Raw genomic sequence first — 57,671 nt, 5'->3', positions numbered from 1 at the left:
CCCGGAATTAAAAAATGGGTACGTGTATATAGGTGACAGGCCAGGTCTGGGAATTGAATTTGATGAAACCGCTGTCGAAAAATATCCCTGTAATGATAATGTTACAGTTTGGACCCAAACAAGATTACCTGACGGGACTATACATAGACCATAAAACGAAGATAATTTGTATATGTAATGGCCTTTAAATGCTAACTAATTGGTAAAAAAGAAAACAATTAAAAACAAACAGTTAAAAGTTACTACTAATTTGTTGACAAAATATACAATAAGGTATATATTGATATAAAACGAAAGATAAAAGTAGAAAATGAAAACAAAAAAGAAAGGAAGGCTGCGAGCCTGCAGGGAAGGTATTATGAAACATGGTCGCAGAAGTTTGAAAACTGAAATGTCAAAAAACTGGCAGCTCTACTTAATGGTTGCTCCCGGCATTTTGTTTTTTCTTGTTCTGAGTTATTTGCCCATGGGCTATCTGGCAATAGCCTTTAAAGATTACAATGTGGGAAAAGGGATTTTGGGAAGCCCCTGGGTTGGATTTGAAAATTTTTACCGATTATTTCATGAAAAATTATTTTTTACTGTATTGAAGAATACGTTAGCAGTCAACTTAATGAAGCTTTTTTTCTGCTTTCCGGGACCAGTGTTTTTGGCTCTTTGTATGAACGAAATGAAGCCGTCTCTTTTTAAAAAGCTTTCGCAGTCCTTGATTTATCTGCCTCATTTTTTGTCATGGGTTGTAGTATATGGAATTATGGTTGGATTGTTTTCAGTAAACAGCGGTTTAATTAACAAGCTGCTTGAAATGCTTGGTCTGCCTGCCATAGCGCTGCTTACTTCTCCCAAATCATATAAGGCTTTTTTGGTAATCAGTGAAATTTGGAAAGAGATAGGTTGGGGGTCCATCATTTATATCGCTGCGTTATCAGGAATATCAGTGGAACTTTATGAAGCAGCAACGGTTGACGGGGCATCCAAATTAAGACAGATATGGCATGTAACGCTTCCGGGAATTCGTTCTACCATGATAGTTATGTTTATTTTAAGCTGCGGTACCATTGTTTCAGGCTCTTTTGAACAGGTGATGTCCACTATCAATTCAGCAGTATATGAAGCAGGAGAAATAATTCCTACCTATGTTTATACAAAAGGTCTGACGGAATTTCAGTTCAGCTACGCCTCGGCTGTGGGCCTTTTCCAATCAGTTATAGGATTTATACTTGTGTTTACGGTCAATAAATTATCGGCAAGATTAGGGGGAGAGTCTCTATGGTAAAGGAGAAAGAAAGTACCAAAGTAAAGAAAGGGACAGAAGAAAAGGCAGTAACGGCAGTCGCTTACATAGTGGTTATTCTTTTATCGCTTTTGTGCCTTTTCCCATTTATGCGGGTAATTTCACAGGCATTTAGTTCAGATGTATATGTTCAGTCCGGAAATATTATACTTTTGCCCAAAGGTTTTACATTAAAGCATATTAAATTTGTTTTCGGTTCAGCTGCCTTTTTACGATCTCTGTGGATATCGGTTGCTTCCACTATTGTATTTACATTTGTAGCAATGGTTCTTACAACTATAACTGCTTATCCACTGTCCAGATCAGATCTGGCGGCACGAAGGCCATTGACGCTGTTTATTGTATTTACGATGCTGTTTAACGGAGGAATCGTGCCAACATATCTTGTTGTGAAACAATTGGGCATTCTGGATACCTTTGCTGCATTAATTATTCCGCAGGCAATCAGTGCATATAATACCATTATTCTTATCACTTCTTTCCGAAATATTCCGAAGGAATATGAAGATGCTGCGAAAGTTGATGGCGCATCTCAGTTTAAAATTTTGTATAAGATAATGGTACCTCTGAATAAGCCGAGTCTTGTAGTAATTTTACTTTTTTATGCAGTATTCAGATGGAATACATGGTTTGATGCTTTGATTTATACAAATTCCAAGGAATTACAGACAGTTCAGCTATTTGTAAAAAATGTAATTGCACAGGGAACGAATGCAATTGCGAATGGTGCTGTAGCAGGGAGAAGCCCTACGACCGCGGTAAAATCTGCAACAGTAATTATTGCAATTATGCCGATATTAGTGGTGTATCCCTTTGTACAAAAATATTTTGTGAAAGGAGTAATGATTGGAGGAATCAAGGGGTAGAAGCCAGAAGCAAATGAAAAAACAGATTATAACTACAAAACAAGGAGGAAATTGAAAAATGAGAAGGAAATTACTGGCTGTTTTATTATCTGCAGGCATGCTGGCAGGGGTATTCGCAGGATGCGGACAGTCCTCAGGCACAGGACAGAGTGATCCCGGAAGCGGACAGGTTGCAAGCGTGCAGGAGGAACAGCAGGAAGAAAAGAAAGAAAATGAGAAAAAAAGTGATGTTACCATTCAGGTAATCGTTCCCGGTAACTTTCAGGAATTCCCTGAGGGAATTGATGAAAATAATAACTTTATCGTTGATTATTGGAGAGAGAAAACCGGATACGACTTCGATGTAATTATTCTTCCTACCGGAGATGAGGGAAAAGAGAAGCTTAATCTAATGTTCAATGGTGGTCAGGTGGAAGGGGTGGTATTTACCCAGACTACATATAAAGCATCACAGATGGCAGCACAGGGGCTTTTGGAACCATTGGATGAATATCTCGCAGACAATACTCTTTATAACCAGTATAAAGATATCCAGGCTCTTGGCCAGTATGAGGGAAGCCAGTATGGTATTGTAGTGCCCACAGACGGTATTTTCGCGCAGGGCGCACTTACTGTGGTAAGAAAAGATGTTATGGAAGCAAACGGAATTGCAAAACAGCCCCAGACCTTTGATGAATTTAATGATTTGTTATATATGTTTAAAGAACAAGGGATGACAGGTATGGCGGTATATGATTCTCCAACCAAAAAACCGTTTGATATGTTTTTATCCATGTTTGGAATCTCATCCACTCATGCATCCAATTTTATGTTGGGAGAGGATGGTAAACTACAGTTTAAAATGATTAGCGAACAGGCCAAGGATTACCTTGCATATATGCATCAGCTTTATGAAGACGGTATTATTCCTAAAGATTTTGCTTCACTGGATATTACAGCTGCAAATGAATTATATCTTGGAGGAAAAGCGGGTATGGTGGCTAATGACATTGCATGGCAGATGCCGCAGCTGTTCCAGTCATCTGAAGAGTTAGGATATGATTCCCGTTATTTGGATTATCCTACGGACTATTATGGAAATACGGCTTATGGAGACACACATACCAATGTTGCCAATCAGGTTATTATGGTGGCTAAAGGGTGTCCATATACTGCGGAAATCATGGATTTCCTGAATTTCCTTATGGAGCCTGAGACCCTGATGCTTAATAACTATGGTATTGAAGGTGAACATTATGTAATGGAAGACGGCGTTCCGAAAGCTACGGAGAAAGCATCAGAAATCGCATGGGGGGTATATTACCGTAATATTTTCCTCCCGGAGGATTGGTATCAGACCTACGGTGTAGGCGCTGATTGGGCAGAATATTATTACCCCAGTGAGCGTCATACAATTGGAAAAGAAATTTATGATTTGCAGCTGCCTGTAAGCGGAGAAATTATCAATAAGAGGGATGATCTGACCAAGACGATTGTGGATCCTTATTTTACCAAGGTTATTACGGGAGAAGACAGTCTGGATAATTTTGATGATTTTGTACAGGAATGGCTCAGTGCCGGCGGCCAGGAAATAACGGATGAGTATAACAGACTTTTTGAAGAATCAGGAAAGCAGCCGTACGTTGTAACCTCATATCTTCCCGAAGCACATCCGGAATATACAGGCAAATATTTATTTGATGGACCGGAACAGCAGTAATTGTAAGGGCAGCAGGGAACGTAGGTTTTCTGTTGCCCGGTTATTTACAGGGAACATAGGCTGGATATTACAGCAGGGGGTTCAGGATGATAGGAGAAATGGCAATATGAATAAAACAGGTATTTATTTTGCGTATTGGGAAAGAGAATGGAATGCCGATTATTGCAGTTATATTAACAGAGTAAAAAAATTGGGTTTTGATTGTCTGGAGGTTGAGGCAGGAAGTCTTCTTGAGATGAAAGAGGAGGAACGGAAAAGAATACGTGATACGGCTGAACGGGAAGGAATTGAACTGACATACTGCATAGGCCTTCCTCCAAAATATGATGTGGCCAGTGAAAACGCAGAGGTAAGAAAGGCCGGAATTGCTTATCTGAACCGTTTGTTCAGTATGATACACAGTATGGGGGGCGGCATGCTGGGTGGAATTATTTATTCCTGCTGGCCTTTTGCCGGAGCATCTTGGGAATATAAAAAGGCAGCAAGGCAGAGAAGTATAGATTCTGTCCGTGAAGCTGCAAAGACGGCAGAGGAGTTCCGGATAACCTGCTGTCTCGAGGTGGTTAATCGGTTTGAACAATGTATTTTGAATACGGCGCAGGAAGGCGTGGATTTTGTAAATGAAGTTGGAAGTGAATATGTAAAATTGCTGTTAGATACTTTTCATATGAATATTGAAGAGGATTCCATTGGAGATGCTATCCGTTTAGCGGACGGAAAGATAGGGCATTTCCATATTGGTGAATGTAACAGAAAAGTACCTGGAAAGGGCCATATGCCATGGAAAGAAATATTCAGTGCTTTGAAGGATATAAATTATCAGGAAAAGATTGTAATGGAACCTTTTGTTAAACCAGGGGGACAAGTAGGAAGTGATATTAAGATGTACCGGGATTTAAGCGCCGGAGCGACGGAAGAACAGATGGATATGGCGGCCGGAGAGGCGCTTGCTTTTATAAGAAGCTTGAGTGAAGGGTAAGTGTGTATATATGAAAACAAAGATAAAAGTTGGAATTCTGACAATGTCTGATGGAAGATACTATCTTCATGATGAATACAAAGAATTAAATATGCAGTATCAAAGTGAAATAGCACAAAGATTGGAACGTACAGGCGAATATGAAGTAATTCAGGGAAGTGTGCCAATTCATACCAATGAAGAGGCAAAAACAGAAGCTATGCGTCTGCAGCGTGAAGGGGTAGAAGCTACTATTTTTAATTATGTTATTTGGTGTTATCCGCAGTTTACAGCCGTTGCACAGAATTTTGCCCCCGGACCTTATCTGCTTTTCAGTAATCTGCATCCTTCTGAATGCGGTATGGTTGGCATGATGGCAGCAGCCGGGACTTTGGATCAGCTGGGAGTTAAATACAGCAGGTTATGGGGAACGGTTAAGGATGATAAGGTTTTCGCAAAAATGACTTCTTTTTTAAAGGCAGCTGCCGCAGTGAGCAGATTGAAAGGATCGACATTTGGAAATTTTGGAGGCAGGCCGTTAGGAATGTATACCGCTGTTGCCAATGTAGAGCAATGGCAGAAGCAATTTGGAATTGATGTGGAAAACATAGAGCAGGATGACATTATACGTGCCGGCGAAGAGACAGAAGAGGGAAAAGTGGAACAGGCCTTTGCATGGCTTACAGATAAGGTAGGAGAGATAAAATATGACGGCCAGGGTCTGACCCCTGAAAAATTAAAGCTCCAGATCCGTTCCTATTATGGATTGCAAAAAATAATAAAGGAAAGAAAATTGGACTTTATAGGGATTAAAGCACATGGGGATCTGACTGACAGGTATGCCACAATGGATATTGCGGAAGCATTTTTGAATGATCCATATGATTGGGATGGACCGCATGAACCTATTGTTGCTGCAACAGAATCCGATATGGATGGGGCACTGACAATGCAGATATTTAAACTGCTTACAGGTTCTCCTGTATTATTTGCGGATGTAAGGCACTATGATAAAGATAACGATGTGTGGTTTTTCTCAAATTCCGGAACCCATGCAACATATTTTGCCGGTAAAGATATGAACAATCCAGATGAAAACCTTAAAAATGTTACGTTCTATCCAGAGACACATTATTATCCGGCGGGGGGCGCAAGCGTGCAGCATTTTGCTAAAGGGGGCAAGGTTACATTAGCCAGATTAGCAAGGAAAAACGGAAATTATTATTTGACAATAGTACCGGCAGAATTTATTGAGTTTTCCAGAGAAAAGGCACTTAGGCTGGGTAGTATGACAACTCCGGCATGGCCTGTTGCGTTTGCCCGTTTGGAAACGGATGCGGACACATTTATCAGTAATTTCCCTTGTAATCATATTCATGGAGTATATGGAGACTGGGTCAGGGAACTGGAAATGGCGGCGGAAATTTTGGATATTCCTGTAAGAATTCTGCAATAAGGGAGGACAACATGGGGGCAGAGAAAAAATGTTGTTCTTTATCAGCTACGATGTGGTTGGACGAAAAAGAAAAAAAAGAATGGGCACCGGAGAAGGCTCCATTTGAAAACGAAGAATATCCGGTAGCATTGAAAGCGGGCAAGTGGGCGTTTTTAATGAAAAATGAGGAGTATTCTTTAGATGGCTTATGGCAGATGGCGGAAGGCGGAGAAAAAGAGGAACGCACGAATTGTAAGAAAATATGGAAAGACAGCATTGATGCAAATATACCGTGCAGTGTTCATACGGCCCTCATGAATGCAGGAAAAATCCCTGATCCTCTCATTGGGAAAAATGATACAACAGCCAGAGAAAAAAGTTATAAAGAATGGTGGTTTAAAAAGTCTTTTTCATTAAAAGAGGATGAAACTTTTGATGAGTTATTTTTTTATGGAGTATGTTATCAGGCAGATTTCTGGATGAATGGGATATATCTGGGAGAGCACAGAGGAATGTTTTCCGAATTCTCATTTGATGTGTCAACAATCATCAGAAAAGAAAATGAACTTGTAGTTCGAATCGCCAATGCGCCGGAAGAACAGAATCCTATGTCACCATATATGGATAACGATGATGGCTGGAAAAAGGGGACGGTAATCAATTGCGTATACGGTTGGCATTATGCCTGCATACCATCCAGAGGGATCTGGAAGTCTGTAGTGCTGAAGAAAAGGAAAAGGGGAGTTTGGGCGGAAAGTCCTTTTATAATGACGGAAAACGCGGAAAAAGGGAGAATACATATCTGTATCCGTCTTCATGACGCTGTGGGCAATGAAAAAATAAGGGGGAACATATTGCCGGAGAATTTTGTGGGGGATAGCTGGTCATTTCAGTATGTTTCCTCAAAAGCGGGCAGGGAAGTGGAACTGAATCTGACTGTAAACATTCCGGATCCCCAACTGTGGTGGCCGCTGAATATCGGCAGTCAGAATCTATACCGTCTGCAATTATCCTTACAACCGCAGGCGGGGACAGAACAGACTTTTGATACTACATTCGCATTACGGACAATAAGGATGGAGGGGGCCTGCGGTCAGGAATGGGAACAGTATAAATGGATGTTTATAATTAATGAGAGACCTGTTTTCATAAAAGGATCGAATTGGTGCACAACGGATGTATTGCTGCGTTTTCCTGAAGAGCGTTATGAACGTTTCCTTTTGCTGGCGGCTTGCGCAAATATACAGCTTCTTCGGGCGTGGGGAGGTGGAATGCCGGAAAATGATACATTTTACAGGTTATGCGATAAGCTGGGAATTATGGTTATTCAGGAATGGCCAACCTGTTGGGACAGTCAGAAGGAACAGCCCATTTCTGAATTGGAAGAAACAGTAAGATGCCATATGCTTCGGCTTAGGAATCATCCATCTCTTGTTATGTGGTGCGGGGGAAATGAATCCAAAGAGGCAGATGGAGAGGCTATGGAAATGATGGGACGTCTTGCTTATGAACTGGATGGAAGCCGTCCATTTCACAGAACCGAGCCTTGGGGAGGTTCACTCCATGATTATACTACGTATTGGGATATGGGAGATCTGGATTACAGTCTTGGGTTGAAATCGGTATTTCTGGGGGAATTTGGAATGGCGTCTTCTCCCAATTTTGAAAGTGTAATGAGATACCTGCCTGAAGAGGAAAAAAATATCTGGCCTCCGGAAAGATTTGGTTCATTTGGTCATCATACTCCAAGATTTAATCAACTGGATCCGGATGACATGGCCCATATGGAGAACAGCGCTGTCTTATTCAGCAGGCTGGATAATCTGGAACATTTTATATGGGCGACCCAAATGGCCCAGGCTACAGGTGTTCGCCATACACTGGAAGCATATCGGTGTCGTTTCCCTCATGCAGCAGGTGTCTGTTACTACAAACTGACAGATGTGTATCCGGCCTGCTCGTGGTCCACAATTGATTATTACGGAGTTCCCAAATTATCATATTATATATTAGCGGATAGCTATGAGCCGCTCCATGCATGTTTATTATTCGATAGCATAAGAATTGCAGAAGATTGGAAAGCACCGGTTTATTTACTTGATGATGCCCAGACCGCTCAAGGAAAAAATATCAGAGCAGAAATTTGTGCTTATAATGACAGGCTTGAAATAATTAAAAAACAAAAGTATTCAGTCCTTTCGAAAAAAGAACAGGTAAAACAGCTCGGCGAATTTGTTTTGGAGAAAGAAACGAGAGCGGCAGATGGACTGGTTTTGATATCTGTAAAATTATTTATAAATGAAGTATTAAATGATGGTACATTTTATTGGCTGAATTTTCACAAAAAACAGGGCTGTCTTTTACAACTGCCTGATACAAAACTGGAATGGAAAGTTGAAAATGAAACAATAAATATTTGTAATTGTGGGGAATTTCCTGCGGTGGGGATAATGATTGAATGTCCCGCAGAAGCAGAAAAGTTTTGGGTGGAGGACAATATGCTGTGGCTGGATGCAGGCGAAAGCAGAATAATTAAGCTGAATAAAACAACGGGTATTCGTGTCAGGGCATTCAATTTTAGGGGAAACAGCTGAGTTAACACGAATGAAAAAGAAAGGCAGGGCAATTAAATGATACATGGAAAAATTGCTGTATGTGTTGTTGGAGCTGGAAGAGCAGGGATGATTCATGCTGTAAATTTTGCGAAGCATGTACCGCAGACGATATTGGCGGCAATTGTCGATACGGACAGAACTGCGGCAAAAGCAGCGGCAGAAAAGCTGGGTGCTGAAAATTATTATACCAGTTGTAATGAAGCTTTATCTGATGAGCGAATAGATGCTTTTATTGTGGTGTCCCCTACAAAATATCATATGGAGACGGTAAAGGCAATAGCAGCATCCGGAAAACATATTCTGTGTGAAAAGCCAATGGCTATGACAGAAAATGAATGTGATGAAATGATCCGTGTATGTCAGGAAAATAAAGTAAAGCTTCAGATTGGTTTTATGAGAAGGTTTGATGAGAGCTTCAGACAGGCAAAGGAAATGGTAGACTGCGGGGAGATTGGCGATGTGGTAATGGTGCGCTCTAATACAAGAGGGCCAAGTATACCAAAGCCATGGATGTATGATATCAAAAAAAGCAACGGACCGCTGGCAGAAGTAAACAGTCATGATATTGATACAATGAGATGGTTTACCGGAAGTGAATTTCAAACACTTTATGCAGTGGGGGGGAATTACAGGTGCCCGGATGCCAGAACGGAATTTCCGGATTTTTATGATAATGTTGTTCTGGCAGCATCCTTTGCTAATGGTATGCAGGGAATTTTGGATGGGGCCCAGGGCGTGGGATATGCATATGACGCAAAAGTTGAAGTACTGGGAACAAAGGGCTGTATTAGTATCGGGAGCGTAAGAGGAAAAGATGTATTACTGTGTTCCTCAGCAACACAAAAAGGGAACTATCCGCTTGTTGAGAGCTGGAGAAATCTTTTTAAAGATGCTTATTTAAAAGAAGACAGAGCTTTTATTGATTGCATTGTGCAGGATACAGAACCATTTGTTACGGGTATGGATGGAAAAATGGCTGTCAGAGTAGTTAATGCCGGTAATATATCCATTATGGAAAAAAGGATGGTAACTTTATGAAAGCAGCGGTTTTATATGGGCAGGAAAAAATTAAGGTTATGGAAATTCCGACACCTGAGATTAGTAACGATGAAGTGCTTGTACGTGTAAAAAGCGCTGCGATCTGCGGGACGGATGTCAGGATGTATAAAAACGGGGTTCCGGGTATTTCTGAAGAAAATCCCCTGATTATCGGTCATGAATTGGCAGGAATCATAGAAAAGGTTGGAGAAAACGTACCATATTACAGGCAGGGAATGAGGGTTGCGGTTGCGCCCAATATGGGCTGTGGTATATGTGATGATTGCATACGTGGAAACAGCCATATGTGTTCAAATTACCGAGCTCTTGGTATTAACCTTAACGGTGGTTTTGCAGAATATGTAAGAATACCGGCTTCAGCAGTCCGGGCAGGAAATATTGTGGAAATAAAAGGGCAAATAACATTTGAAGAGGCTGCTATTACCGAAGCGCTATCATGCGTACATAATGGAAGCAGCCAATGTCATATCAAACCTGGGGAGACCGTTTTAGTGATTGGAGCAGGCCCAATCGGCGTTATGCATGCAATGATGGCCAGGATGGCCGGCGCTGGAAAAGTGATTATTAACGACATTAGTAATAAAAGGCTTGATGAGTGTAAAAAAATTGATCCTTCTTTTATAACTGTAGAAAATAATCCGATGGAAGTGGTGATGCGTGAAACAGAACAAAAGGGAGCGGATGTGGTAATAACGGCGTGTCCTGTACCTTCTGCACAACAGCAGGCTCTTGAACTGACTGCAAACTATGGAAGAATATGCTTTTTCGGAGGTCTTCCTGAAGGAAAAAAACAAGTGGAACTAAATACAAATTTAATTCATTATAAACAGCTGTCTGTAACCGGCACGACAAGAGCAAGTTTGTTTCAGTTTAAGGAAGCGCTTGAATTTGTGGAAACAGGGTTGCTTGATGTAAGCAAGCTGATTACAAGAAGATTCAAGCTGGAGGAAATTCAGGAAGGTTTTAATTATGCATGTGCAGCAGATGGTTTGAAAAATGTAATATGTATGTGAATGAGTTAAGCCGTAAAAAGTTTTCGCATAATCTTTTTTGATACGTGCACTTGAAGGCACAGATGGGAGCAAGCTTGGAAAAAACACTTTTGTTGGCAGTGGATTTGGGAACAAGCTTCATTAAGTCCGGAATTTATGATATATCCGGGAACTGCATTGCTTGTGAAGTAAAGAAGACTGCCAGTTTACAACCTGAAACAGGAATTTTTGTTCAAAAAGGCGAGGCGTTGTTTGAAACGGCATTGACTTGTATGTCAGAAGCGGTAAGAAAGGTACCTGAGGGACTGGGCAGGGTGGAAGCAATATCTTTTACCGGTCAGATGGCAGGAGTTATGGGAATTGACAGGGAATGGAAGGATGTAACAGGATGGTCATGTTCCTTAGATACCCGCTATGTACCCTATGCAAGAAAGCAGCTGGAAAAGTACGGGAGCGATTTTTTAGCTATAGGAGGAACGAATGCACCATTAATGGCGCCAAAAATCGAATGGTTTCAGAATGTATTTCCTGTAGAGTCCGGTAAAATAGTCAAGTATCTGATGCTGAATGGATATTGTCTGGGCAGACTGGGAGGAGTAAGGCCCGAGGAAGCTGTTATAGATGTTTCAATGATTACCTGGAGTGGCCTGGCGGATGTAAATACGGGGAATTGGGCATCAGATATATGCAGAGAACTGGAAGTCGAAGAAAAGCTGCCAAAGATTGTTACCTCAACACAGGTGTGCGGTTTCCTTGAGAAAAATATGGCAAAGATACTTGGATTAACTGCAGGAATACCTTTGATAGCCGGTGCAGGAGATAAAATAGCAGGCTGTGTAGGGGCATCAGTAACAGAAACAGGGGACATGATATTTGAAGCCGCTTCATATGGAGGTTTCAGCTGTATTGTAAATGATTACCGCCCGGATACAAATTCAGGAAATTATGATGGGCTTATCATGGCAGATGGGTGTAAAAGAGTTGCACATAAGTATATTCCCGGTTCAGGAATTACCTTAAAGTGGTTTCTCGATAATTTTACGAATCCGGAGGATATCAGCGGTTTTCAGGCCATGGATGAAAAAGCAGGGAAAGTATCTCCCGGGTGTGACGGCCTGATGGCAGTTGGACTTCTTGGCGGAAGCGCTATGCCATTTAATGGAGATATGAAAGGTATGTGGATAGGTCATGACTGGACGCATAGAAAGGAACATTTTTACAGGGCACTTTTAGAAAGTTTTTCTTTTGAGCTTGCACTTACGATTGACAGTATTGAACGGAATTATCCTGAATATCAGAAAAAAGCGTGCAAGCTAATTGGAGGCGGGGCCAGATCAGAGCTTTGGGCACAAATACTGGCTGATGTAACCGGAAGAACATTCCAAACAGTGGATCGGGAGGATAATGCCTTATGGGGAACTGCGATTCTGGCGGGAAAGGGGCTGGGGATATTTGAGAAAGAGGATAAAATTGCCGCCCGTTGTATCCAGACCAAAAAAGAGTTTAGGCCGGATGAAGAGAGGTTCCTTTTTTATCAGCCATTGAAAGAACGATACAGGGTGCTTCGAAATAAGATGTATAATATGTTTTTATTGTAAAATATTACCTGCTATGATAAATTAAAAGCAGTGATAAAAAGCGACAGGAAACGGAGGGTTTTTGATATGGGTATAACTGGAGACGATGGTATTTTTGCTGAAGAACGAAAGAAAATGATAGTAGATTTTGTAAACCGCAATACCAAAGCCACGGTTAACGAATTGTGTGAAAGATTCTCGGTTTCCTCTGCAACTATAAGAAATGATCTTCGTGAACTTGCAGAGTATGGATTGCTTGAAAGAACACATGGCGGCGCACTGCAGAAGTCAAGTGTTAACTATGAGTTAAATACAATAGAGAAAGAAGTGATCCGTGTAGAACAGAAAAAAGCAATTGCCAGGGCAGCGCTTAAGTATATTAAAGAGGGAGCTTCCATTGCATTAGATGCAGGAACTACCTGTCTGGAGGTAGCAAAGCTTCTTGCACCCTTTCGGGAACTTACAGTTGTAACGCATGATCTGAATATTGCATCATGTTTGGATAACAGTACGGATGTGAGTGTAATTATTGCTGGAGGACAGCTTCGGAAGGGATTTCATTATACGATAGGAGATCTTGCCCAGAATGCGTTGAAAGATCTGAATGTAGATGTTGCTTTTATTGCAGTGAACGGAATTCACTGTGAGAAGGGCATGAGCACCCCTAAATTTGAAACGGGAACAATCAAACGGGTGTTGATGAACAATGCAAAACAGGTAATTGTTTTGGCGGACAGGGATAAAATCAATTTTGTTTCTTTTGCAAAATTTGCGGACTTGGATGAAGCCGATGTAATTATTACGGATAGCGGAGCGGATGAGGTATTTGTAGAGAATGCAAGAATGAAGGGAATAAAAGTAGAACTTGCCTGATAGGTTATGGAAAACAAAGGGGCGGAAGAGAGAAGGAATTGATGAGTATGTGTCATCAATCCTTTCTTTTTTATAATTAATTAAGGTCAAGAGAACTGATAAAAGTCCACTTGACCTTAATTAATTACGTAAATGAAATCAAAATTTAAAAAGCGCTAGATTGATTTGCAGCATCAAATTCTTTGAGGATTTTCAGACTGCTGCTTGTACCAATGCGCTCTGCTCCGGCTTCGATCATGGCTTGACAGGTTTCCCAGGAACGAATTCCTCCGGCTGCTTTTACCTTAACTGTATTCCCTACAATATCTTTCATCAGTTTGACATCTTCATAGGTTGCGCCGGTAGGACCAAAACCGGTACTTGTTTTGACGAAGTCGGGCAGAATTTCCCGTGCAATATTAGAAACAGTGACTATCTCGTCCTTTGTCAAGTAACAATTTTCAAAAATTACTTTTGAAAGTACCTGATGCTTGCGGCAGACAGTGACAATGGATTCCATTTCTCTCCTGATGTAGTCATAATTTCTGTTTTTTAATTCACTGATATTGATTACATAATCAATTTCATCCGCTCCTTGTGTAATTGCCTGCTTTGTTTCAAACACTTTTGTTTCTATAGTAGTTTGTCCAAGAGGAAAGGAAATAGCAGCTCCTACATGGACGTTGCTTCCCTGAAGCAGATTTTTGCATAAGGCTACCGGAGCTGAATTGATGGCGACCATGGCGAAATGATTTTCTGCAGCTTCTTTGCAGAGCAGTTGGAACATGGAATAGTCGGCATAAGGCTTTAAATTAGTGTGGTCAAACATAGAACATAATTCATCTCTTGTAATATTGTGCTTGTTCATAAACCCTCCTTTGTTGTTAAAGGTTATTGAATATTTTTGTTTTGTATTATTTATTATTTTATATTATCGTTTTGCGAATGTCAATATATCTTTTTGACTTTCCTGTAATTGTGTAGAAGTTAGTATTCTCGATTTCTATAGATTGATATTTAATGATCTTCTTTGGAAAACTGCTTCTGAATATAGAAAAGAGTTATCTTGAATACATTATGAATTAAAAGCATTTATTTTTTATATTTCGAATAAATATTTATTAAAAAAGAAACACCGCACAGGAGGGCCAAGCCTGGATAAACAGAGGGAAAATAAAAAGACCAGGACCTGAAAAAACACAAGGGAAAGAAGAAAATTGACCAAAACCTGAATAATCAGAAGAAAAAAGATCAAGACCTGAATAAGCAGAACGAAAAGGAGAAAAAGAATGTACGACAGAGGACATTACGAGGAACATGCCGGTCTGCTGTAGCCGAAGCTGCCGGCCATATTCCGGCATTACGAGGTGCGGAAAACGGACCAGGATAATTTTCTGCACTGGCATGAAGGCATAGAGATTTTATACGGCACGGGCGGAGTCGGCTGTGTTTTCTGTGATGGGCTCAGATTTGAGCTGATAAAAGGCACTGCGGTTATCATTAACGCAGGACAGCTGCACCGCGCGCAGACGGAATCGGACTGCCTGGAATATGAATACCTGATTCTGGAACCGCCGCTTTTGAAGAAAGCGGGGGGAAGCTAAGCTCTGGTTTTCCTGTCAGAGAAAAAACGGTGATGAGAATATGAAACGCCTGATGCAAGCCACAATCCGGATCAGGGAATTGGATGAAAAATACGGCTAGCTGGCGCCGAAGGGGGTACTACTGCAGATTATGGCGCACCTGCATGAAGCATATACACTTCCGGAGCCGGGATGCGGGGGAGAACGGAGGGCATAGAATAGAGGATAAAGGGAGGCAGCGCATGCAGGCGTCCGAAGCCTGCGGATTTTCCAATAGGGCTCATTTTTACAGGATGTACAGACGGTTTGTGGAACACCTGCCGTCGATGGAGGCAAAAGCTTAGCACAACTTATGATTCTTTTAATTTTCAATATAATATTCCCAATAAAAAATGCAAAAAAGTTTGTTTATGGTAAAATAAAAAAGAGAAGAATTCAGGACGGATTTTCCGGCTAATCGTATAATGCGCCTTTCTTTAACATAGTAATACAGCCCGGCCGGATGAGTACATAACAAGAAACACCCGCGCATTTATGCGCAGATGGGAGGAATGATGAAAAGAAAATCTCCAGCAAACCATAAAAAAACATTTCTGCTGAAAAAACATATCAAATGTTCCGGAACACAAAGACTGCCGGTTCTCCTTTTGCTGCTGTCCCTTGTTGCAGCGGCAGTTCCCGCCTGCGGCAAAGCCTCACAGCTGCCTGCATCAACCATGGATTTGACAAAGGAATACCGCAGCGGAAGCAAAAAAAATGAAACCGTAGAGATCGGAGAAGATTTCGCCCGGGCTTACTGTGAATTTTCTCTTGGGCTGCTCAGGGATGCCGTAAACAGTGAGGTACAAACCAACGAGATACAAAACAACGAGGCAGAAACCATCGAGGCAGAATCCAGCGGAGAAGCTGCCGACACCGCGCAGGCTGATGGAACGCGCAATCTCATGATTTCACCCATTTCCGTCCTTCAGGCGCTGGAAATGACGCGGATTGGGGCAGGATCAGGGACATTGGAGCAGATGGGCATGACCATGTATCCGGGAATGGAGCCGGAGCAGGGGAGAAAACAGCTGCTTTCCTGGGCGGAAGGCCTGCCAAGTGCGGACGGCACCGAAATGAAGCTGGCCAATTCGGTCTGGATCAACACGGAAAATGAACAGTTTCAGCCGGATGCTGAGTTCCTGAAACGAAATGCGTTGGAATCCGGGGCATCAGTTTATGGCGCTCCCTTCGATGAAGCCGCCTGCAAGGCGCTGAATCAATGGGTGGAACAGAATACGGACGGAATGGTAAAGGACATCCTTGACAGAATTCCCAGGGAAGCCATCATGTATCTTGTAAATGCTGCGGCATTCGATGCAAAATGGGAAAAACCCTATCAATCCAGTCAGGTGGGGAAAGGGGCTTTCACGAAGGAGGATGGCAGCGAAAGCGAGGTTCCCATGATGTATTCCATGGAATCCGTATTTTTGAAGGGAGAACACGCCGTTGGTTTTTGCAGGCCCTATGCATCAGGATACTACTTTGCAGCGATTCTCCCGGAGGAAGGATGGACTTTGCAGGAATATATCAGGCAGTTGGATGGGGAAGCTCTGCGGAATATGTTTACCAGCCCTGCGGAGGCAGCGGTGGAAACCGCGCTTCCCAAATTTAAGGGAGAATCGAGCCTGGAGCTGTCGGATACCCTGGCAGGAATGGGAATGCCGCTGGCCTTTGATTCCGGTCTTGCTGATTTTTCAGGAGTCGGCAGCTGTGAAGGCGGGAATATCAGCATCAGCCGCATACTTCATAAGACGTATATTGAAGTGGACGAGCTGGGGACAAAAGCCGGGGCGGCCACGGTAGTGGAAATGGAGGCCGGGGGAGCATATACGGTGACTGAAAATGTGATTCTGGACCGTCCCTTCCTTTATGCCATTGTAGATAAGGAAACGGATCTTCCTATATTTATAGGAATCGTGGAAGACCCGGCAGCGGAATGATTACCATAAAAACAGGAGGAGAAAAATAATGGCAACATGGATGGTTCATTTAAGAGTTGCGGAACAGATGCTTGAAGTATTTCCCAGGCTGGAACGGCAGGAATTTATTGTGGGTAATATCGCTCCGGACAGCGGCGTGCCCAATGAGGACTGGTCGGTTTTCACACCGGATACCAATACCTCGCATTTTAAAACGGACGGAGAGATTGATATCCCTAAATTCCTGAATAAATATATGACCGGGGAAAAATGGGCTGCCTATGGAGAAAAGGCGAAATCCTTTTTCCTTGGATACTATGTGCACCTGCTTACGGATGAGCTGTGGCGCGATGAAGTGGTATATCCAACGATAGAAAAGCACCGGGAACTTTACGACAGGGACAGGATGGAGGCCATATGGACCTTCAAAAAGGACTGGTACGATCTGGACCATCTTTTTATCAGAAACCACCCTGATTTCCAACCGTTCCTGGAGTATGAAAATGCGGTTGGTTTTCAGAACTGTTTTATGGAGGAGTTCGCCGGGGATGCTTTTGACAGACGCAGAATTTATATTACAGGTTTTTACAGAGAGCCTCACGAAGACCTGGATCGTGAATATCCCTATCTGTGTGAAGGGGATATGCAGGTTTTTGTAGCAAAGGTGCGCCGTGTCCTGACGGAGCGCATTACCCGGGAAAACTGGCTGGAAAAGGAAACGGCAGGTTAAAAATCAGGCGGACCCGGAAACCGGACAAAATCAGGCAAACGATACCCGGAAATAAACAGCAGCCTTCCTTATAATATAAACATAATCAAAGGAGAGAGCAGATGGAGTGGACAACATTATTACAGAAGGCGATCGATTATATGGAAGCGCACATGCTGGAAAAAATCAATTATGAGGATGTTGCCGGGCAGGTTAACATGTCGGGCTATAATTTCCACCGGACCTTCAGCTTCATGGCGGGTATGACAGCCAACGAATATATTCGGAACCGCAGGCTGTCGCTGGCCGGACAGGACCTGCTTGCCACAGGGCAAAAGGTCATTGATGCCGCCTATAAATATGGGTATGATTCGCCGGAAAGCTTTTCCAAGGCCTTTACCAGATTCCATGGAGTATCGCCGAAAATGGCAAGGATAAAGGGAACGCAGCTTCGTCTGTTTAATCCGCTGGTTATAAAAATAACATTGGAAGGCGGTTTGGTTATGGATTACAGAATGGAAGAAATGAAGTCGCAAAAATTTATTGCGCTGGTCAGGGAGTTCAGCAATGAAATTATCAATGATGAGGAAAATCATGAGATACCTGATTTCTGGACGGAATGCTACGTAAAAAAACTGGTGGAACCCCTGAGGAGCCTGCGCCCGGAGGGGAAAAAGGATCTTTATGGCCTGTGCAGCCCCAAAAAGGAAAATGAAACAACCTTCCGTTACGGAATCGGCATTGCTCTGGACGAGGATACCGGTGCCTGGGAGGAAAGCAGTCTGACCGCAGCCGGTTACCAGATATGGGAAGAGGAGCCGCAGACCTATGTGGTTTTCAAGTGCTTCGGTGAGGACGGCAGCAGCATCAGTGAAATGTGGGGTAAATTCTATAAGGAATTTGTACCGCAGATGGGCTATGAGGCCGTAGACGCTACAGATTACGAGGTTTACTATGAAAACGGGGAACCGGGACTGTTCTGCGAGCTGTGGATTCCGGTGCGCAGAAAATAGAAAAGCATATTACAACTGTTCAGGACAGCACATCTCCATGAATGGCCCTGCCATTCATGAAGCATCTGTAGTATACTGAAAGCGCAGCTGCCAAATATTTATAATAGGAAGGGATAGAAGAAGCATGCTTCAATCGCCCAACCTTCAGGCAACATAATCTACAGGCGCGGTTAAGCGCGGATAGGAGCAAAATGACGGAAAAAGAAAAATCATATGCAGGCCTGTTATATCAGCCCGGCGACCCCGAGCTTGTGGCTGATCGTGCAGTGACTGTAAAAAAGCTGTACGAGTACAACAATCTGCATCCGCTGGATCTTGAGGCGCGGCAGGAAGCCATACGCGGCCTGCTGGGCAAAGCGGGGGAAAACTGTGTCGTGGAGCAGCCGCTTTTTTGTACATATGGCTACAATACTACGGTAGGCAAAAATTTTTTCATGAATGTAAACGGTAAGCTTATGGACAGCGGTAAGATTACGATTGGCGACAACGTATTTATCGCGCCGGATGTGTGCATTGTAACGGAAGAGCATGCAATGGATGTAGAGCAGCGGGTGGCTGGGCTGGAATACACACATCCGGTTACGATTGGCGACAACGTCTGGATTTGCACCGGGGCCATTATACTGCCGGGCGTAACAATCGGAGCGGACAGCGTAATCGGAGCGGGCAGTGTTGTCACAAAGGACATACCGTCCAGGAGCCTGGCCGTTGGAAATCCCTGCAAAGTGATCCGTACGCTATAATTTCATATCCCGGATACAAAAAGCAACCTGATAGGGAAAAAGATCGGCAGTAGTTTTCAGCTCATTGTCCAGAAGCCTTTTTATGTTCTGGATCCGGTAATTTACCGTGTTGCGGTGGGTGTAGGTGTCCCTGGAAACCCCGATCAGGCTGCGGTCATTTGCGATATAGCTGCGCAGGGTTTCCACATAGCCGATGGTTTCGCCGCTGCCGGAATGATGAAGCCTGTCATATTCCTCCAGGGGGCCAAGCAGCCTGTCGGCATAGTCCTTTAAAATCTCCGGATCGTCGGAGGAAAAGAGGATGCCGAAAAAGCCCATCTGATCAAAGTCAACCACATCCTTTTCCATACGGAAAGCCATCTGGGCCGCAATACGCGCGCGGCCCAGCGCGCGGCTCAGGTTCCGTATGCCGTGGCATTCCGGGCCAATTCCCAGGCAAAGCTGCTTCCTTTCAAAGAAATAGGAAAAAATGGTCCGGATCTGTGAGGTCAGTTCCGCCACGGATTCCTCCGGGAAATCATTGACGGCCAGGACGTAGTATTCCTTTACGTCCATGAGAAAATAGGGGTAGCGGATTTTTGTCCCGTTCTGCCACAGGCCGAACACGTTTTCCAGCTTCAGTGCGGCCTGGCGGAACAGGACCTTTTCCTCCGCCGTATACTGGGGCTGCATATAGAAAAGCCGGAAAGTGCCGTCCAGATGGTAGCGTATCCCGATTTCCTCCAGGAAGTCATCAGGGACATCCTTGCCCTTGAGAAGCCGTTCAAACATGATTCCGTATTGTTCCTCTTTCCTCACCTGCTGCATGATGCGCATGCAGTAATCCTGGGTAAGCTCGGTGATGGAGATTTCCCAGGGCATTTCAAGAAGGGGAAAATTGTGCGCTTCGCACCAGTCGATAACATCCCGGGGCACCTGCTTGAGATACATTCCCGTGTTGATGATGATGCCGGCGCTTTCCGCCTTTTTCATGGAAGCGACCAGATGAAGCAGCCAGCCGTCAATCCGGGCCTTCAGCCCGGTGGTGACAGCCAGCTCCTCTCCGCTGAAACGGTTGATTATCGTTTCATCCTCAAGCATGTGCACCCAGCCGATTACGTTGTCCATCCCATTTTTTCCAGCTAAAATGCGCAGCTTATACTTCTCTTTTGTCTCTTCGTAAATTTCCCAGAACCGGATTGCCATACAATTTCCCCCATGCTTTGATGTAAATGCAGCCAGACCCTCAAAATATGTACTGATAGTACATAAACATGCCGTTTTTTTCAGACTACCAGATTATGGACGAAAAGTCCATATAATTATATATTGTAATTGAAAAGGAACGTAAGCAGACGTACCGGAGGAGGTTATGTTATGAACGCATTCAGCTTTGATATCACAGACAATTCCCTGATTGTTAAGCAGGAAAACACGTACCCGGAATGGGTGACCACAGAGCGTTTTTACAACTGTGAGAACTTCGGACAGATATTTGTGAAGGGTGAACCCTTCCTCAGGAAAATGTTAGGAAGAAAACAGAACAAAAGATAAAATTTTGTGCTTTTAATACAAAAAGAGAAAATATTACAACGAAAAATAATGCCTCCGGACAGCTGGTGTCCGGAGGCATTATTTTTATCGGGCGAAGGGAGGAACTCTGTTTCCCGGCAGTAATTTAACCCTGTGTACATGGCGGTTGGATATGCCATATATGGCCTTCCATCACAAAACAGCCTGAGAAGCAGGCCTAAAAATGCAGCTTTTTGTACAATTCCGTAAACATATCCCTGCTTTTAAAGATCAGCAGGCCGGTAAGCATCAGGAAGCTGATGCCACCGCAGAGCACGGAGAGATATACCACCTGCGCTGCGCCCAGCGCCAACAGCAGGGCGGGAAGCAGGCCGATAAGGCCGGCTAAAATGTAATAGATCATATATTCCTGCACCGGCAGCTTCTGCACCTTTGTGATAATCAGCATGGAAAGCTGGATAAGCATGCAGACCGCAGGAAGCACATAGTCAACGGACCAGCCGTGCCAGCCTGTGCACAGATCCCAGATCACACATACGGCAGGCAGGAGAAGCATCTGCCAGACGGCGTTTTTCAGCAGGTTATGCCGTTTGAAAAAGCCCAGGGCAAGCGCGAGCCACATGCTCAGGGCGCCGCCGATGACATAGACGGACCAGCGCAGGGAGGGCGTGAAAATCAGATTCACCATTACCGCGGCGCAGGCAGCGGCGATGCAGGAGAAGGAAAACCACTGGAAAAAACGCAGGCCTTTATATTCCGGCGTTTTTTTTGCGGGGAAACGGTCCTCCAGCAGTTCAGCCTCCAGGCCGAAGCCTTTGAGAATTCGGAAAAAATTCCGTTCAATATTCTGATCCTGAAAGCAGGAGGCAAAGCTGAGAACCAGGTCGTCCTCAAAGGAACACATGCTCAGCTCTATTTTCGGCGTGCTGGTAAATACGCCGAACCTGCGGATGTAGGGAACGTATTCCCGGGGGAGGGAAACCACGCCCAGATTGGAAAAAATGGCCGTTACGTCATCTTTGGCAAGCTGTACGCCCAGCTGCATCCCCAGATTTTTAATTTCCAGAGGGGCAATGCGCAGCAGCGGGTTTTGCTCCAGGCTCATCAGGCTGCTCATGCGCTGGCCCAGGCGATCCTTTGTCAGCTCTTCCTTAAAATATGCTTTTACGCTTTCCACCACATCCCCAAAGGAATATTCCTCCTCCGGGAAAAGATAGCCTGGTTCGATCCATCCAAAAAAGTTCAGCATGGAAGAGGAGGGGAAATATTTCCGGAGGTTCACAGGAACCATGAGCACCACGGGCTTTTTGCGCTGCCGCCGGCTCATTTCCTCGTGAACCGCGCATAGGAAGACCGCGGTGAGGAAGACGGTCATGGAAACGCCGTATTCCTTGGCTTTGCCAAGGAGCGCCCGGCAGGAAACGAGCCCCTCCGTAATGTTCAGGCTCCCATAGCCCGTCCGCGCGCCGGACAGCTGGAAGGAATGCACTTTTTTCCCCGAGCCTTTTTTGGGCTTCTTATAATACTTTGCGAAGCCGTCGGATTCCTGATCCTGCAGGGTCATATCCTCTTCGGTAAAAGAAACGTCGGGAAGGCCGTCGGCCTCATGCCGGATGAGAAGATAGTTTTTTACCAGCTCCTTGAGAAACTGTATGGCACCGGTGCCGTCCGTGAGCGCATGGAACACTTCGAAATTAATCCGGGTTTTATAGTAATTTACCTGAAAAAGAAGGGTCTTTCTGTCTCTGATATACAGATTCAGGCAGGGCGGCTCGGATTCCTCCTTTACCACCGGCTTCAATTCACTTTTCTCAAGATAATACCAGAACAGGCCTTTGCGCATGACGGACAGGAAAACCGGATATTTTTCCATGGTTTTATCCAGGGCCGCCTGCAGGGCTTTACCTTCCACAGGCTCCTTTAATTCACAGTAAAAGCGGAAAACCCGCGTATCTTTTTTATTGCTGGTCGCCGGAAATATCTTGGCTGCATTGTCCAGCTTTCTCCAATGAGCTCGTTTGCTGCCAAACACTGTTATCATTCTCCTTCAGAAATTGATTGATGAGGGTGAAGCTTTCCTGTACGTGGTAATATTTGATGCCAAGGGCAAAAAAACCATGCAGCGCATCCTTGATTCTGTGGATTTCCACTTCATTTCCGGCTTCCCGGAGCCGTTCTCCGTAGGCTTCCCCTTCATCCCGCAGGGGATCGAACTGGGCCGTAAGTATCAGCGTCCGGGGCTGACGGGACAGATCCTGTGCAAGGATGGGGGCAAAATAAGGATTCAGCCGGTCGGCCTCCGTACCCTGGTAATATTCCAGATACTGGCAGAGCTTCTGCCTGGTAAGCAGGAAATCAGTTCCGTTTTCCTGCACGGAGGGGAAAGGGGAGGCTTCCGAGTAATCGCTGTTTACGGCGGGGTAGATCAGGATCTGCTGCTGCGGCATGAATTCGCCCCTGTCCCTGGCCATCAGGGACAGGGCTGCCGCCAGGTTGCCGCCGGCGCTGTCGCCGATGAGGGTGATGCGGGACGGATCCACATTGAGCAGAAAACGGTTCTTATAAATCGCCCGCGCCACAGCGTAGCAGTCCTCAAGCCCCGCAGGGAAGCGGAATTCCGGCGCCAGCCGGTAGCCTACGGAAACTACCGCGTGCCCCGTGTCCCTGGCAAGCCCCGCGCAGACCCGGTCATAGGTATCCACACTTTCCGTGATCCAGCCGCCTCCGTGCAGGAACAGGAGCACCGGAAGGGTATTCCCCTCCATTCCGTTCCGGGAAGGAAGCTCTTCGCCGGGCAGATAGATGCGGGTGGGAACCTCATAGTCTCCATTGTAGATCTTCGTGTCTATGGTCCTGTAAAAACGCTTCAGCGGATCGATTGCCTTGATATTGGCAAAAGCCCTGGAGGACTGTACGTTAATGTCGCCGTAGGACAGCGCCTTGAGGACGGTGCGCATCGCTTTGTTGATTGCCATCTGTAAGTTTACCCATATTCTGCGCCGCAGAATTCCTTTTCTTACGAAAAGAATAACACCCCGGGCTGGAATTGTAAATGTACGGTCGAAAAACAGCTAAAAATTTTTGCTTAAATTGCACAAAAGGCTGTCGGTAATTGTCATTATGTGGTACAATTTTAACATAAGAAATTAGAAAACAGGGGGAAACATTTATGGCAAAAGAAATGATTGCGATGCTTCTTGCCGGCGGCCAGGGCTCCCGATTGTATGCCCTGACGCAGAAGCTGGCCAAACCTGCAGTTCCTTTTGGCGGAAAATACCGTATCATCGATTTCCCGTTATCCAACTGCGTGAATTCCGGTATTGATACGGTGGGAATCCTGACCCAGTATCAGCCCATGGTGCTCAACGAGTACATAGGAAACGGTCAGCCATGGGATTTGGACCGTCTTTACGGCGGAGTGCATGTTCTGCCGCCTTACCAGAAGGCATCCGGATCGGACTGGTATAAGGGAACTGCCAATGCGATTTATCAAAACATTCCTTTTATTGAACGCTATAATCCGGAATATGTGATTATTCTTTCAGGAGATCAGATATGCAAGCAGGATTACAGTGATTTCCTGAGGTTCCATAAGGAAAAGGGCGCGGAATTCAGCGTGGCCGTCATGGAAGTGCCCTGGGAGGAGGCTTCCCGCTTCGGTCTGATGGTGGCGGATGAGAACGATAAGATCACCGAATTCCAGGAGAAACCGAAGAATCCCAAATCCAACCTGGCTTCCATGGGTATCTATATTTTCAACTGGGACGTGCTCAAGAGGTATCTCATAGAGGATGAGGCGGATCCGGAATCGGAGAATGACTTTGGCAACAACATTATTCCCAGCCTGCTGCGCGATGGCCGTGAGATGTATGCTTATCATTTCAGCGGATACTGGAAGGATGTGGGAACCATCGCCTCTTTGTGGGAGGCCAATATGGAGGTCCTGGATCCGGAGCACAGCGGAATCAACCTGTTTGACGATAACTGGAAAATATACAGCAGGAACAGCGGTATGACCGGCCACAAGATTTCTTCCGAGGCAGAGGTGGAGAATTCCATGATTACGGACGGCTGCCGTATCGGCGGCCATGTGAAGCATTCGGTCCTGTTTGCCGGCGTTATTGTGGAGCCTGGCGCAGATGTGGAGGATGCGGTTGTTATGGGCGGCACGGTGATCAAGGCGGGCGCGGTGGTTAAGCACTGCATCATTGCGGAAAATGTGGTTATCGGTGAAAATGCCGAAGTGGGCGCCATGCCTGAGGGCGCGGAAAACGGCGTGGCCACGGTGGGGGCAGGTGTGTATATCGGCGACGGCGCCAAGATAGGCCCCAATGCCATGATCGATCATAATGTAAAGGACGGTGAAGTAGAATGGTAAACTCCAATGCAAATGCACTCGGCATCATTTTTCCCAACAGCTATGATTCCCTGGTACCTGAACTGGTTGCGGAGCGTCTGATGGCCTCCATTCCCTTTGCAGGGCGTTACCGGATGGTTGATTTTGTGTTGTCCAGCATGGTCAATGCCGGAATTGACAACATTTCCGTGATTGTCCGCAAGAATTACCATTCTCTTATGGACCATCTTGGTTCCGGGCGTGAATGGGATCTGACCCGTAAAAACGGCGGGCTGAACATCGTCCCCCCCTTTGCGGAAAAAACGGTGAAGGTCTACAACGGACGTGTGGAGGCGCTGGCAAGCATTCTGGACTTTCTGAAGGATCAGAAGGAAAAATACGTGATTATGTCCGAGGCTAACCTGGCCGCCAATTTTGATTTCAAGGCCATGCTGAATGCCCATATTGAAAGCGGCGCCGATGTGACCCTGGCCTATGCCCAGGAGGAAATCCCGGAGGGGCTGATCAAACCCTTCGATGTGAATAAGGATCTGTACTATACCCTGGATATCGAGGACGGACGTGTCAGGGAAATCCAGATCAATCCGGAGGAGCCGGGGATTCAGAACCTGTCCCTGAACATCTATATTATTGAAAGGGAGCTGCTGATCAGCCAGATCTCCGCCGCGTTTGTCAGGGGCTATGTGTATTTTGAGCGGGATATCCTGGCGCCCCAGTTGGATAAGCTGAATGTGCGCGGCTATAAGTTCGGCGGTTATATTGCGCGTATCAGCAGTATTAAGAGCTATTTCGATGAAAATATGAAGCTTCTGGATGAGGAAAACCTGGACGCGCTCTTCGGCGGCAACCATATTTACACCAAAATCCGTGACGACAACCCGACCCGCTATATAAAAGGAGCGAAGGCGAAAAATATTATGGCCGCTGACGGCTGCATCATAGAAGGGGAAGTGGAAAACAGCGTTCTCTTCCGTGGCGTCAGGGTAGGAAAGGGCGCAAAGGTAAAGAACTGTGTGCTGATGCAGGATACCGTGATTGAACCGGGAGTGAATGTGGAATACATTATTTCGGATAAGAATGTGACCATCACTGCCGATAAGGAAATCAAGGGAACGGACAGCTTCCCTGTTTATGTGGCGAAGTATCAGGTGGTATGATATCAGGCAGTTATTTGCCGGATATGCGGGCAGGACGGCCTGAATAAACTGAAAAATGAATCCTGCGGCGGTTCTTTCTTAAACAGCCGCAGGACAGGAAAAAATATCCCGGATTTACTGCGGCAGACATTCCTTTACCGGAATAGGCCCTGCAGCCCGGGGTATTTTTTTATTTACGGAAGGTTTGGCAAAAGGGCGGGATGTCAGGCAGATTTCCGCATGATACAGATTTGATGCATCTTTGATGCAGATTTGATGCCTGTGCGCTGTAATTTATTATTATAATCCTGACTTCGTATATGCCGGATGCGTAGGTATACACGATCTATTTGGTTCCGGCATGTACGAAGTGAGGGTTAGAAACTGTTAAAAGCGCAGCGCGCAGAGGAGAGCACAGATGAAAAATAAAGGAAACTGGCTGGGAATTATTTTTACAATGCTTATTTTGACAACCTGTTCCATGACGGTTCATGCAGCGGGAACAGACGGGGAGGGTGACACTACCCTCGCCCCATATTTTCTTATTGAAGGGACGGAGGCGTCGGCGGACAGCTTTCCGTTGAAGAAAACGGAGGTGGTGACCAATATCAACGGTGTCATTGCGGAAACCTTTGTGACTCAGACCTATACAAACGAGGGAGAGATCCCCATCAATGCAAGCTATGTTTTTCCGGCTTCCACAAGAGTGACCGTCCATGGGATGACGATGCAGATTGGGAATGAGGTAATCACTGCCAAAATCAAAGAAAAGCAGGAAGCAAAGCAGGAATATGAGCAGGCGAAAAGCGAAGGGAAAAGCGCTTCTTTGCTGGAGGAGCAGCGGCCCAATGTGTTTACCATGGATGTGGCCAATGTAATGCCGGGGGATACCATACGGATAGAACTGCATTATACGGAGCTGATCGTTCCTTCCGAGGGGACGTATCAGTTTGTTTTTCCAACGGTTGCCGGGCCGCGTTATTCCAGTCCCCATGTACCCAAAACCATGGAAACGGACGGTTGGATAGCCAGTCCTTTTCTAAAGGCAGGGGAAGAACCATCAGAAAGGTACAATATTACCGTCAATCTGTCCGCGGGGGTCCCGATTTCGGAGCTGACCTGCAGCTCCCATGCCGTGGATGTGGCATGGACCGGTGATACGGCGGCACAGGTGACGCTTTCCAATCCGGCGGAGTTTGCCGGGGACAGGGATTTTATCCTGGATTATAAGCTGACAGGGAATCAGGTGAACTGTGGTCTGACGCTGGGAAAAGGGGAGAAGGAAAACTTTTTCATGCTGATGGTGCAGCCGCCGGAACGCTATCAGACAGAGGACATTACGCCCAGGGAATACATTTTCGTACTGGATGTGTCAGGCTCCATGTATGGATATCCCCTGGATACTGCCAAGAAGCTTATCAGGGATCTGGTAACAAACCTGCGGGAAACGGACCGTTTTAACCTGATATTGTTTTCCGGCGCCTCGCTACAGATGTCGCCGGTGTCGGTTCCGGCAACCGTTGAGAACATCGGGAAGGCGACGGCGCTGATTGATGCCCAGGAAGGCGGCGGCGGGACGGAGCTGGTGCCCGCGCTGGAAAATGCACTGGCTATTCCGGCGGAAAAGGAGGTATCACGCAGCATTGTAGTTATCACAGACGGTTATATTGCGGAGGAAAAAGAAATTTTTGATCTGATAAACAAGAATGCGGGTGCGGCCAGCTTTTTCTCCTTCGGCATAGGCTCTTCCGTGAACCGGTACCTGATAGACGGCATTGCCCAGACCGGAATGGGAGAAGCCTTCGTGGTTACCGATGACCAGAAAGCCGCGGAAACAGCCGAAAAATTCAGAACCTATATCCAATATCCGCTTTTGACGGATATCCGGGTGGATTATGAAGGCTTTGACGTATATGAGGTGGAACCCTCCGTACTGTCTACCCTCTTTGCCCAGCGTCCCATTGTCCTGTTTGGAAAATGGAAGGGAGGGCCTGCCGGGACGATCCGGATTACGGGAAAATCAGGCAGCAGGGATTATGTGCAGGAGATTCAGGTTTCAGACGCGGAGCCGCTGGAAGAAAATAATATAATCCGTTATCTCTGGGCCAGAAAAAAGGTGGAGAGGCTGACGGATTACGGCTTCAGCGAGGATCTGAAAGGAGCGGCAAAAAAAGAAGTAACGCAGATAGGCCTGGATTACAGCATGATAACACCCTATACCTCCTTTATCGCGGTGACGGAAACGATCCGCAATGAAAGCGGTGAAAGCACGGATGTGAAACAGCCCATACCGCTGCCCCGGCAGGTGTCGGATCTGGCTATAGGAGGCTATACCGTGGGTTCGGAACCGGGCTTCATGCTTCTGCTGGCATTTGCCGCGGCTGCGGCGGGGATAAACGTCTATTCCCGGAACAGGAGAAGAAGGACGGCAGGAAGGGATGATTAACATGGCAGGAAGCAGATGGAAGGCGGTGCTTAAAGAAAACCTGATATTTTATGCCGCAGGCTTTGTGGTGCTTTCATCTCTGAAGCTTTTTTACAGCAGGGCAGGAAGCGATGAACTGAGATGGATTCTGGCTCCCACGGCCCGGTGGGCAGGGAGCCTGGGCGGGATTTCCTTTGCCTATGAAGCGCAGCAGGGCTATGTAAATCATGAACTGCGTTTTATCATTGCCGCCTCCTGTTCCGGCGTCCAGTTTATGCTTGTGAGCATGGCAGCGCTTATTTACGGCTGCATACACCGGATGAAAACAGGAAAGAAAAAGACTATTTGGCTGGCGGGAAGCATGGTATTTTCCTATCTGTTTACTGTTTTTGTCAATGGTATCCGTATTGTGTCAGCCATATATCTGCCGCTTCGGCTGGAGGGTGTTTTGGCCGGAGGCGGGTGGCTGACGGCACAACGTCTTCATACGCTGATTGGGATTGTGGTTTATTTTATGGCGCTGCTGTTGGTTTATCAGGCGGCGGATTTTATGGCGGGGATAGTTGCAGGGGAGGTAAGACGCCAACGCAGACGAATCAAGTGGGCGGTACCGGTATTCTGGTATTTTGCCATCGTACTCGGCATTCCGTTTTTGAACGGAGCCCGGGGAAAAAACAGAGACGGATTTGGGGAATATGCGGCACTTGTAACAACTGTGATTGTGGGAATAATTCTGCTTCTTTGGTTAGCTTCTCTGGTTAGGAACGGAAGAACAGGATGTGGAAGCGCTGACGCAGGCACCGGCAGAGGAGAAGAGCTGCCATAAATACTTTGTGAGGCGGTAAAAGCAGCGGCGGCAGGGAGAAATTTTACGGAAGTAAAGTTCTTTCCCTGCCGCTGTTTTTTTTGCAGGATTATGCTATATAAAACAGCTTGCGGGCTGAATGATTTTGTGATAAAGTATTTTCACGGTGGTTACCATTTCCCGGTAATCCGTTTTTCTATTTCAAAGGCCGTATGTAAGACGGCATCATGGCGAATCAGCCGGTATGAATTCCAATTTTTACGGAACAGGTCGGACAAAAGAAGGGAGAGATGCCTATGGACTGAGCTTCTGGTGTATTTTTTGCGCTTATTTTTTGGTTTGGCGCTTAAATATACTTTTGGTGCTTAGATTTATTTATCAACCCTTTAAGGGATCTTATCAACCCTTTAAGGGACTTTAGAATCTCAATTTACACAACAATGAAGGAGGTATCCTATGGGATTACAAACGATAAGAAAAACAGCCTGGCTGGGGATTATGGCGGGCATTCTATGGCTGGCACTGGTAACGGCGGGCCTGGGCGGACTTAAAATATCGGCGGAAGAATCGGACGGCAGCGTATCCGCGTCCATAGTCCATCGACATGAAGGCAGTGAGGAGAACGGAGGAAGCTGCTTCCGGGAACTGTTTCATGAGCATTCCGAGGAGAAGGGATGTTACCGTACCGTCAGCTGTACGGTTACCGTACATGGGAACGGCGGCTTCTGGTCGCAGGGGGATGCACACTGCGACTGCCATGGACAGGTACATGAAATCTATCAGAATGTCATTAAAAAACACAGTGCCTGCGGTGCGGCGGATCAATACACACAGATACATTTTACAGAACACCATGGTCCGGGAACGGACGGCTTCAAAGGCTACGATAGCACTACGCATACAGATAAAAAACTGGACTGCAGCCATGAAGGCGAGGTGACAGGTTATGAAATGTCCTGCGGTGAAACGGAGGGAGCGGAGGTTGCGGTATTGACGGTGCGTCCGGATACCACGCAGTGGACAAGAGAAGTGAAGCTGCAAGCAGGGTATGAAATAAAAGGCAGCATTGCGGTTGCCTCCGACAGCTTTATCTGGAATGGAGGGGCTCCGTCCGCACAGAATGAATTATCTGTGGAAAGCAACGGAACCTATACCTGCAGGCTGAATGCCGGAAGCAACAACAATTGTGCGGAAGCGGAGGTATCTGTTGCTGTCAATAATATAGACAGAAGGGGGCCGGAGATTACGGAGCTTACCTATGCCGGAGACTGGACCGGCGGCGGTGTGGAGGTAACCGTAAAAGCACAGGACCTCCAGGAAAACGGCAATCCGGGATGCGGAATCGCTGAAGCGGGTTACAGCTTTGACGGGGGAGCCACCTGGAAGCAGAATATACATACATTTACGGAAAACGGTACTTATCTGATTAAGGTACGGGATAAACTGGGCAATGAAGGGGAGAAGAGCCTGGTAATTAATACGATAGACAACACGGCGCCTAAAATCCATATTGACTGGGATACCGCGGCTAATGTCAGGGTAAACCGGGTGACAGTCCAGGCCGAGGATCTCCAGCCGGATGGCGGAGCGGGAAGCGGCCTGGCAGAGGAACCGTTTTCCTTTGACGGCGGTAAAACCTGGAGAAAAAGCAGCCAAATCGATATCAGGGAAAACGGTACCGTTACGGTTGCAGTGAGAGACAAAACCGGGAATATAGCAAAGCAGACGATTGATATTCAGAATATCGACACGACCCCGCCGGAATTTACCTTGTCCCTGGAACCGGAGGGCTGGAGCCGTGAATGCATCATAGTTGTGGATGCATCGGATAAAAATAATGCCGGCCTGCCGGGTTCCGGTGTAAAAGAATATTCCTGTGACGACGGGAAGACCTGGTCGGAGGATAAAAGGTTACAGGTGAAGGAGAACGGTACCTTTCATATAGCAGTGAGGGATGGCTTCGGCAATCAGGCCACAGGGGAAATCCGTGTGGCTAATATTGACAGAACCGGCCCAAGGCTCAGTTTTACCCAGAAACCACAGCTATGGCTGTATGGTAAGGCAAGGATTATTCTGGAAGCGCAGGATTTGCAGCCGGATGGCGCCCCTGGCTGCGGATTGGCCCGAAAGGCCTTTTCAACAGATGGCGAGGAATGGACGGATACCGGAGAATATGAATTCAGCGAACCGGGCACCTATCATTTTTATGTGAGAGACAGACTGGAAAATATTACGGAAGCTTCATTTACCCTACGGCGTATGCAGATACCGGACGAAGGCGGCGATGGAGGAAATCAGGGAGGCGGCGGGAACAGCAACGGCGGCAATGAAGACGGAGCGCCGGACGGCGGACAAACGGATAATAACGATACGGATGATAACGAAACTGTTACTGCGCCTGATGATGGCGGGACAGATAATCCACTATTGGAACCTGACTTATCAGATGAAAAAGGCGCAGGAAAAGAACACGGAAGAAAAAAGAAACCGGAAAATTCAGATAATAATGTGAAGCAGCCGGATCGGAAGCACAAACCGAAGAAAGATAAGCCGGAAAAAGAAACGTATACTGTGGAGGAAAGAAACGAAGGAGCAGACGAAAAGGTAGTGTCTGCCCTGGAAGAAACGGAAGAGCCAGCGGAATGTACCTGCCTTACCAGATGTAAAAAAAATAATCCGGACTGCCCGTTATGCAGCATTAACCCTGAAAACTGCCGCGCGGAGCAAGCAGGCTGGATGAGAACACTGAAGGAGGTGATATGCGCAGCAGTATTTTTACTGCTTCTTGCAATAGTATTACTGTTTTTTGTCAGGCCGGCTCTTCTTTATGAAAAAGGAGAAGATGATAAATATCGCCTGCGTTCGCTAACAAGAATCGGCAGGAAAAATGGCGTATTTACAGTAATGCTTGGAGAACTCCGGGATATGCGCTGCGGGACGGGAGAGTTTATGCTCTTATGCGGAATCGTAGGAGGTATTTATGAAGGAGAGCTGCTTATTATAATGACAGCTGATGGTGAAAAGAGTGAAAAGGCACTGAAAAGAAAAGTTGAGTTTTTTCTTTGATGTATCAGTTTATTGTAATTATATATATAAAAATAAGTAACTTACTATTGCATTGTAGAAAAAATGTTAATATAATGGAGGTAATTAATTGGACGTAAAAGTGAACAGAGTTTATAAGGACCGTTTATTCCGGTTGATTTTCAGCAGTAAGGAAGAACTTTTAGCGTTATATAATGCCGTGAGAGGTACACAGTATAAGGATGCCGAGGCATTAGAGATAACGACGTTAGATGATGTTTTGTATATGGGAATGAAAAATGATCTGTCCTTCCTGCTTGACGATGTGCTGAATTTATATGAGCATCAGAGTACCTATTGTCCCAACATGCCGCTCCGGGGAGTTTTCTATTTAGCGGATATATACAGGAAGTATGTGGATGCTTCCGGAGGAGATTTATATGGAAGCAGAAGGCTGATGCTGCCGTTACCTCAATATCTGGTTTTTTATAATGGAACGGCACAGCTGCCTGATCGAATGGTTTTAAAGCTGTCGGAATCTTATTATTTGCCGGAAGGGCTGGCGGCGGAGCCTTCCCTGGAATGCAGTGCGCTGATGCTGAATATTAATCTGGGCCATAATCGGGAGCTGATGGACAATTGCCGGAAATTATGGGAATATGCGGTGTTTGTGGAACGCATCAGGGAACGCCTTGCTGCAGGAGAACAACTGGAGGACGCTGTAAAGCAGGCGGTGGATATCTGTATGAAAGAGGGAGTTCTTGCGGATATTTTGCGGACACAGAGAGCGGAGGTGGAGGAATTAATGTGGGCGGAATTCAATGAAGAACGCTTTATAGCAAAGGAAAAGGAGTACAGCTGGGAGGACGGCAACAAAGCAGGAAAAGTCAAAGGAAGAGCGGAAAGTATTCTTGAAATACTGGAAGAGCTTGGTACAGTTCCGGAGGAACTGCGCAGAAGGCTTCTGGAGGAGACTGATTTGCAACGGTTGAAGAACTGGCTGAAGGAAGCAATTAAAGCCGCTTCAATAGAAGACTTTGCTGAAAATATGGATAAATAGGAAACATACATAACAATAGGGGAAGCCGCTTCTTCATTTCAGCGTATCTGAAGAACAGCTTCCTCTGTTTTTTGACCTGATTTTATGGTATACTTAAAACGTTTTCATGAAAGAAACGGCGTAAGACGGCCGCTTCCAATGCTGACTAAGCCGCGTGTGCTGCGGTGATGCGAAACTTTTGGACAGACAGCCTCTGCGAACTGGCCAGGCCATGAAAATATAAAAGGAACATAACTGTAAAACTTATACAGCCAGTATAAATCATCTAATTCATTCAACAGTCAGGATAAGATATGAAAAAATTAGTTATAGGAATTCTTGCTCATGTAGACGCCGGAAAGACAACCTTATCGGAAAGCATTCTATATCGCAGCGGCCTGCTGAGAAAGCCGGGCCGGGTGGATAACGGAGATGCCTTCCTGGATACTTATGCCCTGGAAAAAGCCAGGGGGATTACCATATTTTCCAAACAGGCAAATTTTAAATGGAAAAGTATGGAGGTATCCCTCCTGGATACGCCGGGACATGTGGACTTTTCTGCGGAGATGGAACGCTCGCTTCAGGTGTTGGATGCCGCTGTGCTGGTAATCAGCGGAGCGGACGGGGTACAGGGACATACGCAGACGCTGTGGCAGCTGCTGAAGCGGTATGGGATCCCTGTTTTTCTTTTCATAAATAAGATGGATCAGCCGGGGACGGACAAAGAGGCGATTCAGAAGGAACTGAAGGACAGGCTGGATGAGGGCTGCGTGGATTTTTCCGGGGAAATGGATGAAGCGTTTTATGAACAGGCGGCCATGTGCGATGAGGCGGCGCTGGAGCAGTTCCTGGAAGAGGATCGGCTGGAGGAAGAACAGCTGATACAGCTGATCCGGGAACGGAAGCTTTTTCCCTGTTTTTATGGTTCTGCGTTGAAGCTGACCGGTGTGGATGAGTTTTTAGACGGATTGGATCGCTATACTGTACAGCCGGTTTATCCGCAGGAATTCGGCGCCAAAATATTTAAAATCGTCAGGGATGACCAGGGAAACCGTCTGACCTATATGAAAATAACCGGCGGAAGCCTGAAGGTAAAAAGTATGCTGACCAATGCAGGGGCGGAGGATAAGCTCCGGCCGGGTCAGGAGGTCTGGGAGGAGAAGGTCAACCAGATCCGTATATACTCCGGAGATAAATATGAGCTGATAAACGAGGCGCAGGCGGGGACGGTCTGTGCCGTGACAGGCCTGGGACATACCCGTCCCGGAGAGGGGCTGGGCGTGGAGCAGGCCTCCGCAGCGCCATTGCTGGAGCCTGTCCTGACTTATCAGGTGAAGCTTCCGGAGGGCTGTGAGGTGCCGGTCATTCTTCCCAGGCTGCGGCAGCTGGAGGAAGAGGAGCCTGCGCTGCACATCGTATGGGATGAGCGGCTGCAGGAAATCCAGGCCCAGGTTATGGGAGAAGTGCAGATTGAAATTTTGAAAAGCCTGATTCAGGATCGATTTGGCGTGGCGGTGGAATTCGGGGCCGGACACATTGTATATAAGGAAACGATTGCGGATCGTGTGGAAGGCGTGGGACACTTTGAACCGCTCCGGCATTACGCCGAGGTCCATCTGCTGCTGGAGCCGGCAGAGCGGGGAAGCGGCCTGCAGTTTGCCTCCGACTGCAGTGAGGATATTCTGGATCGGAACTGGCAGAGGCTTGTGCTCACCCATCTGGAGGAAAAGGAGCACAGAGGCGTGCTGACCGGCGCTCCCATCACGGATATGAAAATCACGCTGCTCACCGGGCGTTCCCATCTGAAGCATACGGAGGGCGGAGATTTCAGGCAGGCAACCTACCGGGCGGTGCGGCAGGGACTGATGCAGGCTCACAGCATCCTTTTGGAGCCCTGGTATGCCTTCCGGCTGGAGGTGCCGGAAAAGCTGGTGGGCCGGGCCATGACGGATATTGAAAAAATGAACGGCAGCTTCAATGCGCCATTTACGGAAGGAGACATGGCCGTATTGACCGGTGTCTGCCCTGTGGTGACGATGCGGGATTACCAGAAGGAGGTAATCGCCTATACGAAGGGCTATGGCAGGCTGTTTTGTTCGTTAAAGGGCTATGAGCCCTGCCACAATGCGCTTGAGGTTATGGAGCAGAGCGGCTATGATCCGGAGAGGGATACGGAAAACCCTACCGGTTCGGTATTCTGTGCCCATGGAGCAGGCTTTGTGGTGCCATGGGACAAGGTGACCGACTACATGCATTTGGAATGCAGGAGGTTTGATGATCTGCTGCCGGGACAGGAGGGCGCTGACGGAAGTGATGGAGTGTTTGGCACAGATAGCCCCGGCGGAGAGAGAAGCGGGGACGGCAATGGGAATGCGGAAGGAAATCCCGGAGGAATAAAAAGGGCCGATGCCGGAAAAAAGGGAAATGCGGCGGCCGGGGAGTGGATTGATGTGGAAGAAATTGACGAGATTCTGTCCCGTACCTTCCATGCCAATAAAAGAAATAAGGAGCTTCCAAGGAAGGACGGCTGGAACCGTTTTGGACATAAAACAGCCGTACCGTCCAGGGAAACCGTATATACGGGAAGCAGAAAAGACGGGGCGCCCAGGGAAAAGTATCTTCTGGTGGACGGCTATAATATTATTTTTGCCTGGGAGGAGTTAAAAAGCCTGGCGGAGGCGAATATTGACGGGGCGAGAGGCCGCTTGCAGGATATTCTGTGCAATTACCAGGGCATGGTGCATTCACAGGTTATCGTGGTATTTGACGCCTACCGTGTGCAGGGGCACACAACAGAAGTGCTTGACTATCATAATATTCATGTGGTATATACCAGAGAGGCGGAAACCGCGGATCAGTATATTGAAAAGTTTACCCATGAAAATGGGAAAAAATATGATATTACAGTGGCTACCTCGGACGGCCTGGAACAGATTATAATCCGCGGCCAGGGCTGCCGGCTGCTTTCTGCAAGGGATTTGCAGGAAGACATTGAACTTGCCGCGGCCAGGCTCCGGGGAGAATATCTGGAACAGCAGAAAACAGAAAAAAGCTACCTGTTGGATTCCATGTCCGAGGAGGTACGCAGGCAAATTTCTGCTTGCCAACAGATGGAAACAATACAAGAGGATGAGTAAATTTGAAATTTATATATGAGATTCCTGGCTCCTTCTGGGGCCTTTTCCGGTCCGTAAACCGGGATATCTATATGGAAGCGCTCCTTACCATAGATGATGAATATCAGTACAACAACTTCTTTTTAAGCAGGGAAGCATGTGTGCAGATTCTGGCGGATATGTGCGCCCGGCGGAGGTTCCAGCTGGAAAAGGAAGAAACGGAAACAGAAGAGGAGGCGCTGGAAGCGGTTCCAAAGCGTATCCTGAACTGGCTGCTGCGGGCAAAATGGCTGCGGAAAATAGAAGATTATACCACGATGACCACCAACATAGTCATTCCCGACTATGCGGCGGTTTTTATCGCTGCCTTTGAACAGCTGGTGAACCAGCCGATGGAGGATACGGATATTTATATCCAGAACGTATATGCCACTCTTTTTTCCTTCAAAAATGACTCCAGGATGAATATTGCCATGCTAAAGACCGCCCTGGTCAATACCAGGAAGCTGAATAAGGCGCTTCAGGATATGCTCCATAATATGGATAAATTCTTTGACCGCCTGCTGGCAAAACAGTCCTATGGGGAGCTTCTGGAGGAGCATCTGGAGGGCTACGTGGAAGAGGTGGTAAAGAGAAAATACCACATCCTGAAAACAAGCGATAATTTTTACATCTATAAAATGGATATCAAACGCTGCCTGAAGGAAATGCGTGAGGATGATGTATGGATAGAGCGGATCAGGGCAAAGCAGAGCGCGTCTCAGGACAAAAAGGAAAAGGAGCCGGAAGGCTTTTTTAAGAAGCGGCAGGATGACGATGTGCTGGATCTGATTGACCAGATCGAGAGGGGCTTCGAATCTATTGAACACAGGATAACCAATATGGATCGGGAGCACAGCAAGTACATCCGCGCTACGGTAAGCCGCCTGAATTATCTTTTAAGCGATGAAAGCGACCGTCATGGCCTGGTGATCCAGCTGCTGAACAAGCTGGGAGAGCAGGAGGAGGACGGAGCGCAGCTTGCGCGGATTAACAGGGTGGCGGAGAAGATGAATCTTTCCGCCTGGGAGGTACTGAATGATAATCCCCTGTACAGGCGGAGGCGTCGGAAGAATTTTGCCGGAGATCTGCTGCCGGAGGAAGAAAACAGGGAGCTTTCCAAAGAAGAGGTACTGCAGCTGAACAAGATCCATCACCGGTTTACCAAACAGCAGATTGAAAGCTTTATTGAAGAGCATATGAAGGACGGCGTGATGGAGACAGGGACGATGGCCCTTGAGAGTGAAGAGGATTTTGAAAAGCTGATCCTTGCCTATGACATCTGCATGCGTAAAAACAGCCGTTTTGAGGTGCTCACCTCGGGAGAACAGGTGGAAGGCGAACGCTTTGCCTACCCCGCAATGATATTCGTTAAGAGAAAAGGGGAAAAAGAGGATGCTGGAAATATATGAACAGCTGACGCAGGAGGAACAGGAAAAGCTGCAGGATGTCATCAGGCAGCTGTACCGTCAGACCTTCCTGCTGGAAAGAAAATATGATAAAAAAGCAGGCCGGCTGATTGCCAATAAGGATTTTTATTTCTGCGACAAGCATATGGAGTTTTTGACGGCATATTTTGCGGTGGCGGGCGTACGGCTGAACCAGAATACGGAGCTGGGAACTATCTGGCTGCAGGGGGAGGCTACCATGGGCGAACGGCTGCCCAAGCTTGCAACCATCTATCTGCTTTTGCTGAAGCTGATTTATGATGAACAGATGGCGGCGGTATCCTCCAGCGTGAACATTGTCACCACCTTTGGGGAGCTGAACGGGAAAGTGGGAGAGTTCCGGCTGGCAAAAAGCCTGTCCTCCCTTACAGAGATAAAAAGGGCGCTGGCGCTGCTGAAAAAATACCAGATGATAGAACTGATTGACGTGCTGGAGGAGCTGAACGAACACACCCGCATTATTATCTATCCCTGCATCAACCTGGTGCTGATGCGGGAGGATATTCTGAAGCTGCTTAATAGCTTCAGTGAGGAAGAAGCCGTCCCGGATGCAAATGAGGAAGAAGAAGGAGAAATGCCAGATGGAGATACAGCAGACACAGACAATGCTGCCGGAGAGTTCACAGATCCGGACGCCGGATACACAGACAGCGGTGATGCAGATGCCGGATACACAGACGCCGGATACACAGATGCCGAGTACACAGACACAGCAGCTGACTGAGGCCGGCCGCCAGTCCTTCAAGGCGATTACCAGAATCGCGCTGAACAACTGGCATTACATTGATCATAAAATACTGACGCTGAACAAAAGCATCAACTTTTTTACCGGCCATTCCGGAAGCGGCAAATCCACGGTCATTGACGCCATGCAGATCGTCCTGTATGCGAATACCGACGGCCGGGGTTTTTTTAACAAAGCGGCAGCGGACGATTCGGATCGAAGCCTGCTGGAATACCTGCGCGGCATGATCAATATCGGGGAAAACAACCAGGCTGAATACAAAAGAAACCACAATTTTTCCACCACCATCGTCCTGGAGCTGGAGCAGACCGGGAGCGGTGAAAAGGAATGTGTGGGCGTTATTTTCGATGTGGAAACGGCAACCAATGAAATCGGCAGGCTGTTTTTCTGGCATCGGGGAGGCCTGCTGGAAAACAGCTACCGGACGCAGGAGCGGGCTATGGCCATCGGGGAACTAAAGAGTTACCTGCAGCACAATTTTGCCAGGGACGACTGGTTCTATACCTCCAATAATGAACGGTTCCGCAGGAATCTGTACGATGTTTACCTGGGCGGGCTGGATATGGAGAAATTCCCCCGGCTGTTCAAGCGCGCCATTCCCTTCCGCATGAATATCAAGCTGGAGGATTTCGTAAAAGAGTATATCTGCATGGAGCAGGACATTCATATAGAAGATATGCAGGAGAGCGTCGTCCTTTACGGCCGTATGCGCCGAAAAATTGAGGACGCCATGCAGGAAATCAACGAGCTGACAGGAATCAAAAATCAGTTCGACCGTTTTGTGGAGGGAAAAAGAAATACCGAAAGCTGCCGTTATCGTCTGGATAAGCTGACAATTCTCCAGCTGACAGAGCTGATCGGGGAGCTTGGGCTGCGGGTGGAGGTAGGGAAAAAGGATCTTCTGGCCCAGAAGGAAGCCCTGGACGCACAGCTTGCACTGAAGGAGGAATATGGGGCCGCCTACGATGAGATCAACCGCCAGATCATAGGCAGCGGGTATGCCGAGCTGGAAGCCAAGCAGAAGAGCCTGGAGGAGAACCTTGCTCTGCTTGAGCGAAGTGAACGCAGGTGGGCCGCGCTTTCTGAAAAAATCGGCAGCTGGGAGGAGGAAGAGAACATTTCCAACCAGACAATCTGGGATATTGATAAATTCCGGAAAGGAACCATCTCCGGCGAGGAGCTGGGCCGTCTGAAAAAGAGCCTGCAGGAGGTGCGGACCGACCTGGAGAAACAGCACCAGGAGGCGGCAGCCGAGTGTAAGAGCCTGCAGAAGGAAGCGGATCTGATTCAAAAGGACCTCATGGAAATCATGCTGGGACGGAAAACCTACCCCAAGGAGCTGGAGGAGGCCAGAAGAGAAATCCAAAAGGGCCTTTACGAGCAGTTTGGCAAAAACATACCCGTCCGTATCCTGGCAGATCTTCTGGATATCCGGGATGAAAAATGGAGAAACGCCATCGAAGGCTATCTGGCCTGGAACAAGCTTGCCCTGATTGTGGAGCCGAAATATGTGAAGGCGGCCATGGAGATTTACGAACAGCTGGATGCCAAAAAATTCTGGCGGGTTTCCCTTGTGGATACGGAAAAGCTCATCGCCCAGGAATATCCTGTCCGGGAAAACGCGCTGGCAGAGGAAATCGAATGTAAAGAGCCTTATGTGAAGTCCTTCATTCAATTTTTACTGGGAAATGTAATCAAATGCGAGGATGTTGCAAAACTGCGCCAGTGTAAAATCGGCGTGACCGCAGACTGCCTGCTGTACCAGAACTTCCAGCTGCGCCGCCTGAATCCGGAGAACTATACCAGGCGCGCCTTTATCGGTGAAAAAAGTATGCGTAAGCGCCAGAAGGAGCTGCAGGAGCGTCTGGAGGAGCTGAACCGCAGCCGGGAAGAATATGAAGCCATGGCAGCGGCCGCAAAGCGCCTGCTGGATTTTGAATATCTGCAGGAACCTTCCGAAAACTATCTGGAGCTGTTCCAGGATATGGAGGAGAAAAGGAAAAAAGAAGCCCAGCTGCGAAAGCTGGAAAAAAGGATGGAAGAACTCGGTGCGGGAAGCGTGGATATCCTCCGTCAGCAGCGTAAGGAAATCATGGAAAAGCAAAAGGTCCTGGACGGTCATATCGACAGCCTGAAGCTGCAAATCCATGACCGGGAGAAAAAAATAGAAGCGGACAACGCCGCCTACATCGAGAAAAACGAGGAGCTTCTTGACAGACAGAGACAGCTGATTGGCGCCCCTGCCTGGGAGGAGGATTTTGACGCCTGGTTTTCCCAGGTGAAGAATCCCAGATACGATGCGCTGATCCGCCAGACACTTTCCGCAATCACCGAATCGGAGGAACGCCTGGAGGCGGAGAAAAACCGCCTGGTTGACGTCCGCTCCGAGTACTTAAGACGCCACCCCAACCGGGATTTCTCCGCCAGCGCGGAAAATAACGGGGAATATCAGCAGCTGCTGGATGAGCTGGCCTGCGACCGGATCCGGGATTACGAAGAAAAGGCGATGGAGCAGGCCAGGGTGGCCGTGGAGCATTTTAAGGAAGACTTCATTTACAAAATCCGAAGCGCCATCAAGGAAGCCTATATCCGCCGTGACGAGCTGAACCGCATTATCCGCAAGCTGAACTTCGGGAAGGACCGCTATCAGTTCAGGATAAGCAAAAACAAGGGGCTGGATGGGGAATATTACGATATGTTCATGGATGAATCCCTGGAAATCGATCCGGCCACCCTGTCAGGATCCGTGGAGCATCAGATAAACATGTTTTCCATGGATCATGAGAGCAGGTACGGCACATTGATGAACGACCTGATCCATATTTTCATCCCTCCGGAAAATGCCAGCGCCAGGGAGCAGGAGGAAGCCAAAAAGAATATGGAAAAATATGCGGACTACCGCACCTATCTTTCCTTTGAAATGGAACAGATTGTGGAAGGCGAGGAACGTCTTGTCATAGGCTTAAGCAAAATGATCAAGAAAAACTCCGGCGGGGAGGGGCAGAACCCGCTGTATGTGGCCCTTTTAGCCAGCTTTGCCCAGGCCTACCACATCAATCTGTCGCCCAAGCTGTCCCGCCGTCCCACCATCCGCCTGGTGGTGCTGGATGAGGCTTTTTCCAAAATGGACGCCGAGAAGGTGGCCAGCTGTATCGAACTGATAAGGGGGCTGGGCTTCCAGGCTATTATCAGCGCCACAAATGACAAGATCCAGAACTATCTGGAGAACGTGGATAAGACCTTTGTTTATGCCAATCCCAATAAAAGAAGTATTTCCATACAGGAATTTGAAAAGAAGGACTTTTCCCAGCTTATAAAGGAAGAATAAGTTGTGTGCGCCATGCGGCCCCTGAGTCCGCCACCTTCCCTGTCCCCGCCGGCTTCTGTCCGGGCCGGGCGCCGTTCTGTGCGGTCAGACGCAAAAACAGGAGGAGCTGATAGGCAGCAGGGAATGGAAACCCTGGCTGCTGGACAGCCTGGAGGAACTGAGGAAGCCGCTGGAAGCTGGAAAGATACCCAGAGTGTATGAGAAAAAAGAGTATTATTTGAAGGCTCTTGCCGGGCTGAACCAGTTAAATGAACCGATTTACAAAAGGGTGTTCAGTAAGCATTTCCTGGGAAAATCGAAGGTATTTGAGAATGAAATTCAGGGAGTTGTAATCAGCGCTGCCAGGAGGTTCCATCCTGATGTGGATTCTGATCCGGAGGTAATGAGCGCCGAAGAGGTTCTGAGTCAGATTTTTGTGGAAACCTATAGTCAGGAATTGTGGATAAAGGGACCGCTCAGGCTTCAGGTATGTGGAAAAGTTTCCGGTTTTTCGGAGTTTCCGTTTGGCGTCGGGCTGAATGCGGATATGCTGAAAAATGCGGAGATTTGCCAGGAACAGGATATATGTAAGGTAGTTACCGTGGAGAATAAGGCAAATTTTATGAAGATGCCTTATGAAGAAGGCGCCCTGTTGGTTTATACCCATGGATTTTTTTCCCCGAAGGAACGATTTTTTCTAAAGAAGCTGGAGACGGTTCTTAAAAAGAAACGTGTGGAATATTTTCATACGGGCGATCTTGATTATGGAGGGATCCGGATTTTCCAGCATATTCAGAAAAATATATTTCCAAAGCTTCAGCCGTTGTGGATGGATGAAGAAACTTTTTTGAAGTATGCGGAGGAAGCAGCGGCGGTAGAGGAAGCTTACCTGGAAAAGCTTCGTAAATTGAGTGTGCCGGAAACTCTGGAACGACTGAAAAAATGTATTCTGGAAACCGGTAAGGTGATTGAACAGGAATGTATGCTATGGAAAGAGTAAGCCTGCCCTTGTAAGAGGGGCTCAGGCAGGGCCCGGGATAAATACCTGCGGGGGATCAGGCAGGGAAGCAGTGAAACTTTCAGATATTATAGTAAGAAAAAAATGTCCTGCAGCCGGCGGGGGTATTCTGAAAATACTCCCGCATGCTGCGGGGCAGTTGTATTATAGGGGAGTTTTTTCCAGATTCTGTGAGGTGTAAGATCATACAAGACAGCCCTTCCGGCGTATGGTAAAGTGGATATACATGCTCTGAAGCGGAACTGTGGATGGTGAACCGGACAGGGCGGAAGGAAAGGAGAACGGCCATGCTGCAGGAACAGGAACAAAGGCATGTATATTATGATCGGGATCTGGATATTGAGGCTTATAATCTGAGCGGTATTGTCCAGAAATTTCCCAATCATTTTCATGAATATTATGTGATTGGCTTTATTGAGGGAGGAAAGCGCCATCTGTGGTGCAAGGGGAAGGAGTATGATACGTCGGCGGGGGATCTGATTTTGTTCAATCCCAGGGATAATCATTACTGCGCGCCTGTAAACGGGGAGCTTTTAGACTACCGGGCGGTGAATATCAAGCCGGAGGTGATGTCACGGGCGGTGAAGGAAATTACGGGCGAGGCTTATATGCCTTATTTTACGGAAAACGTGGTCTATAAGAGCGATATTGCGCAGTCCGTACAGGATCTTTACCGGGCGGTGCTGAATGATGCGCCTTTGCTGGAAAAGGAGGAGAACCTGTTTTTCCTGCTGGACCAGATTCTCAGGGAGTATGCGTCCGATTTTGAATCGGCGGATGTGCTGCGTCCGAACCGGCAGATCCAGAGCCTGTGCCAATACATGGAGGAGCATTTTGCAGAAAACGTGACGCTGGATGAGCTGCTTTCCATGACGGATTTCGGGAAATCCTATCTGCTTCGTTCCTTTACCAGGCAGACCGGGGTGTCGCCTTACCGGTATCTTCAGACGATCCGGCTGGACAAGGCGAAGCGCTTCCTGGAAGAAGGGATTGCGCCTATTGATGCGGCAGGGATGGCCGGATTTTCGGATCAGAGCCATTTTACCCACTTTTTTAAGGAGTTTATCGGGCTGACGCCCAAGCAGTACCAGCGTATTTTTCAGGATAAGGAAAAAGACAGCAATGAGACAGGAGAGGGCGAAGATGAAACAAAGTGATATGAAAGGGCATTTGGCGGCGTTTGTAACGATTTTTATCTGGGGGACCACATTTATTTCCACCAAGGTGCTGCTGAAGAGCCTCAGCCCCATTGAGATACTTTTTATCCGTTTCCTGATAGGCTATGCCACGCTGTGGCTCGTATATCCACATCAGTTGAAGCCTGCGGAGAAAAAACAGGAATTGTGCTTTGCGGCAGCGGGGCTTTGCGGCGTTACGCTTTATTATTTAATGGAAAACATGGCGCTGACGTATACGCTGGCCTCCAACGTGGGGGTGATTATTTCCATAGCGCCATTTTTTACGGCGATTTTCAGCTTCTTCCTGCGCAAGGGGGATAAGCCGGGAAAAAGGTTTTTCCTGGGCTTTGTGATGGCCATGGCCGGAATCTGCCTCATCAGCGGCAGCAGCGGAGCGGCCCTTTCCCTGAACCCTCTGGGGGATGTCCTTGCCATAGGCGCTGCCATTATATGGGCGGTCTACTCTTTGCTTACCAGAAAAATCGGGGATTTCGGCTACCATGTGGTGCAGGCGACCAGAAGGACCTTTTTCTACGGGCTTATTTTTATGATCCCTGTTCTTTTCCTCATGGATTTCCACGTGGAGGCCGCACAGCTTATGCAGCTGTCCAATCTGGGCAATCTGCTGTTTCTGGGGCTGGGAGCCTCGGCGCTTTGCTTTGTAACCTGGAATTATGCGGTCAGGGCGCTGGGAAGCGTGAAAACCAGCGTGTACATTTATATGGTTCCGGTGATTACCGCGGTGACCTCGGCGCTGATACTGGGAGAGAAAATAACCGCAGCCTCCGCCGTGGGCATCCTTCTGACGCTGGGCGGCCTGTTCCTGTCCCAGAAATGGGGGAAAGAAACGGCTAAGGATGCCGCGGAGGCGGCCGTACAGCCGGAAGGTGAGCAGCAGGCGCTGGAATAAAACAGAAAAGAAGGAAATGAGGACAGAAACGATGGAAGCTGAAAACAGAAAATGTGTAATGATACTGGATGAGGAGCTGCCTGCGGGTGTGCTTGCCAATGCGGCGGGAATCCTGGGGATGACGCTGGGAAAACAAATCCCGGAGGTAATCGGCCCGGACGTGCTGGATAAAAATGGAAGGGAGCACCTGGGAATCACCGCTTACCCCGTGCCGATCCTGAAAGCGGACAAGGAAAAGCTCAGGCAGATCAGGGAACAGCTTTATCAGCCGGAATTTGCAGAATGTGTGGCGGTGGATTTTTCCGATGTGGCGCAAAGCTGCAGGACCTATGATGAATTTATCAGCAGGGCCGCGGCGGCAAGAGAAGAGGATATCACCTATCTGGGCATCGGCATCTGGGGAACGAAAAAGCAGGTAAACCGGCTGACAGGGAGCCTGCCGCTGCTGCGGTAGGGCAGTTTTTAAACATGCCTGAGCCGGTTTGTGAAACATAACCATATTTTTCCAGAGAACACCTGAAAATTTATTGGCAAAAAGGGATGAAAAAAGAACCCTGATTTGTTATACTATAACGTGAGGGCAGAGGGACAACCTCTGTGACAAGGAACAGCAACGGAAATTTACAGGTGCGCAGGTAAATATGATAAAGTTAAAATATATGACCATGGTTCTTCTATGCAGTCTGTGTATGGCAGTGCTGCCGGCCTGCGGGACAGGTAAGCAGGAGAATATCGACCAGGGCATGAAGCTGATTGAGCAGCTGAATTATGAGGAGGCGCTGAAGTGTTTTGACGCGGCGCTGCTGAATAAGGAGGATGCAAGGCTTTCCTACCGGGGACAGGGACTTGCCTATATGGGGCTTACTGAATACGACAAGGCGGCGGAGTATCTGGAAAAGGCGCTCAGCTACAGTGACTTTAATGTGGAGCAGATGGATTTTGATATCAATTATTATCTGGCCACTGCTTATTACAAGCTGGGTGAGCTTGATAAGGCCAAGGCTGTCTACGATTCGATTACGGCGCTTCGCCCCAAGGAAAAAACGGCGTATTACCTGAAAGGGGTCATCGAGATCGAACAGGGTGACCAGGAGGCGGCGAAAGCTGACTTTGACAAGGCGGTGGAAATTGAGCCGCAGGATTACGACATGCGGATTAACATTTTCTGCAGCTGTGCGGAAAACGGGCTGCAGGAGCTGGGAGAAGGGTATCTGCAGACGGTTCTTGACAACGACGATAAGAAACTGAGTGATTATAACCGGGGCAGGATGAGCTTTTACCTGGGAGATTACAACAGCGCGAGGAACAGCCTGGAAAAGGCAAAGGATTCCAACGCCGGTGTGGATGTGGTAAGCCTGCTGGGACAGACCTATGAAAAGCTGGGCGATTATAACTATGCGGCAAGTGTGTACAGCAATTACCTGAGCAATACGCCGGACGCGCAGATATATAACCAGCTGGGGCTGTGCGATTTGAAAATCGGTGAATACGAAGCGGCGCTGAATGCCTTTCAGGCGGGGATTGCAATTGAGGGCAACGAGCTGATGCAGGTGCTCAAATTTAATGAAATTGTGGCGTACGAATATCTGGGAGATTTTAAACAGGCAACCGTACTGATGCAGAAATATATCAGTACCTATCCGGATGACGCAAAGGCCCAGAGAGAGTACGAATTCCTTCAGACACGGTAAAATATTCAGACACCGGAGAACGCCTCCGGTGTCATTTTGCACTACATTTATGTCAAGATTTTACCACTAATACAATATGTTGTGTTGTCCATTGACTTCACCTGGGAATGGTGATACAATGATTCCAACGCCCGATAAGGGGGCAAGTGTTCATCCGGAAAGGATGGACACTTGCTATTTTTAAGCATAAAGGACTGATGAACATGTTAAAGGAAAGCAGTAAAATCACAGAGGGGGAAGCAATATGTTCCATGTAATTAAGAGAAACGGCGATACGGCAGACTTTACGCTCACGAAGATCAATGATGTCATTATGAAGGCATTTAACGCCACAGGTATGGAATTCAGCAACGACATTATTGATTTGCTGGCGCTGCGTGTTACCGCAGATTTTCAGGATAAAGTAAAGGACTCAGCGGTGCATGTGGAGGATATCCAGGACAGCGTGGAAAAGATTCTGGAGCAGGCGGGCTACACAGAAGTAGCCAAGGCTTATATCCTTTACCGCAAGCAGCGTGAGAAAATGCGTAATATGAAGTCCACTATCCTGGATTACAAGGACGTAGTGAACAGCTATGTGAAGGTAGAAGACTGGCGCGTGAAGGAAAATTCCACCGTCACCTACTCGGTGGGAGGTCTTATTTTAAGCAACTCCGGCGCTGTAACTGCAAATTACTGGCTTTCTGAAATATATGACGAGGAAATTGCCGAGGCACACAGGAATGCGGACATCCATATCCATGATCTTTCCATGCTTACCGGATATTGCGCGGGCTGGTCCTTAAAGCAGCTGATCACCGAGGGCCTGGGCGGAATCACCGGGAAAATCACTTCGGCTCCTGCGGCACATCTTTCCGTGCTCTGCAACCAGATGGTTAACTTCCTGGGAATCATGCAGAACGAATGGGCGGGTGCGCAGGCTTTTTCTTCCTTTGATACCTACCTTGCCCCTTTTGTGAAGGCTGACAACCTGACCTATCCGGAAGTGAAGAAATGCATTGAATCCTTTATTTACGGGGTCAATACCCCCAGCCGCTGGGGAACGCAGGCGCCCTTCTCCAACATCACGCTGGACTGGACCGTGCCGGATGACCTGGCGGAGCTGCCTGCCATTGTGGGCGGCAAAGAAATGGATTTCAAATACAAGGACTGCAAGCCGGAGATGGATATGGTGAACAAGGCTTTCATCGAAATCATGATCGAAGGCGACGCCAACGGCAGAGGCTTCCAGTATCCGATTCCCACCTACTCCATCACCAGGGATTTTGACTGGTCCGATACGGAAAACAACAGGCTCCTTTTTGAAATGACTGCTAAGTACGGCACCCCGTATTTCAGTAATTATATCAATTCCGACATGCAGCCCAGCGACGTGCGCTCCATGTGCTGCCGTCTCCGCCTGGATCTGCGTGAGCTGAGAAAGAAAACAGGCGGCTACTTTGGCTCCGGCGAGAGCACCGGAAGCGTGGGCGTGGTTACTATTAATATGCCCCGTATTGCCTATCTGGCCGCTGATAAAGAAGATTTTTACAGACGTCTGGATAAGATGATGGATATTTCCGCCCGTTCCCTGAAAATCAAGAGACAGGTGATCACCAGGCTGCTGAATGAAGGCCTGTATCCTTATACAAAGAGATATCTTGGAAATTTTGACAATCATTTTTCAACCATCGGCCTCATCGGAATGAACGAGGTCGGCCTGAACGCGAACTGGCTGCGTGAGGATATGTCCAGCAAACATACACAGGATTTTACCAAGGAAGTGCTGAACCATATGAGGGAACGCCTTGCCGACTATCAGGAGGAGTACGGCGATCTTTACAATCTGGAAGCAACTCCTGCGGAAAGCACCACCTACCGTCTGGCAAAGCATGACAGGAAAAGATGGCCCGGAATCAAAACCGCAGGAAATCAGGGAGATACGCCTTATTACACCAATTCCTCCCATCTTCCGGTTGACTATACCGTTGATATTTTTGACGCGCTGGATATCCAGGATGAAATCCAGACGCTTTACACCTCAGGCACCGTATTCCATGCGTTCCTGGGCGAGAAGCTTCCCGACTGGAAGGCGGCGGCCAACCTGGTGAGGACCATTGCTTTAAATTACAAGCTTCCTTATTATACCCTGTCACCCACCTACTCCATCTGTTCTGAGCATGGTTATCTTACCGGCGAGCAGAAGGTGTGCCCGAAGTGCGGCAGGGTAACAGAGGTCTGGAGCCGTATTACCGGCTACTACCGTCCCGTGCAGAACTGGAACGACGGAAAGGCACAGGAATTTACCAACAGAACGGAATATGATCTGTCCAGATCCGAACTGAAGCATTCCTCCGCGGTGGTTACCCTGGCGGATTACGAGAAGAATGCCGCTATAAAGGCGGAGTCTGCGGATGATGTGAAATATCTCTTTACCACGAAGACCTGCCCCAACTGTAAGCTGGCGAAGGAATATCTGAAGGATGAAAGCTATATTCTGATCGATGCGGAAGAAAATGCGGAGCTGGCCGGCAAATACGGCGTGATGCAGGCGCCTACCCTGGTTGTGGTGAACGGGGAAGAGTATCGTAAGATTATCAATGCATCCAATATTAAGAAATATTCGGAGCAGAAGAATGTGGTGAACGCATAGGACTCCTTCTGCCCTGTATGGAATTAAAAAGAAAAGCTGTTGTTTCCTGCCCGTAGTTACGGTAAGGGGATGGCGGCTTATCTTTTTTTGTTATAAAATAGAAGGTAACTGTTCAGTATCTTACAGTTACGATAGAAGCATCAAAAGCGGGAAAGAGGAGGAACGTATATGAAGCTTTATATGCCAACCAAAGTTTATAATGAAAAGAACTGTGTGGAAAACCACAGCCGCGAGCTGGCGGCGCTGGGGACAAAAGCCCTGATAGTGACCGGAAAGCATTCCTCACGGATCAACGGCTCTCTGGAGGATGTGAAGGGCGCGTTGGAAAGAGAGAGGATACCTTATGTTATTTTTGATGAAATAGAAGAGAATCCTTCCGTGGAAACGGTGATGAAGGCGAGGGCTCTGGGAGTCAGCGAGGGTGCGGATTTTGTCATCGGCGTGGGCGGCGGTTCTCCCATGGATGCTTCCAAGGCCATTTCACTGATGATGGCGAACCCGGAGCATGATGAGAGGCTTCTGTACACCAAAGTGCAGACCTCCGCGGACGGCCCGGTCAGGGAGGCATTTCCGGTGGCTGAGGTGCCCACCACGGCAGGAACCGGTTCCGAGGTGACGCCTTATGCCATTCTGACGAAAAATGTGCTTCCGGATATTGTGCTTACCACGGTTCCCCTGGAAAAGGACCGGGAGGCCTTTGCCCATCTGGAAAAACGGACGAAGCAAAGCATCAGCCATCATATTTTCCCGGCGCTGGCCCTTGTGGACGTAACTTATCTTCAGACGGCCTCCCGCACCGGCTGCATCAATACGGCGGTGGACACGCTGGCCCATCTGATAGAAAGCCACCTGAATACCAACAGTACGGAATACAGCAGGATATATAGTGAAATGGGGCTGCGGACCTGGGCGAAAATCAAGGATAAGCTGCTGCGTTTTGAAATTGGTGAAGAAGAGCGCCAGGCGCTTATGCGTGCCTGCACGTTGGGCGGCATGGCAATCGCCCATACCGGAACGAGCCTGCCGCATGGACTGAGCTATCCCATCACCACTGAAATGGGAGTGCCTCACGGCAAGGCAGTGGGCATTTTCCTGCCCGGCTTTATCCGGAACTACGGAAATCAGGAGGAAGCAATGAAGGTGCTGTACCTGCTGGATTTCGGCGGAGAGCAGACCTTCTGCGAATATATCAGGCAGCTGCTGGGAGAGGTGGCGATATCAGAGGAGCTGTGGGAAAGAACGATGGATGAGGTGCTGGCCAATCCGGCGAAGCTGAAGAACTATCCGTTTATGCTCGATCGGGAAAAACTGCAGGGATACCGGTAGATTTTACCTGGTTTTACATACTTTTTGCGTGAACACGTCAATAGATTTAAGGTTGGCTCTTTATAATGAACCTGTCGATTGTACATACTACAATATGGAAGGAGATTATGAAGAGAGTGAAAAAGAAATTGGTTTCGTTATTGATGACAGGAATGCTGCTGGCGGGTGCGCTTACCGGGTGTTCGGGGGCGGGAACGTCGCCGGAGGCTCCGAGTGAGGCGGGCAGCGAAACGGTGCCGGGGACGCAGGCTGTGGAGGATATCCAGGCTGTGGAGGATATCCAGACTGCGGCAGGCGCGTCGGCGGCTGAACAGGTTGGGGCGCAGGACTCTGTGCAGGCGGGAGCGCCTAAGTATGTGTTCCTTTTTATCGGGGATGGGATGAGTTATCCGCAGGTGCAGCTGACCAATTATTTTTTGAGCGCTTCCCAGGCGGACACGGGGAAAACGGTCGCTGTGGACGGGGAGGAAAAGACGATCCTGCAGAGCAAAAACCATCTGGCCATGATGGATTTCCCGGTGGCCGGATCCGCGCAGACCTTTGACAGCACCTCCTTTGCACCGGATTCCGCATCTACGGCGACCTCCATAGCCACGGGCAAAAAGACCTGGAGCGGAAGCATCAATGTAAGTGAGGATTTTACGCAGACCTATGAAACGATTGCGGAAAAGCTGAAAGCACAGAAGGATTATAAAATCGGCGTGCTGTCCACGGTAAATTTAAACCATGCCACGCCTGCCGCGTTTTATGCGCATCAGGCGTCCAGAAGCAGCTATTATGACATCGGCCTGGAGCTGATTGAGAGCGGCTTTGATTATTTTGCCGGAGGAGGCCTTTTGCAGACAACCGGCAAAAATGAGGATCAGGAGGATCTTTACACACTGGCGGAAAACGCAGGCTACCAGGTGGTAAAAACACAGGCGGAGGCGGAAGCGCTGGGCGCGGACAGCGGGAAGGTCATCGTCATCGACGAACATCTGGCAGACAGCAGCGCCATGTCCTATGAGCTGGATCGCGGGCAGGAGGAATGGGCGCTTGCTGATTATGTGGAAAAAGGCATTGAGGTGCTGGATAATGAAACCGGCTTTTTCATGATGGTGGAAGGCGGAAAAATCGACTGGGCCTGCCATGCCAACGACGCCGCTTCCACAATTACGGATACCATTGCCCTGGATAATGCGGTGGAGAAAGCCGTGGAATTCTATGAGCAGCATCCGGAGGAAACCCTCATCATCGTCACCGGGGATCATGAAACCGGCGGTTTGACTATCGGCTTTGCGGGAACGGATTACGATACCTTTTTAAAGAATTTTGAAAACCAGAAAATCTCCTATGCAAAATTTGATTCCGATTATGTATCTGTTTACAAGGAAAATAAAACGGATTTCGCGCAAGTCATGCTGGATGTGACAGAGCTGTTCGGCCTGCAGGCGCCTGCCGGGGAAGGAAGCAGCGCCACACAGCAAAAGGACAGCGCGGATTTGCATCCGGAATCCGGAAATGACGGCGCCCTGGTCATGACGGATTATGAATACGGGCTTCTTAAAGGTGCTTACGAAACGACCATGTCCCGCACCGGGGAGGAAGAGGAGTTCGCGCAGGACGAATATATCCGTTACGGCAGCTACGAACCGCTGACCGTAACCATCACTCATATTCTTAATAACAAGAGCGGCGTAAATTTTGGCTCCTATGCCCATACAGGGCTTCCCGTGGAAGTGCTGGTTAAGGGAACCGGAGCGGACAGCTTTGACGGCTACTATGATAATACGGATATTTATAACCGTCTGGCCGTCTTGTTAGGAGTGGAATGATGAAAATAATGTCTTTTTTCAAAAGGCAGAATTCCGTAGTACTTACCACAATTTTCGGACTGATAGTCATCGGTATCCTCATATGCCTTCCCACAGGCTATGAGGATGCCCTTATTTATCAGGGGACGGAGCGCGCCGTGGGCAAGGTAGTGGGTACGGATAATTCTGCGATTATTACTTCAGGCCTGATCCAGTCCGGCGAACAGCTGTGCACCCTGGAAATCGGGAACGGAATTTTTGCGGGGCAGACCCTGGAGGGCGTGAATTTCCTCAGCGGTTCCCTGGAAAAGGATAAAATTTTTAAAACAGGGGATCGCGCCCTGCTTACCATAAGCTACAAAGGGCAGGAAATAAAATCCGTAATCCTGTCGGATCATTACCGGCTGGACAAGGAGTTTATCCTTCTGGCGGTTTTCGCCGTATTCCTGGTGGTTTTTGCAGGAAAAATCGGGTTTCAGGCAATTCTTTCCTTTTTTATTACCATATTAATGATATGGAAGGTTCTTGTTCCCTGCTATCTGAAGGGCTGTTCCCCGGTCTGGACAGGCATCGCCATCACGGCTGTTCTCACTGCCATTATCATCTTTTTTGTATACGGCCCGGACAAACGTACCCTGTCCGCAGTCCTGGGCGCGCTTCTCGGCGTAGCTACCACCTGCATACTGGGAATCCTGTTTACGGATCTGTTTAAAATCCATGGCGCGGTCATGACAAGCTCCGAATCCCTCCTTTACAGTGGTTATCAGGATCTTGATCTGACCTCTATTTTTATGGCGAGTATTTTTATCGGCGCTTCCGGCGCCATGATGGACCTGGCTGTTGACATTACCTCGGCCGTATACGAGGTCATTTCCAAAAAGCCGGATATCCTGCCCGCGGAAGCAGTTCTGTCAGGCCTGCGCGTAGGCCGCGCAGCCATGGGCACCATGACGACTACCCTTCTTCTCGCCTATTCCGGCGGCTATATTTCCCTCCTCATGGTCTTCATGGCCCAGGGAACCCCTATCGATCACATCCTGAACTATAAATATGTAGCCGCCGAAGTCCTGGATACCGTGGTAGGCAGCTTCGGCCTGGTAACCGTCGCTCCCTTCACCGCCCTCATGGCAGGCCTGCTCCTGACAAGAAAAAAAGGCAGCATGCCATCTTAAACTTCTGCTTTTCCTGTCCCTCAAACATAAGCTGTGTGTTCCATCCGGCCAGCTAATCCGGCCAACTAATCTCTTGTGCGATACCTGTAAATATGTTACAATTCTCATAAATGTTCAGCAGGCCGGGCAACGGTAGACGAACCGCTTCCGGGCGGTTCTGTTTTTGCGGACAAAAGAAGCTTCGTTCGTAACTGTGAGGGTACCACGCAGTTACCTTCGTTTAATATCTATAATGGAAAGGAACGAATGTATTATGATTAACAAGCTTGTGGAAAAGATAAAAAAGACCAATGCGCCCATCGTTGTGGGGCTGGATCCGATGTTGAAGTACATCCCGGAGCAGATTCAGAAGCGGGCCTTTGAGGAGTACGGAGAGACCTTAAAGGGAGCGGGAGAGGCCATCTGGCAGTACAACAAGGGGATTGTGGATGCGGTTTACGACCTGATTCCCGCGGTGAAGCCTCAGATCGCCATGTATGAGCAGTTCGGGATCGAAGGCATGATCGCTTACCAGAAAACCGTGGATTACTGTAAGGAAAAGGATCTGGTGGTTATCGGCGATATCAAGCGCGGCGACATCGGTTCCACCTCGGAAGCCTATGCCGTGGGGCATCTGGGCAGAGCGAAGGTGGGAAGCAGCCGTCTGTCCGGCTTCGGAGAGGATTTTGCCACCGTGAACCCCTATCTTGGTTCCGACGGCGTGAAGCCCTTCATCGATGTGTGCAGGGAAGAGAAAAAGGGTATTTTTGTTCTGGTAAAGACCTCTAATCCCAGCAGCGGCGAATTCCAGGACAGGCTCATTGACGGCCGCCCGCTCTATGAGCTGGTGGGTGAGAAGGTTGCCCAGTGGGGGGAGGAAGCCATGGGAGATTCCTACAGCTATGTAGGCGCTGTCGTGGGCGCAACCTATCCTGAAATGGGCGCAGTCCTCCGTAAAATTATGCCCAAGGCATACATCCTGGTTCCCGGCTATGGCGCGCAGGGAGGAAAAGGCGCTGATCTGCTTCCTTTCTTCAATGAAGACGGGCTGGGCGCTATCGTGAATTCCTCCAGAGGAATCATCGCGGCATATCAGCAGGAAAAATATGCGCAGTTTGGCGCCGCCAACTATGCGGACGCATCCAGGCAGGCAGTGCTTGATATGATTGACGATATCTCCACTGCGCTGGGAACAAAATAATCATAATACGTTTGGAAAAAAGAAGCCCAAAAGGCGGAAGGTGAGGCAGAAATGGAACAGTATAAGCAGGAATTTATAGATTTTATGATTGCAAGTGATGTTTTGAAGTTCGGTGATTTTACGCTTAAGAGCGGCAGAAAATCCCCGTTTTTCATGAATGCCGGCGCATATGTGACAGGAACGCAGCTCCGTAAGCTGGGGGAATATTACGCGAAGGCGATTCATGACAACTACGGGCTGGATTTTGACATCCTCTTCGGGCCGGCCTACAAGGGCATCCCGCTGTCCGTTGCCACCACAATGGCGATCAGCGAGCTGTACGGAAAGGATATCAGATACTGCTCCAACCGGAAGGAAGTAAAGGATCACGGCGATACGGGCATTCTTCTGGGAAGCAAAATGAAGGACGGCGACAGAGTGGTTATCATCGAGGATGTAACCACCTCCGGCAAATCCATCGAGGAAACCTTCCCCATCATCAAGGCCCAGGCCGATGTTGAAATCAAGGGACTGATCGTTTCCCTCAACCGCTGCGAGCGTGGAAAGGGAGAAAAGAGTGCGCTCCAGGAAATCCAGGAGCTGTACGGCTTTCCCGCAAATGCGATCGTAAGTATGGAAGAAGTGGTGGAATATCTGTATAATAAACCTCATGACGGCAAGATTATAATTGACGATGCCATGAAAGCGTCAATTGATGCATATTATGCGCAGTATGGAGTGAAATAGGTTACTGAAGGGCTGCAAAACAGGAGGACATCATATGGATGAAAAAATTTACAGAACCATGAAAGGCACCGGGGCCATGAATATCGTCCTGGGAATCATTGCCATGGTAACAGGGATTGTCAGCGGAACTTTGCTGATTATCGGCGGCGCGAAGCTGCTGTCCGGAAAATCGAAGATTATTTTCTGATTTTACAGGGTGTCTTTTGTGCGGCGGCCGGAGAAAGAAGCTTATTTTCCCGGCAGCAGCACGGGGCACCCTTTGACAGCTCCCGGAGTGGGTTTGTAAATTCATTCACAGGGAAAACGGAGGAAGCAGATGGGACGTAAATATATTTTTACGAACAAGAAAGAGTCAAAAAAAGGGATCATGTCCGCAGTGCTGGGGATAATTGCCCTTGTATCCCTGTTTTTGGCCGTGTATGAAACCTTCAGGAATCAGGGGCAGGCGCTGGTAAAATACGGAGTGGCTGCTTTATTCGCGCTGCTTTTTGCGTTGGCCGGAATCGTATTGGGTATCATGTCTAAAATGGAAGAGGACAGATTTTATCTTTTCTCTTATCTGGGGATCATCCTGAACCTGCTGGCAATTGCGGGGATTGGATTTATCATTTATGCAGGAGTGTATGGAATATGAGTGAGAATAAAAAAGAAGCGGTGCAGGATGAAATGCTGGCGGAACGTTTTGCACTGAGCTGTGAACGAATTGCACAGATTTTGCAGGAGGAGGCCGTGGACGCCGCGTTCAGGGATTATTTTGTACGCACGGCGGGCCTGATTGATCTGTTTGTACAGGAATTCCATTATGTTGCGGACGGAAACCTGGAAAAAGCGGGAATGGAGGAGCTCAGGGAGCATAACCGCCGGCTGTATGAGGATATCCTTCCTGAAAATTATGGAAAAAGCTACGCAAATCCGTCTTTTGCCGCCGCCCGCCTGGGAAAGGAATTCGGACAGATGCTCTCCTTCCTGGCTGCGGAGCTGCGCAGCCTGATCGCCTTTGCTTATGAGCAGGATGTGGAATCCATGGTGATCCGGATGGAGCTGTTTTTGGAGGTTTATCACGCTTTTGTTTCAGCGGCGGAGGAGGGCGTCAGCCCCAGGGCAGAGGAAATCAGGGATATGATATACTGGTTTGCCAGCGACTATTCCGAAACCATGCTGGAAAAAAATATGCGCTCCACCTTCGACTGGAAGGAGGATTTCGCACTGCGCATCATTATGGACAGTGACTTGCAGGATCTGCGTTATCTTTACCGTTTCGGGGAATATGTAACGGAAAATGAGCTGCGGATGGCCCGTTATGTGAATAGCCTGCCGGAGGAAAAGATCGCCCTCATGGCGGATACCTGTACGGAGGGCTACCGCATCGGCTTTGAGGTGACCGGCAAGGATATCGGGAAGAAAAAATCGGTGAATATCCGGTACTTCCTCGGCTTTGAACGGGTCGTGCGGAAAGCTGTGGAAAATTTTGCAGGAATTGGGCTGGAATCCGTAATCTACCGGGCGCCCGCCAGCTTCCTGGAGGGCAGAAAGCTGAGCAAGAACGGGTATTACGGCGCCTGCGCCAATAAACAGTTTGAATACGATCATGAATATGATCAGGCGCTGTACTATGACAAAAAATATGTGCATCACCGTCTGGATAATTACCGAAATGCGCTGGAAAGCGTGAAGGAGCTGGCGGCCGTACACGGCGGCCCTGCGGTGATTGAAGAATTCGGCGGCATTCCCTTTGA

General features: G+C 47.9%; 45 protein-coding genes (2 of these 45 running past the window's edge). 41 read left to right on the top strand and 4 right to left on the bottom strand.

The window, feature by feature from the left end; genetic code table 11:
* The 11 genes from DXC51_RS05955 to DXC51_RS05905 form a co-directional block, all read left to right on the top strand.
* On the top strand, positions 1-154 hold the final stretch of the coding sequence (locus DXC51_RS05955) for an enolase C-terminal domain-like protein (protein WP_117544092.1). It extends 1,052 nt beyond the left edge of the window; only the last 154 of its 1,206 coding nucleotides appear in the window; the start codon falls outside the window, past its left edge; its stop codon occupies positions 152-154.
* 204 nt (positions 155-358) lie between these two features.
* Positions 359-1,276, top strand: coding sequence for an ABC transporter permease (locus tag DXC51_RS05950; RefSeq protein ID WP_181970040.1), 918 nt, complete (start codon positions 359-361; stop codon positions 1,274-1,276).
* A complete protein-coding gene (locus DXC51_RS05945; protein WP_117544090.1) occupies positions 1,270-2,160 on the top strand; it encodes a carbohydrate ABC transporter permease in 891 nt (296 codons plus the stop codon). The genes DXC51_RS05950 and DXC51_RS05945 overlap by 7 nt, the downstream gene beginning before the upstream one ends.
* Positions 2,161-2,218: 58 nt before the next feature.
* Positions 2,219-3,859 (top strand): extracellular solute-binding protein, encoded by a 1,641-nt coding sequence (locus tag DXC51_RS05940; RefSeq protein ID WP_117544089.1) that lies wholly within the window; start codon positions 2,219-2,221, stop codon positions 3,857-3,859.
* 106 nt (positions 3,860-3,965) lie between these two features.
* A complete protein-coding gene (locus tag DXC51_RS05935; protein ID WP_117544088.1) occupies positions 3,966-4,838 on the top strand; it encodes a D-psicose 3-epimerase in 873 nt (290 codons plus the stop codon).
* A 10-nt stretch (positions 4,839-4,848) separates the two neighbouring features.
* Positions 4,849-6,273 carry an L-fucose/L-arabinose isomerase family protein gene (locus DXC51_RS05930; RefSeq protein WP_117544149.1) on the top strand — a complete coding sequence of 475 codons (1,425 nt, stop codon included), beginning with the start codon at positions 4,849-4,851 and terminating at the stop codon, positions 6,271-6,273.
* 11 nt (positions 6,274-6,284) lie between these two features.
* Positions 6,285-8,846, top strand: a complete 2,562-nt coding sequence (locus tag DXC51_RS30380; protein ID WP_117544087.1) for a glycoside hydrolase family 2 protein — start codon at positions 6,285-6,287, stop codon at positions 8,844-8,846.
* Between the two features lie 36 nt (positions 8,847-8,882).
* Positions 8,883-9,905 (top strand): Gfo/Idh/MocA family oxidoreductase, encoded by a 1,023-nt coding sequence (locus DXC51_RS05920; RefSeq protein WP_117544086.1) that lies wholly within the window; start codon positions 8,883-8,885, stop codon positions 9,903-9,905.
* Positions 9,902-10,939: a zinc-dependent dehydrogenase gene (locus DXC51_RS05915; protein WP_117544085.1), complete on the top strand. Its 1,038-nt coding sequence runs from the start codon at positions 9,902-9,904 to the stop codon at positions 10,937-10,939. The genes DXC51_RS05920 and DXC51_RS05915 overlap by 4 nt, the downstream gene beginning before the upstream one ends.
* 74 nt (positions 10,940-11,013) lie before the next feature.
* Positions 11,014-12,516 carry a xylulokinase gene (locus DXC51_RS05910; protein ID WP_181970039.1) on the top strand — a complete coding sequence of 501 codons (1,503 nt, stop codon included), beginning with the start codon at positions 11,014-11,016 and terminating at the stop codon, positions 12,514-12,516.
* A 66-nt stretch (positions 12,517-12,582) separates the two neighbouring features.
* Positions 12,583-13,368 (top strand): DeoR/GlpR family DNA-binding transcription regulator, encoded by a 786-nt coding sequence (locus DXC51_RS05905; protein ID WP_117544083.1) that lies wholly within the window; start codon positions 12,583-12,585, stop codon positions 13,366-13,368.
* A 145-nt stretch (positions 13,369-13,513) separates the two neighbouring features.
* Here the strand turns inward: DXC51_RS05905 and deoC are convergent, their stop codons facing one another.
* Positions 13,514-14,215: a deoxyribose-phosphate aldolase gene (deoC, locus tag DXC51_RS05900; RefSeq protein ID WP_117544082.1), complete on the bottom strand. Its 702-nt coding sequence runs from the start codon at positions 14,213-14,215 to the stop codon at positions 13,514-13,516.
* A gap of 472 nt (positions 14,216-14,687) precedes the next feature.
* Between deoC and DXC51_RS05895 the strand changes: the two genes are divergently transcribed.
* The 5 genes from DXC51_RS05895 to DXC51_RS05870 all read left to right on the top strand — a co-directional run bounded on the left by DXC51_RS05895 (position 14,688) and on the right by DXC51_RS05870 (position 19,356).
* Positions 14,688-14,951 (top strand): AraC family ligand binding domain-containing protein, encoded by a 264-nt coding sequence (locus DXC51_RS05895; protein WP_117544081.1) that lies wholly within the window; start codon positions 14,688-14,690, stop codon positions 14,949-14,951.
* A gap of 530 nt (positions 14,952-15,481) precedes the next feature.
* Entirely contained in the window at positions 15,482-16,912 is a 1,431-nt protein-coding gene (locus DXC51_RS05885; protein WP_181970037.1) for a serpin family protein, read from the top strand.
* A gap of 28 nt (positions 16,913-16,940) precedes the next feature.
* The gene (locus DXC51_RS05880) at positions 16,941-17,621 is read left to right on the top strand and encodes a zinc dependent phospholipase C family protein (protein ID WP_102287881.1); all 681 of its coding nucleotides are present in this window, start codon (positions 16,941-16,943) and stop codon (positions 17,619-17,621) included.
* A gap of 101 nt (positions 17,622-17,722) precedes the next feature.
* On the top strand, positions 17,723-18,613 hold the full coding sequence (locus DXC51_RS05875) for an AraC family transcriptional regulator (RefSeq protein WP_102287882.1): 891 nt from the start codon (positions 17,723-17,725) through the stop codon (positions 18,611-18,613).
* Positions 18,614-18,804: 191 nt separating this feature from the next.
* Positions 18,805-19,356 carry a sugar O-acetyltransferase gene (locus tag DXC51_RS05870; protein WP_117544078.1) on the top strand — a complete coding sequence of 184 codons (552 nt, stop codon included), beginning with the start codon at positions 18,805-18,807 and terminating at the stop codon, positions 19,354-19,356.
* Here the strand turns inward: DXC51_RS05870 and DXC51_RS05865 are convergent.
* Entirely contained in the window at positions 19,351-20,541 is a 1,191-nt protein-coding gene (locus DXC51_RS05865) for a PucR family transcriptional regulator (protein ID WP_021638332.1), read from the bottom strand. The genes DXC51_RS05870 and DXC51_RS05865 overlap by 6 nt on opposite strands.
* Before the next feature lie 171 nt (positions 20,542-20,712).
* Here DXC51_RS05865 and DXC51_RS29450 point away from each other — a divergent pair, with 171 nt between their 5' ends.
* Complete coding sequence (locus tag DXC51_RS29450; RefSeq protein ID WP_021638333.1) at positions 20,713-20,889, top strand: hypothetical protein; 177 nt, start codon at positions 20,713-20,715, stop codon at positions 20,887-20,889.
* A gap of 196 nt (positions 20,890-21,085) precedes the next feature.
* Here DXC51_RS29450 and DXC51_RS05860 read toward each other — a convergent pair whose 3' ends face one another.
* Positions 21,086-22,900, bottom strand: coding sequence for a DUF6320 domain-containing protein (locus DXC51_RS05860; protein WP_117544077.1), 1,815 nt, complete (start codon positions 22,898-22,900; stop codon positions 21,086-21,088).
* Positions 22,827-23,843: an alpha/beta hydrolase gene (locus DXC51_RS05855; RefSeq protein WP_025488901.1), complete on the bottom strand. Its 1,017-nt coding sequence runs from the start codon at positions 23,841-23,843 to the stop codon at positions 22,827-22,829. Before DXC51_RS05855 ends, DXC51_RS05860 begins: the two co-directional genes overlap by 74 nt.
* 194 nt (positions 23,844-24,037) lie before the next feature.
* On the opposite strand from DXC51_RS05855, the gene DXC51_RS05850 reads away from it, so the two are divergent.
* The 24 genes from DXC51_RS05850 to DXC51_RS05730 all read left to right on the top strand — a co-directional run.
* Positions 24,038-25,246: a glucose-1-phosphate adenylyltransferase gene (locus DXC51_RS05850; RefSeq protein WP_117544076.1), complete on the top strand. Its 1,209-nt coding sequence runs from the start codon at positions 24,038-24,040 to the stop codon at positions 25,244-25,246.
* Positions 25,240-26,382 carry a glucose-1-phosphate adenylyltransferase subunit GlgD gene (gene glgD / locus DXC51_RS05845; protein ID WP_021638339.1) on the top strand — a complete coding sequence of 381 codons (1,143 nt, stop codon included), beginning with the start codon at positions 25,240-25,242 and terminating at the stop codon, positions 26,380-26,382. The genes DXC51_RS05850 and glgD overlap by 7 nt, the downstream gene beginning before the upstream one ends.
* A gap of 397 nt (positions 26,383-26,779) precedes the next feature.
* Positions 26,780-28,807, top strand: coding sequence for a VIT domain-containing protein (locus DXC51_RS05840; protein ID WP_117544075.1), 2,028 nt, complete (start codon positions 26,780-26,782; stop codon positions 28,805-28,807).
* A complete protein-coding gene (xrtK, locus tag DXC51_RS05835) occupies positions 28,800-29,612 on the top strand; it encodes an exosortase K (RefSeq protein ID WP_117544074.1) in 813 nt (270 codons plus the stop codon). The genes DXC51_RS05840 and xrtK overlap by 8 nt, the downstream gene beginning before the upstream one ends.
* 435 nt (positions 29,613-30,047) lie before the next feature.
* Positions 30,048-32,657, top strand: a complete 2,610-nt coding sequence (locus DXC51_RS05830; RefSeq protein ID WP_117544073.1) for a hypothetical protein — start codon at positions 30,048-30,050, stop codon at positions 32,655-32,657.
* A gap of 88 nt (positions 32,658-32,745) precedes the next feature.
* The gene (locus DXC51_RS05825; RefSeq protein WP_021638347.1) at positions 32,746-33,675 is read left to right on the top strand and encodes a hypothetical protein; all 930 of its coding nucleotides are present in this window, start codon (positions 32,746-32,748) and stop codon (positions 33,673-33,675) included.
* Between the two features lie 293 nt (positions 33,676-33,968).
* The gene (locus DXC51_RS05820) at positions 33,969-36,791 is read left to right on the top strand and encodes a translation factor GTPase family protein (protein WP_021638349.1); all 2,823 of its coding nucleotides are present in this window, start codon (positions 33,969-33,971) and stop codon (positions 36,789-36,791) included.
* A 2-nt stretch (positions 36,792-36,793) separates the two neighbouring features.
* On the top strand, positions 36,794-38,221 hold the full coding sequence (locus tag DXC51_RS05815; RefSeq protein WP_035323019.1) for a Wadjet anti-phage system protein JetA family protein: 1,428 nt from the start codon (positions 36,794-36,796) through the stop codon (positions 38,219-38,221).
* Positions 38,205-38,981 (top strand): DUF4194 domain-containing protein, encoded by a 777-nt coding sequence (locus tag DXC51_RS05810; protein WP_021638351.1) that lies wholly within the window; start codon positions 38,205-38,207, stop codon positions 38,979-38,981. Before DXC51_RS05815 ends, DXC51_RS05810 begins: the two co-directional genes overlap by 17 nt.
* Positions 38,950-42,330 carry an ATP-binding protein gene (locus DXC51_RS05805; RefSeq protein ID WP_021638352.1) on the top strand — a complete coding sequence of 1,127 codons (3,381 nt, stop codon included), beginning with the start codon at positions 38,950-38,952 and terminating at the stop codon, positions 42,328-42,330. The genes DXC51_RS05810 and DXC51_RS05805 overlap by 32 nt, the downstream gene beginning before the upstream one ends.
* Before the next feature lie 193 nt (positions 42,331-42,523).
* Complete coding sequence (locus tag DXC51_RS05795) at positions 42,524-43,309, top strand: Wadjet anti-phage system protein JetD domain-containing protein (protein WP_102287884.1); 786 nt, start codon at positions 42,524-42,526, stop codon at positions 43,307-43,309.
* A 305-nt stretch (positions 43,310-43,614) separates the two neighbouring features.
* Positions 43,615-44,484: an AraC family ligand binding domain-containing protein gene (locus DXC51_RS05785; RefSeq protein ID WP_025488914.1), complete on the top strand. Its 870-nt coding sequence runs from the start codon at positions 43,615-43,617 to the stop codon at positions 44,482-44,484.
* Positions 44,471-45,415 (top strand): DMT family transporter, encoded by a 945-nt coding sequence (locus DXC51_RS05780; protein ID WP_102287886.1) that lies wholly within the window; start codon positions 44,471-44,473, stop codon positions 45,413-45,415. Before DXC51_RS05785 ends, DXC51_RS05780 begins: the two co-directional genes overlap by 14 nt.
* A gap of 31 nt (positions 45,416-45,446) precedes the next feature.
* Positions 45,447-45,869 (top strand): DUF2000 domain-containing protein, encoded by a 423-nt coding sequence (locus tag DXC51_RS05775; RefSeq protein ID WP_025488916.1) that lies wholly within the window; start codon positions 45,447-45,449, stop codon positions 45,867-45,869.
* Between the two features lie 187 nt (positions 45,870-46,056).
* Positions 46,057-47,106, top strand: coding sequence for a tetratricopeptide repeat protein (locus DXC51_RS05770; RefSeq protein ID WP_021638358.1), 1,050 nt, complete (start codon positions 46,057-46,059; stop codon positions 47,104-47,106).
* A 244-nt stretch (positions 47,107-47,350) separates the two neighbouring features.
* Positions 47,351-49,738, top strand: a complete 2,388-nt coding sequence (locus tag DXC51_RS05765) for a ribonucleoside triphosphate reductase (RefSeq protein ID WP_021638359.1) — start codon at positions 47,351-47,353, stop codon at positions 49,736-49,738.
* A gap of 168 nt (positions 49,739-49,906) precedes the next feature.
* Positions 49,907-51,064, top strand: a complete 1,158-nt coding sequence (locus tag DXC51_RS05760; RefSeq protein ID WP_021638360.1) for an iron-containing alcohol dehydrogenase family protein — start codon at positions 49,907-49,909, stop codon at positions 51,062-51,064.
* Between the two features lie 107 nt (positions 51,065-51,171).
* Positions 51,172-52,878: an alkaline phosphatase gene (locus tag DXC51_RS05755; RefSeq protein WP_243003136.1), complete on the top strand. Its 1,707-nt coding sequence runs from the start codon at positions 51,172-51,174 to the stop codon at positions 52,876-52,878.
* The gene (locus tag DXC51_RS05750) at positions 52,875-54,029 is read left to right on the top strand and encodes a YibE/F family protein (protein ID WP_021638362.1); all 1,155 of its coding nucleotides are present in this window, start codon (positions 52,875-52,877) and stop codon (positions 54,027-54,029) included. The genes DXC51_RS05755 and DXC51_RS05750 overlap by 4 nt, the downstream gene beginning before the upstream one ends.
* 253 nt (positions 54,030-54,282) lie before the next feature.
* Positions 54,283-55,209 (top strand): orotidine-5'-phosphate decarboxylase, encoded by a 927-nt coding sequence (pyrF, locus tag DXC51_RS05745; protein ID WP_035323022.1) that lies wholly within the window; start codon positions 54,283-54,285, stop codon positions 55,207-55,209.
* A gap of 51 nt (positions 55,210-55,260) precedes the next feature.
* Entirely contained in the window at positions 55,261-55,935 is a 675-nt protein-coding gene (pyrE, locus tag DXC51_RS05740; protein ID WP_021638364.1) for an orotate phosphoribosyltransferase, read from the top strand.
* Positions 55,936-55,969: 34 nt separating this feature from the next.
* Positions 55,970-56,122: a hypothetical protein gene (locus DXC51_RS29445; protein ID WP_021638365.1), complete on the top strand. Its 153-nt coding sequence runs from the start codon at positions 55,970-55,972 to the stop codon at positions 56,120-56,122.
* Positions 56,123-56,251: 129 nt separating this feature from the next.
* Positions 56,252-56,569 (top strand): DUF6142 family protein, encoded by a 318-nt coding sequence (locus DXC51_RS05735; RefSeq protein WP_021638367.1) that lies wholly within the window; start codon positions 56,252-56,254, stop codon positions 56,567-56,569.
* Positions 56,566-57,671, top strand: partial view of an aminopeptidase gene (locus DXC51_RS05730; RefSeq protein ID WP_243003135.1) — the 5' portion only. The gene runs 988 nt beyond the window's last position; only the first 1,106 of its 2,094 coding nucleotides appear in the window; the start codon lies at positions 56,566-56,568; the stop codon falls past the right edge of the window. Before DXC51_RS05735 ends, DXC51_RS05730 begins: the two co-directional genes overlap by 4 nt.

The organism is Eisenbergiella massiliensis (assembly GCF_003435485.1).
This window is presented reverse-complemented; position numbering and strand designations above follow the sequence as displayed.

Bases quoted from the DNA above. Each gene is read 5' to 3' on its own strand.
- DXC51_RS05935 (WP_117544088.1), top strand. From the start codon at position 3,966: ATGAATAAAACAGGTATTTATTTTGCGTATTGGGAAAGAGAATGGAAT.
- DXC51_RS05930 (WP_117544149.1), top strand. From the start codon at position 4,849: ATGAAAACAAAGATAAAAGTTGGAATTCTGACAATGTCTGATGGAAGA.
- DXC51_RS05770 (WP_021638358.1), top strand. From the start codon at position 46,057: ATGATAAAGTTAAAATATATGACCATGGTTCTTCTATGCAGTCTGTGT.
- DXC51_RS05850 (WP_117544076.1), top strand. From the start codon at position 24,038: ATGGCAAAAGAAATGATTGCGATGCTTCTTGCCGGCGGCCAGGGCTCC.
- DXC51_RS05855 (WP_025488901.1), bottom strand. From the start codon at position 23,843: ATGGCAATCAACAAAGCGATGCGCACCGTCCTCAAGGCGCTGTCCTAC.
- deoC (WP_117544082.1), bottom strand. From the start codon at position 14,215: ATGAACAAGCACAATATTACAAGAGATGAATTATGTTCTATGTTTGAC.
- DXC51_RS05805 (WP_021638352.1), top strand. From the start codon at position 38,950: ATGCCGAGTACACAGACACAGCAGCTGACTGAGGCCGGCCGCCAGTCC.
- pyrE (WP_021638364.1), top strand. From the start codon at position 55,261: ATGGAACAGTATAAGCAGGAATTTATAGATTTTATGATTGCAAGTGAT.
- DXC51_RS05875 (WP_102287882.1), top strand. From the start codon at position 17,723: ATGGAGTGGACAACATTATTACAGAAGGCGATCGATTATATGGAAGCG.
- DXC51_RS30380 (WP_117544087.1), top strand. From the start codon at position 6,285: ATGGGGGCAGAGAAAAAATGTTGTTCTTTATCAGCTACGATGTGGTTG.
- DXC51_RS29445 (WP_021638365.1), top strand. From the start codon at position 55,970: ATGGATGAAAAAATTTACAGAACCATGAAAGGCACCGGGGCCATGAAT.
- DXC51_RS05775 (WP_025488916.1), top strand. From the start codon at position 45,447: ATGGAAGCTGAAAACAGAAAATGTGTAATGATACTGGATGAGGAGCTG.
- DXC51_RS05870 (WP_117544078.1), top strand. From the start codon at position 18,805: ATGACGGAAAAAGAAAAATCATATGCAGGCCTGTTATATCAGCCCGGC.
- DXC51_RS05905 (WP_117544083.1), top strand. From the start codon at position 12,583: ATGGGTATAACTGGAGACGATGGTATTTTTGCTGAAGAACGAAAGAAA.
- DXC51_RS05780 (WP_102287886.1), top strand. From the start codon at position 44,471: ATGAAACAAAGTGATATGAAAGGGCATTTGGCGGCGTTTGTAACGATT.
- DXC51_RS05785 (WP_025488914.1), top strand. From the start codon at position 43,615: ATGCTGCAGGAACAGGAACAAAGGCATGTATATTATGATCGGGATCTG.
- DXC51_RS05840 (WP_117544075.1), top strand. From the start codon at position 26,780: ATGAAAAATAAAGGAAACTGGCTGGGAATTATTTTTACAATGCTTATT.
- DXC51_RS05940 (WP_117544089.1), top strand. From the start codon at position 2,219: ATGAGAAGGAAATTACTGGCTGTTTTATTATCTGCAGGCATGCTGGCA.
- DXC51_RS05750 (WP_021638362.1), top strand. From the start codon at position 52,875: ATGATGAAAATAATGTCTTTTTTCAAAAGGCAGAATTCCGTAGTACTT.
- DXC51_RS05885 (WP_181970037.1), top strand. From the start codon at position 15,482: ATGATGAAAAGAAAATCTCCAGCAAACCATAAAAAAACATTTCTGCTG.
- DXC51_RS05880 (WP_102287881.1), top strand. From the start codon at position 16,941: ATGGCAACATGGATGGTTCATTTAAGAGTTGCGGAACAGATGCTTGAA.
- DXC51_RS05865 (WP_021638332.1), bottom strand. From the start codon at position 20,541: ATGGCAATCCGGTTCTGGGAAATTTACGAAGAGACAAAAGAGAAGTAT.
- DXC51_RS05755 (WP_243003136.1), top strand. From the start codon at position 51,172: ATGAAGAGAGTGAAAAAGAAATTGGTTTCGTTATTGATGACAGGAATG.
- DXC51_RS29450 (WP_021638333.1), top strand. From the start codon at position 20,713: ATGAACGCATTCAGCTTTGATATCACAGACAATTCCCTGATTGTTAAG.
- xrtK (WP_117544074.1), top strand. From the start codon at position 28,800: ATGATTAACATGGCAGGAAGCAGATGGAAGGCGGTGCTTAAAGAAAAC.
- DXC51_RS05945 (WP_117544090.1), top strand. From the start codon at position 1,270: ATGGTAAAGGAGAAAGAAAGTACCAAAGTAAAGAAAGGGACAGAAGAA.
- DXC51_RS05950 (WP_181970040.1), top strand. From the start codon at position 359: ATGAAACATGGTCGCAGAAGTTTGAAAACTGAAATGTCAAAAAACTGG.
- glgD (WP_021638339.1), top strand. From the start codon at position 25,240: ATGGTAAACTCCAATGCAAATGCACTCGGCATCATTTTTCCCAACAGC.
- DXC51_RS05830 (WP_117544073.1), top strand. From the start codon at position 30,048: ATGGGATTACAAACGATAAGAAAAACAGCCTGGCTGGGGATTATGGCG.
- DXC51_RS05765 (WP_021638359.1), top strand. From the start codon at position 47,351: ATGTTCCATGTAATTAAGAGAAACGGCGATACGGCAGACTTTACGCTC.
- DXC51_RS05915 (WP_117544085.1), top strand. From the start codon at position 9,902: ATGAAAGCAGCGGTTTTATATGGGCAGGAAAAAATTAAGGTTATGGAA.
- DXC51_RS05920 (WP_117544086.1), top strand. From the start codon at position 8,883: ATGATACATGGAAAAATTGCTGTATGTGTTGTTGGAGCTGGAAGAGCA.
- pyrF (WP_035323022.1), top strand. From the start codon at position 54,283: ATGATTAACAAGCTTGTGGAAAAGATAAAAAAGACCAATGCGCCCATC.
- DXC51_RS05735 (WP_021638367.1), top strand. From the start codon at position 56,252: ATGGGACGTAAATATATTTTTACGAACAAGAAAGAGTCAAAAAAAGGG.
- DXC51_RS05820 (WP_021638349.1), top strand. From the start codon at position 33,969: ATGAAAAAATTAGTTATAGGAATTCTTGCTCATGTAGACGCCGGAAAG.
- DXC51_RS05810 (WP_021638351.1), top strand. From the start codon at position 38,205: ATGCTGGAAATATATGAACAGCTGACGCAGGAGGAACAGGAAAAGCTG.
- DXC51_RS05760 (WP_021638360.1), top strand. From the start codon at position 49,907: ATGAAGCTTTATATGCCAACCAAAGTTTATAATGAAAAGAACTGTGTG.